The organism is Arthrobacter sp. P1_D12 (assembly GCF_056406175.1).
Genome location: NZ_JBFUAR010000030.1, coordinates 1 through 40,444, shown reverse-complemented (window position 1 = coordinate 40,444; position 40,444 = coordinate 1). Strand labels below are relative to the sequence as shown.

At 67.2% G+C, this 40,444-nt stretch carries 38 protein-coding genes and 3 pseudogenes; 18 read left to right on the top strand and 23 right to left on the bottom strand.

Annotated features, from left to right (window positions below):
• Positions 1–614: 614 nt before the first annotated feature.
• Genes rpsN through rpmB form a run of 3 tightly spaced genes read right to left on the bottom strand, consistent with a single transcriptional unit; the run spans position 615 to position 1,328 of the window.
• Positions 615–920: a 30S ribosomal protein S14 gene (gene rpsN / locus AC1DZV_RS19570; RefSeq protein ID WP_026266887.1), complete on the bottom strand. Its 306-nt coding sequence runs from the start codon at positions 918–920 to the stop codon at positions 615–617.
• Between the two features lie 4 nt (positions 921–924).
• On the bottom strand, positions 925–1,092 hold the full coding sequence (gene rpmG / locus AC1DZV_RS19565; RefSeq protein WP_003798558.1) for a 50S ribosomal protein L33: 168 nt from the start codon (positions 1,090–1,092) through the stop codon (positions 925–927).
• On the bottom strand, positions 1,092–1,328 hold the full coding sequence (rpmB, locus tag AC1DZV_RS19560; protein WP_011693744.1) for a 50S ribosomal protein L28: 237 nt from the start codon (positions 1,326–1,328) through the stop codon (positions 1,092–1,094). Before rpmB ends, rpmG begins: the two co-directional genes overlap by 1 nt.
• A 505-nt stretch (positions 1,329–1,833) precedes the next feature.
• Here rpmB and AC1DZV_RS19555 point away from each other — a divergent pair.
• Genes AC1DZV_RS19555 through AC1DZV_RS19545 form a run of 3 tightly spaced genes read left to right on the top strand, consistent with a single transcriptional unit; the run spans position 1,834 to position 4,599 of the window.
• Positions 1,834–3,276, top strand: a complete 1,443-nt coding sequence (locus AC1DZV_RS19555; protein WP_476952077.1) for a ferredoxin reductase family protein — start codon at positions 1,834–1,836, stop codon at positions 3,274–3,276.
• On the top strand, positions 3,273–3,788 hold the full coding sequence (locus tag AC1DZV_RS19550; RefSeq protein WP_476952078.1) for an FMN-binding protein: 516 nt from the start codon (positions 3,273–3,275) through the stop codon (positions 3,786–3,788). The genes AC1DZV_RS19555 and AC1DZV_RS19550 overlap by 4 nt, the downstream gene beginning before the upstream one ends.
• Positions 3,789–3,828: 40 nt before the next feature.
• On the top strand, positions 3,829–4,599 hold the full coding sequence (locus tag AC1DZV_RS19545; protein ID WP_476952111.1) for an FAD:protein FMN transferase: 771 nt from the start codon (positions 3,829–3,831) through the stop codon (positions 4,597–4,599).
• A 9-nt stretch (positions 4,600–4,608) separates the two neighbouring features.
• Here the strand turns inward: AC1DZV_RS19545 and AC1DZV_RS19540 are convergent, their stop codons facing one another.
• Positions 4,609–5,370: an SGNH/GDSL hydrolase family protein gene (locus AC1DZV_RS19540; RefSeq protein WP_476952079.1), complete on the bottom strand. Its 762-nt coding sequence runs from the start codon at positions 5,368–5,370 to the stop codon at positions 4,609–4,611.
• A gap of 82 nt (positions 5,371–5,452) precedes the next feature.
• Entirely contained in the window at positions 5,453–5,932 is a 480-nt protein-coding gene (locus tag AC1DZV_RS19535) for a MarR family winged helix-turn-helix transcriptional regulator (RefSeq protein ID WP_223915074.1), read from the bottom strand.
• A gap of 103 nt (positions 5,933–6,035) precedes the next feature.
• On the opposite strand from AC1DZV_RS19535, the gene AC1DZV_RS19530 reads away from it, so the two are divergent.
• Positions 6,036–6,323: a YciI family protein gene (locus AC1DZV_RS19530; protein WP_018776102.1), complete on the top strand. Its 288-nt coding sequence runs from the start codon at positions 6,036–6,038 to the stop codon at positions 6,321–6,323.
• Positions 6,324–6,333: 10 nt separating this feature from the next.
• Here AC1DZV_RS19530 and AC1DZV_RS19525 read toward each other — a convergent pair whose 3' ends face one another.
• From AC1DZV_RS19525 to AC1DZV_RS19505, 5 genes and pseudogenes are all read right to left on the bottom strand, one after another.
• A complete protein-coding gene (locus tag AC1DZV_RS19525; protein ID WP_476952080.1) occupies positions 6,334–7,188 on the bottom strand; it encodes an SGNH/GDSL hydrolase family protein in 855 nt (284 codons plus the stop codon).
• Positions 7,189–7,417: 229 nt separating this feature from the next.
• A pseudogene (locus AC1DZV_RS19520) lies at positions 7,418–7,522 on the bottom strand (SIP domain-containing protein); the annotation flags it as partial.
• Between the two features lie 16 nt (positions 7,523–7,538).
• Positions 7,539–11,102, bottom strand: coding sequence for an ATP-binding protein (locus AC1DZV_RS19515; RefSeq protein ID WP_476954398.1), 3,564 nt, complete (start codon positions 11,100–11,102; stop codon positions 7,539–7,541).
• 243 nt (positions 11,103–11,345) lie between these two features.
• Positions 11,346–11,792 (bottom strand): annotated as a pseudogene (locus AC1DZV_RS19510) (DUF4194 domain-containing protein); the annotation flags it as partial.
• A 224-nt stretch (positions 11,793–12,016) separates the two neighbouring features.
• Positions 12,017–13,489, bottom strand: a complete 1,473-nt coding sequence (locus AC1DZV_RS19505; RefSeq protein ID WP_476952083.1) for a DUF3375 family protein — start codon at positions 13,487–13,489, stop codon at positions 12,017–12,019.
• 164 nt (positions 13,490–13,653) lie between these two features.
• Here AC1DZV_RS19505 and AC1DZV_RS19500 point away from each other — a divergent pair, with 164 nt between their 5' ends.
• The 4 genes from AC1DZV_RS19500 to AC1DZV_RS19485 all read left to right on the top strand — a co-directional run bounded on the left by AC1DZV_RS19500 (position 13,654) and on the right by AC1DZV_RS19485 (position 17,576).
• Complete coding sequence (locus tag AC1DZV_RS19500; protein WP_476952084.1) at positions 13,654–14,034, top strand: PepSY domain-containing protein; 381 nt, start codon at positions 13,654–13,656, stop codon at positions 14,032–14,034.
• Positions 14,035–14,238: 204 nt separating this feature from the next.
• Positions 14,239–14,577, top strand: a complete 339-nt coding sequence (locus AC1DZV_RS19495) for a hypothetical protein (RefSeq protein ID WP_476952085.1) — start codon at positions 14,239–14,241, stop codon at positions 14,575–14,577.
• A 63-nt stretch (positions 14,578–14,640) separates the two neighbouring features.
• Positions 14,641–16,677 carry an acyl-CoA dehydrogenase family protein gene (locus AC1DZV_RS19490; protein WP_476952086.1) on the top strand — a complete coding sequence of 679 codons (2,037 nt, stop codon included), beginning with the start codon at positions 14,641–14,643 and terminating at the stop codon, positions 16,675–16,677.
• Positions 16,678–16,793: 116 nt separating this feature from the next.
• A complete protein-coding gene (locus AC1DZV_RS19485) occupies positions 16,794–17,576 on the top strand; it encodes a hypothetical protein (protein WP_476952087.1) in 783 nt (260 codons plus the stop codon).
• Between the two features lie 26 nt (positions 17,577–17,602).
• On the opposite strand, the gene AC1DZV_RS19480 is transcribed toward AC1DZV_RS19485, so the two are convergent.
• Positions 17,603–18,019 (bottom strand): YchJ family protein, encoded by a 417-nt coding sequence (locus tag AC1DZV_RS19480; protein WP_476952112.1) that lies wholly within the window; start codon positions 18,017–18,019, stop codon positions 17,603–17,605.
• A 291-nt stretch (positions 18,020–18,310) separates the two neighbouring features.
• On the opposite strand from AC1DZV_RS19480, the gene AC1DZV_RS19475 reads away from it, so the two are divergent.
• From AC1DZV_RS19475 to AC1DZV_RS19460, 4 genes are all read left to right on the top strand, one after another.
• Positions 18,311–18,919, top strand: a complete 609-nt coding sequence (locus AC1DZV_RS19475) for a hypothetical protein (protein ID WP_476952088.1) — start codon at positions 18,311–18,313, stop codon at positions 18,917–18,919.
• A 40-nt stretch (positions 18,920–18,959) separates the two neighbouring features.
• Positions 18,960–19,964, top strand: coding sequence for an aldo/keto reductase family protein (locus AC1DZV_RS19470; RefSeq protein ID WP_476952089.1), 1,005 nt, complete (start codon positions 18,960–18,962; stop codon positions 19,962–19,964).
• A gap of 3 nt (positions 19,965–19,967) precedes the next feature.
• Positions 19,968–20,822: an SDR family oxidoreductase gene (locus tag AC1DZV_RS19465; protein WP_243178022.1), complete on the top strand. Its 855-nt coding sequence runs from the start codon at positions 19,968–19,970 to the stop codon at positions 20,820–20,822.
• A 162-nt stretch (positions 20,823–20,984) separates the two neighbouring features.
• On the top strand, positions 20,985–22,106 hold the full coding sequence (locus tag AC1DZV_RS19460; RefSeq protein WP_476952090.1) for a sulfite oxidase: 1,122 nt from the start codon (positions 20,985–20,987) through the stop codon (positions 22,104–22,106).
• Positions 22,107–22,129: 23 nt separating this feature from the next.
• Here the strand turns inward: AC1DZV_RS19460 and AC1DZV_RS19455 are convergent, their stop codons facing one another.
• From AC1DZV_RS19455 to AC1DZV_RS19435, 5 genes are all read right to left on the bottom strand, one after another.
• Positions 22,130–23,011: a cytochrome c oxidase assembly protein gene (locus tag AC1DZV_RS19455; protein ID WP_476952091.1), complete on the bottom strand. Its 882-nt coding sequence runs from the start codon at positions 23,009–23,011 to the stop codon at positions 22,130–22,132.
• A 70-nt stretch (positions 23,012–23,081) separates the two neighbouring features.
• Entirely contained in the window at positions 23,082–23,546 is a 465-nt protein-coding gene (locus AC1DZV_RS19450) for a ribose-5-phosphate isomerase (protein WP_476952113.1), read from the bottom strand.
• Between the two features lie 14 nt (positions 23,547–23,560).
• Positions 23,561–25,303, bottom strand: coding sequence for a dihydroxyacetone kinase family protein (locus AC1DZV_RS19445; RefSeq protein WP_476952092.1), 1,743 nt, complete (start codon positions 25,301–25,303; stop codon positions 23,561–23,563).
• Positions 25,304–25,348: 45 nt separating this feature from the next.
• A complete protein-coding gene (locus AC1DZV_RS19440; RefSeq protein ID WP_028276880.1) occupies positions 25,349–26,122 on the bottom strand; it encodes an SDR family NAD(P)-dependent oxidoreductase in 774 nt (257 codons plus the stop codon).
• A 33-nt stretch (positions 26,123–26,155) separates the two neighbouring features.
• Positions 26,156–26,980: a sugar phosphate isomerase/epimerase family protein gene (locus AC1DZV_RS19435; protein ID WP_476952093.1), complete on the bottom strand. Its 825-nt coding sequence runs from the start codon at positions 26,978–26,980 to the stop codon at positions 26,156–26,158.
• A 193-nt stretch (positions 26,981–27,173) separates the two neighbouring features.
• Here AC1DZV_RS19435 and AC1DZV_RS19430 point away from each other — a divergent pair, with 193 nt between their 5' ends.
• The 4 genes from AC1DZV_RS19430 to AC1DZV_RS19415 all read left to right on the top strand — a co-directional run bounded on the left by AC1DZV_RS19430 (position 27,174) and on the right by AC1DZV_RS19415 (position 31,249).
• On the top strand, positions 27,174–28,511 hold the full coding sequence (locus AC1DZV_RS19430; RefSeq protein ID WP_476954397.1) for an MFS transporter: 1,338 nt from the start codon (positions 27,174–27,176) through the stop codon (positions 28,509–28,511).
• Between the two features lie 89 nt (positions 28,512–28,600).
• On the top strand, positions 28,601–29,482 hold the full coding sequence (locus AC1DZV_RS19425; protein WP_476952114.1) for a transketolase: 882 nt from the start codon (positions 28,601–28,603) through the stop codon (positions 29,480–29,482).
• Positions 29,479–30,471 (top strand): transketolase family protein, encoded by a 993-nt coding sequence (locus AC1DZV_RS19420; RefSeq protein ID WP_476954396.1) that lies wholly within the window; start codon positions 29,479–29,481, stop codon positions 30,469–30,471. Before AC1DZV_RS19425 ends, AC1DZV_RS19420 begins: the two co-directional genes overlap by 4 nt.
• 118 nt (positions 30,472–30,589) lie before the next feature.
• A complete protein-coding gene (locus tag AC1DZV_RS19415; RefSeq protein WP_018776075.1) occupies positions 30,590–31,249 on the top strand; it encodes a GntR family transcriptional regulator in 660 nt (219 codons plus the stop codon).
• Positions 31,250–31,255: 6 nt separating this feature from the next.
• Here the strand turns inward: AC1DZV_RS19415 and AC1DZV_RS19410 are convergent, their stop codons facing one another.
• From AC1DZV_RS19410 to AC1DZV_RS19395, 4 genes are all read right to left on the bottom strand, one after another.
• The gene (locus AC1DZV_RS19410; protein WP_476952095.1) at positions 31,256–32,035 is read right to left on the bottom strand and encodes an SDR family NAD(P)-dependent oxidoreductase; all 780 of its coding nucleotides are present in this window, start codon (positions 32,033–32,035) and stop codon (positions 31,256–31,258) included.
• A gap of 91 nt (positions 32,036–32,126) precedes the next feature.
• Positions 32,127–33,857, bottom strand: a complete 1,731-nt coding sequence (locus AC1DZV_RS19405; protein ID WP_476954395.1) for a DUF4389 domain-containing protein — start codon at positions 33,855–33,857, stop codon at positions 32,127–32,129.
• Between the two features lie 155 nt (positions 33,858–34,012).
• Positions 34,013–35,068, bottom strand: coding sequence for a zinc-dependent alcohol dehydrogenase family protein (locus AC1DZV_RS19400; protein ID WP_476954394.1), 1,056 nt, complete (start codon positions 35,066–35,068; stop codon positions 34,013–34,015).
• The gene (locus AC1DZV_RS19395; RefSeq protein WP_028276886.1) at positions 35,065–35,400 is read right to left on the bottom strand and encodes a hypothetical protein; all 336 of its coding nucleotides are present in this window, start codon (positions 35,398–35,400) and stop codon (positions 35,065–35,067) included. Before AC1DZV_RS19395 ends, AC1DZV_RS19400 begins: the two co-directional genes overlap by 4 nt.
• A gap of 247 nt (positions 35,401–35,647) precedes the next feature.
• Here AC1DZV_RS19395 and AC1DZV_RS19390 point away from each other — a divergent pair, with 247 nt between their 5' ends.
• Entirely contained in the window at positions 35,648–37,177 is a 1,530-nt protein-coding gene (locus AC1DZV_RS19390; RefSeq protein ID WP_476952097.1) for an amidohydrolase, read from the top strand.
• Here AC1DZV_RS19390 and AC1DZV_RS19385 read toward each other — a convergent pair.
• From AC1DZV_RS19385 to AC1DZV_RS19375, 3 genes are all read right to left on the bottom strand, one after another.
• Entirely contained in the window at positions 37,174–37,683 is a 510-nt protein-coding gene (locus AC1DZV_RS19385; protein ID WP_476952098.1) for a hypothetical protein, read from the bottom strand. The two genes, AC1DZV_RS19390 and AC1DZV_RS19385, sit on opposite strands and share 4 nt — an antisense overlap.
• A 72-nt stretch (positions 37,684–37,755) precedes the next feature.
• The gene (locus AC1DZV_RS19380) at positions 37,756–39,498 is read right to left on the bottom strand and encodes a serine hydrolase (protein WP_476954393.1); all 1,743 of its coding nucleotides are present in this window, start codon (positions 39,496–39,498) and stop codon (positions 37,756–37,758) included.
• Positions 39,499–39,695: 197 nt separating this feature from the next.
• Complete coding sequence (locus AC1DZV_RS19375; RefSeq protein ID WP_476952100.1) at positions 39,696–39,920, bottom strand: hypothetical protein; 225 nt, start codon at positions 39,918–39,920, stop codon at positions 39,696–39,698.
• A 159-nt stretch (positions 39,921–40,079) separates the two neighbouring features.
• Here AC1DZV_RS19375 and AC1DZV_RS19370 point away from each other — a divergent pair.
• A pseudogene (locus tag AC1DZV_RS19370) lies at positions 40,080–40,444 on the top strand (HNH endonuclease); the annotation flags it as partial.

The following is a 40,444-nucleotide window of genomic DNA, read 5'->3' as shown; positions in this document are numbered from 1 at the left end:
AATTTGAAACCAGCTAAAAACACCAGACCACACCACGGGGTGGCGGGCCCGGCAAATTCAACCAATTCAATACAATAAATTGGTATCAACAAACTTGGCACACTATTGAGTTCTCAAACAACAGACACACCCGGCACCACCACAACCAAACATTCAGTCAAGGATCGCTCCGGAGCAACTTTTCAAACTTACCCGAGTCCGGACCGCTTTGCAAATCAGCGTTTCCGCGACCCGCAAACCATCCAACCCGCCCCACCCGAACCCGGAGCGCACAAAACGCCGACCAGATCCGGTCTTGAAATTTAGGGGATTGGCCGCCTCCGGTTCCCAGCATTTCCGCTGGTCTCCCTCGCGGCGACTTAGAAAACAATACACCCACCACGCCCCCACCGCAACTCCACCCCCCACACCCACCCCACCACCCAAAAACCCCGCCACCACAACCCAAAACCACCCAACCAGGCCCGCCGGCGCCGTAAACCCGCACTGTGTGGTGCGTCACCGCGGCACGGAACAGTGGGGGGCGTGAACTGCCAAGGCCTTAAACGCGAGAAGGGCCGGCAACCAAATGGTTGCCGGCCCTTCTTCAAGCCACTGGCTTCAGGTGTACTGAATTACCAGGAAGACTTCGTGATGCCCGGGAGCTCACCGCGGTGAGCCATGTCGCGGAAGCGAACACGGGAGATGCCGAACTTCTGGAAGGTACCGCGCGGACGGCCATCGATGATGTCGCGGTTACGCAGACGTACCGGTGAGGCGTTGCGGGGCAGCTTCTGCAGGCCGAGGCGGGCAGCTTCGCGTACTTCGTCGGTTGAGTTGGGATCAACCAGAGCCTTCTTCAGTTCGAGGCGCTTTGCAGCGTAACGCTCGACGATGACTTTACGCTGTTCGTTCTTAGCGATCATTGACTTCTTAGCCATGTGTTTAGCGCTCCTCTCGGAATTCGACGTGCTGGCGGATTTTGGGGTCGTACTTCTTCAGGACCAGACGGTCCGGGTCGTTACGACGGTTCTTGCGCGTCACGTAGGTGTAGCCCGTGCCCGCGGTCGACTTCAGCTTGATGATCGGACGTACGTCCTTATCCTTTGCCATTAGAGCTTCACTCCTCGTGCCAGGATGGCGGCGACGACTACGTCAATGCCGCGTACGTCGATGGTCTTGATGCCACGCGCAGAGACCTGCAGGGTGACATTGCGGCGCAGGGACGGAACCCAGTAGCGCTTCTTCTGGATGTTCGGGTCGAACCGGCGCTTGTTGCGACGGTGCGAGTGCGAAATGCTGTGTCCAAAGCCCGGCTCGGCTCCGGTCACCTGGCAGTGTGCTGCCATGACGACTCTCCTCAAAAAATATATGAAACGGCTAACGGAGTTCCCGTTGACCGTGCGTTGGGCGGCGTCCGCATCCGGCTCCCTCCCCCAACCGTCGTTGTCCGCGGGATTCAGGCAGACGGCACAAACCGTCTGGTTCCTCACTGCGGCGAAGATTGTGGGCCACGGGCACCTGGCGCCGGCGGTCTGTTGGACCGTCATTGCGAAGTGCCGGGATGCTGGGCGAATACAGGAATGCGCGCAACTTGAGCCCCTAACTACCGGCCTCCAGGACCGTCGATTTTTCAGACGGGTCCTGCCAACCGGAGCAATTGCGCACGCTCCGCGCCACCTAGCGCCTACCAAGTCTACGAGTTCGGCGATTTAAAGACCAATCCGTCGCTGAATGGTGTATGGGGCAGTGCCCCACAGCCAGTGCAGGCGTGGGGCCGGTGCCGTCCCAGGTCATATGCCCGACGAAGGCTTTTCACAGGGAAATGAAAGGCAGCGGGGCAATTCTGGATCCATGAACACACAACTTCTGACGAACCGTCCCGGGATTCGCCGCAGCTCCGATGGCGCTGTGAACCCCTTCAGGGCGCAGTACCGCCGGCGGTTGCTAAGAGCGGATCTGCTGACGGTCCTTTTCTGGGCGTCGCTGGCCGGCGCGGCCGCCTTGTGGCTGGCCGACGGCGGAATGGCCGGCTTCTCGACTCCAGCCGGTTCCTTCACCGCGCTGGGGATTGTGGCCGGCCTCGCCGGCATGGACCTGGTGCTTCTCATGCTGCTGCTGGCGGCCCGAATCCCACTCATCGACCAGACAGTCGGCCACGACCGTGCCCTTGAGTTGCACCGCAAGCTGGGCAAACCGGCCCTGTATCTGCTGCTGGCGCACGGAGTCCTCATTGCGATCGGCTACGGCATGGCGGAAGGGCTGGACCCCGTCAGCGAGTCGGTTGCCCTCTGGGTCCTTGTGCCTGACATGTGGCTGGCCTACATTTCCGTGCTCCTGTTCATCGCCGTCGTCATCACCTCCCTGGTGGCCGTCCGACGTCGGTTCCCTTACGAATTCTGGTACGCCGTCCACCTCCTGACGTACGCGGCCGTCCTGACCTCGCTCCCCCACCAGTTCAGTGTGGGCGGTCTCTTTGCCGAGGGAACCTGGCAGCGCTGGTACTGGCTGGCCCTCTGCATCGCGACCGGCGCCGCACTCCTCTACTACCGGGTGGTCCAGCCTGTGGCGGCAACATTCAGGCACCAGTTGACCGTCAAGCGTGTGGTGCGGGTGGCCCCCGGAGTGGTCAGCATTGAAATGTCCGGCCTTCGACTGGACGAACTGGCGGGCAGTGGCGGCCGGTTCTTTATCTGGCGGTTCCTGGCTCCGGGCCTGTGGTGGCATCCGCATCCGTTCAGCCTGTCCGCCGAACCCGTCCACTTCGACGCCGCCGGCCAGGGCACGCTGAGGATCACTGTCCGCAACCTGGGCAAGGGGTCATCCCAGCTGGCGTCGCTGAAGCCCGGCACCAAAGTGGCAGTGGAGGGACCGTACGGACTGTTCAGCACGTCCGCGCGGAGCCGCAACCATATGGTCATGGTGGGAGCCGGAATTGGCATCACGCCGGTTCGTGCCCTGCTGGAGAGCACGCCATTCCAGCCCGGCAACGCCACTGTCATTCTCCGCGGCCACAGTGAATCCGAGCTCTACCTGGGCGAGGAGATCCTCGATCTCTGCCGGCGCCGCGGCGCCACGCTCTTCCACTTGACCGGCTCCCGCCCGGCCGGCATCCAGACCTGGCTTCCGGAGCACGCGGCCCGTGCCGGCCACCGGCTTGCCAGTTATGACCCGAAGATCGCCGACGCCGATGTGTATGTCTGCGGCCCCTCCGCCTGGGCACACAACGTGCTTGAAGACGCCCGCGCAGCTGGCGTCAGGGAAGACCAAATCCACTACGAAAGGTTCGACTGGTGAGAACCCGCGCAGCAGTTTCAGCCGCCCTGGCCTCCGCCGGCATCCTCATCGCCGGCTGGCAGTCCGGCGCCCATGTAGCCGATACCGGCAGCTCCGTCGCAAGCGCGGCGGCCGGGACCACGGGGGCCACGGGTTCGTCCGGCTCAAGCGGAACGTCCAGCTCCAGCGGGACGTCCGACTCAACAGCTTCGTCCGGCGCGTCGGGGGCGGGCACCACAGGGGCCTCGGCCAAGGCCGTAGGGACGTACCCTGGCTCGGTCGTCCAGACCCGCTTCGGCTCCGTCCAGGTGCAGATCACCGTGCAGGCCGGGAAGATCACCGACGTCACGGCGCTCCAGCTGACCGATGCTGAACGCAAGTCCGTGCAGATCAGCAACCGGGCGGCCCCGCTCCTGCGCGACGAGGTGCTCCAGGCCCAGTCCGCGGACGTGCAGACCATCAGTGGTGCCACGGTGACTTCCGATGCGTACTTGAACTCCCTGCAGGCGGCCCTCGATGCAGCCAACCTCTGAGCTGGGCGGCTCTGCCCTGCAGGCCAGGACGTTTGGCTCGATGGGCACCGTCATCAGCCTGACCGTTCCAGCGGGGGCCGTTCCGGGAACTGCGGGCGGGGAGGGCGGGCTCGACGCCGCAAGCGCCGCCGTCGAGCGCGTCTTTGCCGGGTTGGACGAAACGTTCAGCCTGTACCGTCCCGACTCCGAGGCTAGCCGGCTGGCGCGCGGGGAGCTTTCCCTGCGGGACTCATCCGCCGCGATGCGGGACCGCTACGCGGAGGCGCTCAGCTGGCGGCTCAGGACGGAGGGCGCGTTCTCCCCGGAACGGCCCGACGGCGTGCTGGACCTTTCGGGGCTTATCAAGGGCTACGCGATCGGGCAGGCCGGTGAGGCATTGCGCAGCCGCGGGATCACCGACTGGTGCCTGAATGCCGGCGGCGACGTACTGGTGATGGGCTCGCCCGTGCCGGGCAGCGGAACCGCGTGGGCGGCCGGCGTCGTTGACCCGATGGACCGCTCAGCGCTGCTTGCCGCCTACGAGCTGGGCGGGCCTGGCACCCGGTGCGCCCTTGCGACGTCGGGCTCGGCGGAGCGCGGTGACCACATCTGGGCTGCGGGAACCGGAAGCCGGGCAGCGGGCTCCTCCGGCGCCGGGTTCGCCCAGGTTTCCGTGGCCGCGACGGACATTGTCACCGCCGATGTGCTCGCGACGGCGATCGTGGCCGGCGGGACCGCGATGCTGCACCGGGCCACGGACGGTTGGGAGATCGACGTCCTCGCGGTCCGCCGCAACGGGGAGCTGCTCGCGACGCGTGGGTTCCGCGCCTAGGGTGCCGTTCTAGAGGTGGGTCAGCTGGCCGTACTTCGGCTCCAGGCCGTCGCCGGACGACTTGCCGGTGACGCGCCGGACAACCCACGGGCCGGCGAATTCGCGGACCCACCGGGCATTCGCTCGGAGGGCGTCCACCCGGCTCAGCTCGGGAACCGGCGTCATGGGCGGGACGTCAATCGAGTGCTCGTGTGCCAGCACCGTGAGGACGCGCTTGGCCATGTTCGCGTGGCCGGCGGCAGACATGTGCATCCGGTCTGTGGCCCACATGCCCCAGTCGTAGTACTCGCTGAAACGCCAGTAGTCGACCAGCAGGGCCCCGTGGTCCCCGGCGATGCCGCGAACCAGTTCGTTGTAGATGGCCGTACGGCCGCGCATGGTGCCGAAAATCTTGGAGCCCCGCGCGTCGAAGCCGGTGAACATCACCACGGTGGCGCCGGTGGCCGTGAGCTTGCGGATCCCGGCATCGTATTCGGCCAGCAGGTCATCGATGTCGACCTTGGGCCGGAGGATGTCGTTGGCGCCAGCGTAGATGCTGACCAGGGTGGGATCGAGGGCGACGGCGGCATCGACCTGTTCGGCCAGGATCTGGCGGAGTTTCCGGCCGCGGATGGCAAGATTCGCGTACCCGAAGCCGGGATCGGCGGCGCCAAGCCCCTCTGCCACCCGGTCCGCCCAGCCCCGGACGCCGTTGGGCCGGGTAGGGTCGTCGTCGCCGACGCCTTCCGTAAAAGAGTCTCCAAGGGCTACATAGCGGGACGTGAAATCCATGGATCCAGTCTGCCAGCAGTTGCCGTGAGCAACAAAGACGGGGATGTCCGACGTCGGACTGCGGCGCCTTCGGCTGTCGCGCTTAGATGTCGCGCAGGATCCAGTGGTCGTCGTCGAGTCGGGCCACGATCTTTTCGCCGATCCGGGCCAGGTCCGCGACGTCCTCGGGGCTCAGGGCGTCGAGGAACAGTGAGCGGACCGCCTCAACATGCCCCGGGGCGAGTTTCACAATCGTCTGCATCCCGGCATCGGTCAGGTGGGCCGTGGTCACGCGGGCGTCGCCGGGGTGCGGCCTGCGCTCCAGCCAGCCGCGGTTCTGCAGCTTGGTGACCACATGCGAGAGCCGGGACAGGGAGGCGCTGGTGCGCGCGGCGAGCTCACTCATGGGCAGGAAGCGCCCTTCGGCCTCGGAAAGCATCGCCAGCACGTTGTAGTCGAACAGGGAAAGCTTGCCCGCGGCGTGGAGCTGGGTGTCCAGGGCGGCCGGCAGCATGGTGTTGATGCTGAGCTGGGCAAGCCAGGCCCGGCGTTCGTCGGCGTTGAGCCAGCGGGGTTCGGTCATGGCTACATTCTAGGAGACTGGAAGCTTGACGATTCAACTTCAGCCGAGGCAATTCCGGAAAACTTCCCGCCTGTCCGTGGCCAGCTACCGGTAGGCTGGCCGCATGTACGTAGTCTCCCTGACATACAAAGTCCCCGAGGACATTGTGGAGTTCCATCTTCCGGCGCACGTGACGTGGCTGCAGGCAGCCTTCGACGACGGCGTCTTCATGGTCGCGGGGCGCAAAATCCCCCGCACCGGCGGTCTGTTGCTCTCGAACGCGGACCGGGCCAGCCTTGACGCCGCACTGGCCAAGGACCCGTTCTACGTCAATGGTGTGGCTGAATTCGAGGTCATGGAATTCCACGCCAACAGGGTGGCTCCGGGCTACGAAAACCTGCTGGACAGCTGAGTCCCGGCGGCTACCCGGCGCCGGACTGGCCGATGGCGCGCTGGTCGTGCAGCAGTTTCTTCAGGCCGCCCTTGCGCGGGACCCGCACGGGTTCGGGCCAGCGCGGCCGGAGCTGATCGCCGAGGGTTACGCCCCGGAGCTTCCGCCCGAACAATGGCAATACCCAGTCGCGGACCCAGCGGCGCTGCCGGCGTTCCCACTCCCGCAGGCCCGGTTTCACGGGCGGTTCCCATTCCCTGGGTTTGATCTTGTGCGGCACGCCGAGGTGGTCCAGGACCTGTGAGGCGAGGTATTTGTGGCCTGCCTTGGACATATGCAGCCGGTCCGAATCCCACATCCGCGGGTCATGGAAGGCGTCGAAGCACCAGTAGTCCACCAGCACCGCGCCGTAGCGGCCGGCGATCTCGCGGACGCGCCGGTTATAGAAGGCGTTACGTTTCTTCAGCGGCTCCAGCAGCGCGGAGACCTTGACGTCGAAGCCGGTGAAGAGCACCAGCGTTGCCCCCGTGTCTGCGAGCGCAGCCACCAGGGACTCGTAGTCCCGCATGAGGGCCCCGATGTCCGTGCCGAAATCCAGGATGTCGTTGCCGCCCGCGTAGAGCGTGACGAGGGTCGGCTCCATGGCCACTGCGGGACCGAGCTGTTCGCCGGCTATGTGGCGCAGCCGTTTGCTGCGGATGGCCAAATTGGCGTACTCCCACCCCGGCTGCGCCTTGGCCAGCTTCTCCGCAACCCGGTCTGCCCAGCCCCGCACGCCATTGGGGAAGCGGGAATCGTAGTCCCCCACACCCTCGGTGAAGGAATCCCCCAAGGCAACAAAGACCCGCCGCCCGCCTCGATCCGGAAGCAAAGGAACTGAACCCATCCGTCCAAACTAACCCCCGCAAAAAGCTGCCAGGGAAAGGGAGAGTTAACCCAAGGTGACCGGCCCCGCGTCGCAACTGACGAGTCTCGTTTATGACAGGTGGGACGCACCGAAGGTGACCCACCCCCAAGACCGCACAAAGCAGCGGTTGCGGCCGCAAGTCGGGCAGGACCTGCGGGAGCGTCGGGGCGAGAACCGCAGGACCTGCGGGAGCGTCGCTTGGTGCCCGGGCTTTCCCCTGCCGCCAGTACCCCCTGAACGCGACCTGGTTCCGGTCGATCCCCACGTCTCGCACAAGGTACCGGCGCAGCTCCTTGACGGTGCCCGCGTCGCCCTGGAATGGAGCGCGGTCAGCGCAGGACGATGTCCACGGGGTTCGCCTCGGAGCGCCAGGTGCCCTCCGTGCCCGGACGTGCGGCAATCACCGGAGCCGTCAGGACGCCGGAACGGTTGGTGCGCTTGTCCCGGAGGATCTCCGTCACCGAGCCGAGGTGCCGGGAGAGGTCGATGACGTTCTCCGGCGCGGCCAGCAGGAGCTGGAAGCCGAACTCATGCAGCGCCTTGATGCCCGCGCCGGCGAATTCCTCCGAGGCGAGCACGAACGCCTCGTCCATCATGACAGTGCCGTACGTGGTGAACCCCTGCTCGGCGATGCCCAGCTGGTAGCTCAGCGCCGCCGCCATGATGAACGCGGTGAAGCGCTGCCGCTCGCCACCGGACATGGAGCCGGTGTCCGCGTGCATGTAGACCTCGGTCTTCTTCGCGCCCTTCGCCGCCCCCTTGGCACCGGCGCCCTTGGAACCGGCACCCTGGACTTCGCGGTGTTCCTTGCACTGGATGAACAGGTGGCCGCGGACGTCCAGCACTTCGGCCCGCCAGCGGCGGTCCTCTGGGGTCTGCGAGCCGAGCCGCTTCACGAGCGTTTCGAGTGACTTATAGCGGGTGGTGAGCTCGGCGTCGTCGTCCCTCTCCGCCCCGGACGCAGCGGCGGACGTTGCAGCGGACGTTGCAGCGGACGTAGCAGCGGACGCTGCAGTAACGGTCTTGCCGGGCCGGGTGTGCCGGACCTTGAGCGCGTTCTGGATGGCGTCCTTGAACTGCTTCGCCGTCGCCGGCAGCGTCTGCTTGATGTCGAGTTCCAGGAAGCTGCCCTCGTGGAAGTTGACCTCGGACAGGATCCCGTTCAGCGGCAGGATGCGGCTCGTGATGGCGCGGCGCTCCTCGTCGAGCAGGTGCAGCAGGGTGGAAAAGGATTCGTGCGTCCGCTGGTTGAAGAACTGCCGGAACTCGGCCTCCTGGGCGGGCAGCCCGTCGCTGACAATCGCGTGGTAGCGGGATTCGAACTCCCCCGCGGCGCCGATCGAGGTGCCGTGGTCCGCGGAAATCGCCGTGCCCCACTCCCGGACGAAGCCCTCGAAAATGCGGGTGAGGCGCTCCGAGGTGGCCTGCCCGCGGGACTCGGCGACGTGCAGTTCGGCCAGGAGCCTGGTGCGGACCTGGTTGGCGAGGTTGTCTAGTTCGTGCATCTCCAGGACGTCACCGAAGCCGGTGAAGTACGGTTCCAGCGCGGCGACGCCGGCGTCCGACGGCGGTGCCTGCGCCAGCCGGGTGCGTGCGGCATCGAGCAGCGCACCAGCGGCGGTCATGCGCGCATCGAGGGCCTTGTACTCGCTTTGCAGCACGGCCGCGGATTCGGTGCTGGACTGGTGCTTGTGCCGCGCGGCTTCGATGCTGGCGCGAAGCGGTTCGAGGTCGGCCTGTGCGGCGAGGGCGTCCTTGAGGCGCTGCTCGATCCGGGCGAGCTCCTCGCCGGCCACGGCAGCCGAGACCTGTTCCCAGGGCCGGTGGTCCTCGGCCACCCGGCGCAAGGCTTCAAGCTGCCGGGTCATGCCCTGGTGCGACTCTTCCCGGCTTTGCGCCAGCTCGGCGGCTTTGGCCAGCTCCTGCTGCAGGTCCTCAACCTGGGCCGCCACCAGTTCGAGCTTGGCGGCATTGTCGAACCCGAGGACGTAGTCCTGGCGGGACGTGAAGCGGTCATCCTTTTCCACCGTGTGGCGGTTGCGCTTGACCACACCGCCCAGGCTCAGGCCCTTGTCCAGGCCGGCGAGCTCGTCCGGGTTTTCCACACACGGGTAGGCGAAGTCGAGGGCAATCCGTTCGCGGAGCCAGGCGCTGGACTGCGCAAGCGCCTGGGCGTGTGGCCCGGCGGGCAGCCCGGCATCGGTGAGGAAACTGAGCTTGGTCAGCAGGTCGCGATCGGCCACGTCCTCGACGGCCAGCGCACCGCCGGCCAGGGGCCGGGAGACGTCCACGGCACGCAGCGCTCCGCGCACGGAATGGTCGTTGAGGTAACGGGTGACTGCCGCGAAGTGCTCGCCCGGGACCAGCAGCGTAGTGGCCAGGCTCCGCAGCGCGCGCTCAGCAGCCGGGCGCCAGTGTTCCTGGCCTTCGGCAAGGTCGATCAGCTCGCCGCCGAAGGGCATCTGCTCCTCGGGCACGCCCGTGGCAGCGGCAATGGCGCTCCGGTTTTCAATGCTCGACGGCGGCAGCAACGATTTGCGCGTCTTCAGCGAGACGAGCTCCTGCTGGGCCGCGGCGAGTTCACGCTTCCGGGTGGCGTGGCCATCAAAGGCCTCAAAGCGCAGTTCCTTGAGCGCTTCGGAATCGTCCTGGAGCTCAGCCGAGCGTGCCGCGGCGTGCTCGTGGGCCTGATCCCAGCCGGCGGCCGACCACTGCAGTTCCAGCCCGGCGTCGGTCAGCGCCTTGCGGGTCGATGCCTCGACTTCCTGCCGGAGCTTGAGTCCCACCCGGGCGTTCTCCAGGGACTGCTCGATCGCGGAAATCGCGTTGCCGCCCTGGTTGTTGTACTCGCCCTCCAGCTGGCGCAGTTCCTTGGCGAAGCCGTCACGGACAGCGCGTTCGGCGGCCAGGCCCGTGGCCTTCGCCTGGGCCAGCTCCTTCAGCCGGGCCAGGGTCTTCTCGTGGATTGTGACCGCGAGCTGCTGCTTGTAGGCCTCGAATTCCTCACCTGTTAGGTCCCGCAGCCGGTTCGCGTCCAGGAGCGCCTGCGCGTATTCCTTGTTCAGCCCGGGGACGGGGGCCAGCTGGTCGCGCTGCTGCCGGACGTCCTCGAGGCGCTGCCGGATGGACATGAGGTTGCTGAATTCCTCGACGACGTCATCCGCCGCGGCCAGCGTGGCAGGGGCATCGAGGACCTGGTCGCGGAAGAAGGTGTTGACGCTGCCGCCGAGTCCCTTGCCGGCCTGGATGACGCGCAGCAGCGGAAGGGCCTGATCCGAGTTGATGCCGAGGAGACGGCGGAATCGTTCGGCGAAGGCCTTGTGGACGTCGAAGATCTGGGCGTCCGGGAAGATCGCGTCCAGCGCCGACTTGGTGAACCGCTTCTCCGCGATGCCCTCGATCGCCGCGAGGTCCAGCGGCTTGTTGTCGATCACGTAGTACCGGCCGACGCTGGATTCCGTGCCGTTCTTGGGCAGGTCGAAAAGCGCCGAAACCGTCACCCGCGTGCCGGCCGCGTTGTCGAACGTCAGCGCGACGGCGGACCAGGTCGCGCCGGGGCGCTGGAACGCACTCGCCGAGCCCTCCCCCACGGCCTTGTCGCCTACCTTGCCGCGCATGTACGTGAACGTGGTGCGCTTGTCCTCGACGGCGCCGCCTGCCCGCTGTGCCGCCGCTTCGTTGGAGCGGGGACGGGCGTCGAAGACCCGAAGCATGGCATCGAACAGCGTGGACTTTCCGACGCCCGAATTGCCGGTCAGCAGCGTGCCGTTGCGGTCCACGTGCATCGTGTGGGCGCCATGGAATGTGCCCCAGTTGACCACCTGGACCAGGGCCAGGCGCATCTGGCCGGGGTTGGTGAGCTCGCCCATCGGCAGCATGGTTGCGATGCTCACTTGTTGGTCTCCGTGTTCGTGGTTGCGTCGGGCGACGACGGTGGCGGCATCGGCGTCGTCGTCCGGGTCGTCCTCCGCGTTTGCCGAGGTGTCGGTGTCGAGCTCCAGGAGCGGCTCCGTTCCCGACTGGTCTGTGCTGGCTGCCACCAGGGCTTCGATTTGGGCCGGGATGTCGCCGATGTTTTCGAACGGCAGGGCCAGCGGGAGGGCGTTGGAGATGGTGTAGACCTCGTCCAGGCCCGTGGCGAGCAGGAGCTGACGGGCCAGGAGCTTGGTGATAGCGCGATTGACGACGTCGGCATCGCGCAGGGCGTCCTGCTGGCCGGTGGGCTGGTAGTGGGCGACGAGTTCGGCGATTTCCTCGCGCGTGATCGTCGGGTCCGTCTGGGCGGTGACGTGCCGGTCCAGGAGCAGGCGCAGGCGGAGCAGGACGATGGTCTCGACCCGACTCAGGGCACGCTGCTGGCGCAGGATACTGGACCGCGTACTGCCGCCGATCGCCTCGGGGTCAACCGGGCGCAGGACGGCGACCTTGCGCTCGTGGTCCAGTTGCAGCGTCAGGAAGAGTTCGGAGAGGCGGCTGCGCAGGATCAGCCGGTTGTCCAGGAGCGTGGTCCACAGTTTTTCGTCGCGGCCGCCGTCGATGTAGGGGCCTTTGAGCAGCTTCACGAGCGCCTGCCGCACCTTCATGGGCAGCACGCCGGTGTCGCCCGGGAAGAGCGCGGCGCCGTCGACGAACGTGTCCCGGGGGGTGACGGTGAAGGGGTCGCTGCGGACGTGGGCGCCATCGCTGTCCGCGGGCAAAGACTCGGGCGCGGACTGCAGGTCCGCCGCCGCGGTCTCGGTCACAGCCTCGGTCGCGGTCTCGGTCAGGGTCTCGGTCAGGGTCTCGGTCACAGTCTCTTCAGTCATGGTCAATCCTTCGCGAGCGTGACGACGGGCAGGTAAGCGGTGCGGGTGGTGCCGTCGATTTGTTCGAATTCGATGGGTCCCCAGGTCCCCCGGTCGAAGCCGGCGCCTTCATGGAGGGTCTGCGACAACAGGGCCCGGATGGAGTTGATGTGGCGTTCCTCTGCCGGCAGCTGCGCCCAGGCCTCGGTGAGGGTTGAGGCCCCCGCGAGCGCGGCGCGGATGGCCTCCGGCTTGGCCTTGGCGGTCCGGGGCGAGCGCGCCCGGTCCGAGTCGGAGAACGCGATGGGGTCGGCCAGCTTGGGTGGAGCCGCGAATTCGTCAGGGTCGAAGAGCTTGACCATGGCCAGGGACTCGAAACCGGCGCTGAACAGCACCGGGCCGCGGACAAGGCCGGGCCGTTCGCGCTCGTACGGCAGGGTGCGGATCGCCTGCTCAGCCTCGCGCAGGACCTTCCGGAGCCGGACCGACTGCCGGAAGTCGTCACTTTGGACGTAGGTGTTGAGGCTCTCGCTGAGCTTGCCGTAGATCCGCTGGATCTGGCTGTGCTGGGTGCGGAGTTCCGCCACAAGGTTCTTCAGCGTCTCGCGTTCATCGTGGCTGAGCTCGTCCGCGAACTGCCGGCTCAGGACTTCGCCGATCGCCGACCGGAACCTCAACTGCTGTTGCGGGTCCTCCAGGAACGCGGTGAAGGAGCGGAACGTCCGGCCTTCGGGGCTCTGCCGCAGCCGCTTGTCGGCCTCGAGCACCTGGGCCATGGTGGCGCCCTTGCTGAGCGATTCCTCGATGATCTGGTTGCGCAGCTCCCCCACGAGCTCTTCGATCCGGTCACGCATCTTCTTGTAGTCCGCGGGCAGGCTGGCCGCAAGATCGAGGATGTTGCCTGCCGCCTCCACGGCCTCGTCGTCGTCGAGCAGCCCGTCGAAATCGCCGGAGCTGATGTCTTCCATCAGCTGGCGGCGCTCGTCGATCTCCTCTTCGAGGGATTCAATGCGTGCGCTCTGGTCCGGATTGGTCTCGTTGGCGAGCTTCTCGACGTCGCCCAGCAGTGTGCCGAGCCGGGAGCCGTTCAGCGTGGACCGCTCACTGGAGAGGCTGTCCAGGAAAGCCAGGACGCGGGCAGCAGGCTCCGTGACTTCGTAAACGATCTGGCCCGACTGGTTCCGGCGGGTCAGGAAGTTCTTGCGGGTCCATTCGTCCGCGTATTTCTTTCCGGAAAGTGTGCCGTTGGCCGAGCCGCCGTGCTGCTCTCCCGTGCCGGGGGCCTGCCGACGAAGCTGCTCGAGGAAGGCGTCGACGTCGGCGTGGAACTGTTCCAGCGGCAGCTGCGCGCGCGTGCGGGTGAAGGAAGCCTGTAGCACGGCGATCACCCAAGGCGCCGAACGCGTCAGCGCCCAGGCAGGTCCCTTGGTAAGGAGCTCAAGGTCCCGGAGCCGGGTGCTGATGGCGTCGGCTGATGACACGGCGGAACGGGACACGCGCTCTCCTTCGGCTGCCAGGGGATGGATTGGGGTGGCGTTGCGGGGCAGCGGATTCGAAAAACTGCCAGCTACAAGGTTAACGCAGGGCCCCGTCCGCATTTATCGTTGTCTGCTCCCCTATGTCGGCGCACACTGGAATGACCAGCCGAAGGGAGACGATCATGCGCAAGAGAATGATCTGGATCACCGGGGCGGCCTCTGCAGCGGTGGTGCTGGGGGGAGCGTCAATTGCGGTCGGGGCCACCCAGGCCAGGGATGTCTGGTCCGGAAGTGCGGGCACCCTCACCGCCAGGATCGGGAACTTTGAGATCGGTGACGATTCCGATGGACCGGCGCTCAGTGACGCCGACCGTGCCATGGCAACCCAGGCCGCGTTGGCGAAGGTGGGCCAGGGCAGCGTCACCGAAGTGGAGCGGGATGACGACTCCGGCGCGGCCTACGAGGTCGAGGTACGCCTCAACGACGGGTCCCAGGTCGAAGTCGCCCTCGGCGCGGACTTCCAGGTCATGAGCCAGAGCGCCCCTGAACACGACGAAGACTGACACCGGGCAGCCTCCCGGCACTGACAAGAGGTGCGACCCCCGCGATCGGTGAGGGGGCCGCAACACCGCCGTGACCTACGCCCCGGTAGCATTTCGATCCCGTATCAAGAGGCCGCCAATGTCCAAAGGACCCTAGTTCAGCACGCCCACGGCACCCTACGCTCGGGCTACTGGTTCAACCGGAGCAATGGTGCAGGGGGAAGAATGCAGTTCGACCTAAGCGCAGTGGAAACCGGCACGATGGTGGTCATTGGAACCCTCGTGTTTGCCGTGATGATCGGCGCCTTCATGATGATGTCCGCGTTCGCGGCCATGGTTTTGGTCGGTGTCGGCCGGCTCGCCTGGTACCTCGTGGCCGGCGCGCTGGTGGGCCTGGTCCACGGCATCAACCACGGTTGGGACCGGCTGGTCCACCACGCCTCAACGGTGGAGATGCCCGCCGATTTCCAGGTCGACTTCGGCACGGACTTCCGGTCCGACTTTCCGGGCCAGGCCTCCCCTGGCACAGGCACTTACCCGCGAGTAGTATTGCGGGACAGCTGAAGGGTCCTCCACCCGCGGCGGATCCAGGGCTCAAGCCGGTCACCCGGTTAGAGGAGATGCCCCGTGAGCTCCGCCATCGAAGACCCCGCCACCACACCCGGTACTCCAGCGTCAGATTCTCCAACATCAGGCATTCCAATTCCGGCGGCCGCCGGGGCCCCTGAGCACGTCGGCCCCGACGCGACGGCCGCCGACGCCCGCGCCATTGCCGAGGCCGCCCGCGAAACCAGCTGGACCCAGCCCAGCTTCGCGAAGGGCCTCTACCTTGGCAGCTTCGATTTGTCGCTGATTCACCCGTGGCCCGAGGCTCCCGCCGACGACGTCGAACGCGGCGAGGCGTTCATGGCCCGGCTGGCCGCCTACTGCCGCACGATGTCCGGGCGCACCATCGAACGCGACGACCGGATCCCGGACGACTATCTCAAGGGGCTCGCGGAGCTCGGTGTGTTCGGAATGAAGATTCCCCGCGAATACGGCGGTCTGGGCCTCACGCTCGTGTATTACGGCCGCGCCCTGGCCCTGCTGGGCTCGGTGCACCCAAGCCTCGGCGCCCTGCTCTCCGCGCACCAGTCGATCGGCGTCCCGGAGCCCGTCAAGGTCTTTGGCACTCCGGCCCAGAAGCGTGAATACCTGCCCCGCTGCGCCGCCGGCGCCGTCACCGCTTTCCTGCTCACCGAGCCCGACGTCGGCAGCGACCCCGCCCGGATGGGCAGCACTGCCGTCCTCTCCGGCGACGGCGAGTCGTACCTCCTGGACGGCGTCAAGCTCTGGACCACCAACGGTGTTATCGCCGAGCTCGTCGTGGTCATGGCCCTCGTGCCGCCGCACACCGATGCGGACGGGACCGCCCACAAAGGCGGCATCAGCGCGTTCGTGGTCGAAATGGACACCCCCGGCATTACCGTGGAAAACCGCAACACCTTCATGGGGCTCCGCGGGATCGAAAACGGGGTCACCCGCTTCCACCAGGTCAGGGTCCCGGCCGCCAACCGGCTGGGCCGGGAAGGCCAGGGCCTGAAGATCGCCCTCACCACGCTGAACACGGGCCGGCTCTCCATCCCCGCGCTGTGCGTCGCCACCGGCCGGTGGAGCCTGAAGATCGCCCGCGAATGGTCCGACGCCCGCACCCAGTGGGGCCGGCCGATCGGCCAGCATGAGGCAGTGGGCAAGAAAATCGCCTTCATCGCCGCCAGCGCCTTCGCCCTGGACGCCGTGTTTGAACTCTCCGCGGAAATGGCCGACGCCGGGCAGAAAGACATCCGGATCGAGGCGGCCCTGGCCAAGCTGTGGTCCACGGAGATCAGCTGCCTCATCGCGGACGAGCTCGTGCAGATCCGCGGCGGCCGGGGCTTTGAAACGGCGGACTCCCTCGAAGCCCGCGGCGAGCGCGCCGTCGCCGCGGAACAGCAGCTCCGCGACATGAGAATCAACCGGATCTTCGAGGGATCCTCGGAAATCATGAGGCTGCTGATCGCCCGTGAAGCCGTGGACGCGCACCTGGCGGCCGCGGGAGACCTCGCCTCGGAGGACGCCCGCCTCTCCGACAAGGCGAAGGCCGCCGTCGGAGCCTCCGGCTTCTACGCGAAGTGGCTGCCCAAACTCGTGGCCGGCGCCGGCATGGACCCGCGCTCCTACAGCGACTTCGGCCGGCTCGCGAAACAGCTGCGCTACGTGGAGCGTTCCTCCCGGCGCCTGGCCCGGCAGACCTTCTACGGGATGGGCCGGTGGCAGGCCAAACTTGAGCACAAGCAGGCGTTCCTGGGCCGGATCGTGGACATCGGTGCGGAGCTGTTTGCCATGGCCGCCTGCTGTTCGCGCGCCGAGATGCTGCTGCGGACGCAGCCGGAACGCGGCGCTTCCGCGTACGAACTCGCCGAGGCGTACTGCGAACAGGCCCGCGTTCGCGTCGACGAATATTTCGACCGGCTGTGGCGGAACACCGACGACGCCGACCATGCCCTGGCCCGCAAGACACTGGCCGGGGACTACACCTGGCTGGAGGCCGGGATCCTCGACCAGTCCGAAGGGACCGGTCCGTGGATCGCGGACGCCAGCCGGCGTGCCTCCGTCCGGGAGGACTTGCACCGCAAGTACCGCTGACGGGCCGCCGCCACGGATAGTAAGCATCCTTGCTAACCGGATTCCGCCGTGGTTAGGTTGACGCCAGACCGGCACCTCCAGGGTGCCCGGTCATTCAGCGAAAGTGAGCAGCCCTCATGAGCAGCACCGCAGGCCCCGACGACAAGACAACACGCCACGCCGCGCAGGACGACGCCACAACCCGTCCGGTGACAGCAGTCCGCCACGACGACCCCGTCCGCGACGCACCGGTCCGCGAAACTGTTCACGACACCGTCGTGGACGAGATCCCCACGCGCGAGACGGTCGTGGCCCGCGAGAAGGAAGAGTTCGGCGGCATCAAAGTCGGCTCGGCATTCTTCGGCTGGCTGACGGCCACGGGCACGGCCGTGCTGCTCACCGCGCTGGTCGCTGCCGGCGGTACCGCCGTCGGACTGGCCACCAACACCGATGTGAATGACGCCGTCGACCAGGCCTCCAGCAACCAGACGGTCGGGCTGACAGGCATCATCGTGCTGCTCGTGATCCTCCTGGGCGCCTACTACTGCGGCGGATACGTCGCCGGGCGGATGGCCCGCTTCAACGGCGCCAGGCAGGGCTTCATGGTCTGGATCTGGGCCCTGATCGCCGCGATCGTCGTCGCCGTGCTGGGCCTGGTCGCCGGGCAGCGCTTCAACATCCTGGCCAGCCTGAACAGCTTCCCGCGGATCCCGATCAACGAGGGCGAATTGAACACCCTGAGCATCATCGCGGCGATCGTCGTGGCCGCGGTGGCTTTGGTGGGCGCAGTGCTGGGCGGCCTCGCGGGAATGCGTTTCCACCGCAGGGTGGACCGGGCCGGCTTCAGCCCGGCAGCAACGGTTGAGAACCAGACCGTCAGGGACAACTCAGCCGGAGACAACTCAGCCGGGCGCCCCTAGCCGCAACGGCGTCAGCCCCGGAAGGCTCAGCCGGCAACGACGCCATCTACGTAGTACCAGCGCCGGTCCACCCGCACAAAGCGGCTGCTTTCGCGGTGCAAGCCCCGTTCGCCCTCGTGCCGGTAGTGTGCCGCGAATTCCACCGTGCCTTCGCTGTCAAGCGGGCCGCCGCGGCTGGTGGAGAGGATGTCCAGGCGTCGCCACTGCATGCCGGAGTCAAACTCCAGCTCAGCGGGCCGAGTGTCCGGGTGCCAGGTCCGGAGCAGGTACCCCGCGTCCCGGACCACGAAGGCGCTGTACCGGGAGCGCATGAGCTGCTCCGCCGTTGGCGCCTCGGCGTCCCCGCGATGGAACCGGCCGCAGCAGTGCACATACGCCTCGCCCGACAGGCACGGGCAGTTCCCCTCATACGACGCGGAATATGCCGCTTCCGGAATACTCACGGACCGGTCCGTGCCGGATGCTCCGGCGGGCTCGGAATCGGCTGCTGCGGCGTGCGTCACAAGATGTCCTTCCGGCGGGCCGGACGACGCCGGCGAGGCTGTCTCCGACTATAGACGCCCGGCCGGCGGGGCCCGTGCCCCGCCCCGCGGATAACGGCTTTGACACATATTCGCCACGACTGCCGCGGGCGGCACGGGGCCAGCGAAAAGTACGTATTGTTAAGGGGGCTCCTGCCCGCCGCGTGCTTGCGGCAGGGACCACGCTGAAGCAGGCCGGCAAGGAGAGGTGACATGGAAGATCCAACGACCATTGCGCTGAACCTGACTTTTTTCGGGACCCTCGGCGTGGCGTTCTTCATGTTCCTCGGCCTCTTCCTGGTCTTCGCCGCCACCCTCGTGCTCGCAGGGATCGGCCGGCTGGCGGCAGTCGTTGTCCTGGCCGTCGCCGGGCTCGTCCGCGGAACCCCGGTATCACGGGAAAATGGGGCTGCGGAAGAGCCGGCGCCGCACCGGCCGGCCAAGGCCGTGAAGCCCGCACGCCCCGCCCGGAATGCAGCCAAAAAGGAACCCGCGCTGTCCCCGGGGTGGGCGGCCGCCGTGGCCCGGGCAGATGCCCGCGCCGCCGCGAGGGCCAGGGCCGAGGCCGGACCCGCCGTCCGGGTCACCGTCCGGGACCTGCCCGACCCCCTGGCACCGGCACAGGACATCACGGAAGTCTCTGCCCTCGTGCAGTCGGCCACAGACACCAATGGAACACTTGGCGCCGTCCCGCGGGCGTTCAAAAAGCCGCCCATGCCCGCAGCGAAGTCCCTGCTGGACACCGGATCGCTCGTGGCGCTGCGTGGCACTCCGCCGGCCGGGAAGGCCAAACAGCCGGTCCAGGAACGCAAGGCCGGCTGAGCCCTTACCCCGGGCAGGCAAGTCCGCTACGTTGGAACCCATGGAATTCAGATACCTCGGAAACAGCGGCTTCAAGATTTCAGAAATCACGTTTGGCAACTGGCTGACCCATGGCTCCCAAGTGGAGAACGACGTCGCCACCCAGTGCGTCCGGGCCGCGCTCGACGCCGGTATCAGCACCTTCGACACGGCCGACGTGTACGCCAACACAGCGGCGGAGACGGTCCTCGGAGCAGCCTTGAAGGACGAGCGCCGCGAATCGCTGGAAATCTTCACGAAGGTCTTCGGCCCCACCGGGCCCAAGGGCCACAACGATCTTGGCCTGTCCCGCAAGCACATCATGGAATCCATCAACGGCTCCCTCACCCGGCTGCAGACCGACTACGTGGACCTCTACCAGGCCCACCGCTACGACTACGAGACGCCGCTGGAAGAGACCATGCAGGCCTTCGCGGACATCGTGCGGCAGGGCAAGGCCCTGTACATCGGGGTCAGCGAGTGGACGGCCAACCAGATCCGCGACGGCCATGCCCTCGCCAAGGAACTGGGCTTCCAACTGATCTCCAACCAGCCTCAGTACTCCATGCTGTGGAGGGTGATCGAGGCCGAGGTGATTCCGGCGTCGGAAGAACTGGGCCTGTCCCAGATTGTCTGGTCCCCGATTGCCCAGGGCGTGCTGAGCGGCAAGTACCACCCCGGCAAGCCTGCCCCTGAGGGCAGCCGCGCCACGGACTCCAAGGGCGGCTCGCGGATGATCGAGCGCTGGATGTCCGACGAGGTCCTCACCGGCGTCCAGCAGCTCAAGCCGATCGCGGAGGAGGCCGGGCTGACCATGGCGCAGCTCAGCATCGCCTGGGTGCTGCAGAACAAGAACGTGGCCTCCGCGATCATGGGCGCGTCCCGGCCGGAGCAGATCGAGAAGAACGTCGCGGCAGCCGGCGTGAAGCTGGACGCGGTGATCATGGACAAGATCGACGCCGTCATCGGCTCACTGGCCGAACGCGACCCCGCGCAGACCAAGTCGCCCGCCTCCCGCGAGGCCTAGGCCATGACCAACGCTCCCGAGCTTGCCGTCACCGGGTCCACCGGCCAGCTGGGCGCCCTGGTGGCCAGGCAGCTGTCCCAGGCCGGCAGCCAGCAACGGCTCCTGGTGCGGGACGCTGCCCGGGCACCTGAGCTCGAAGGCGCCGTCCCCTTCGTCACCACCTACGCCGAGCCGGAGCGGACGAAGACGGCGCTTTCCGGGGCGAAAACGTTGTTCATGGTCTCCGCAGCCGAGGCCGAGGACCGGCTGCAGCAGCACTATGCCTTCGTCGATGCCGCGGCCGCAGCGGGCGTCCAGCACATCGTGTACACCTCGTTCTTCGGCGCGGCGCCGGACTCCACGTTCACGCTGGGCCGGGACCACTTCGCGACGGAGGAGCGCATCAAGGCCTCCGGCATGGACTACACGTTCCTGCGGGACAACTTCTACCTGGACTTCCTGCCGCTGCTGGCCGGCGAGGACGGCGTGATCCGCGGCCCCGCCGGAGACGGCGTCATGGCTGCCGTGGCGCGGTCAGACATTGCCCGATCGGCCGTCACCGTGCTGCGGGACCCGTCCCTGCATGTGGGACGGACCTATGACCTGACCGGCCCGGAAGACATCTCGCTGGCCCGCGCCGCCGAACTCCTGACCGCCGGAACCGACCGGGCCATCACCTTCCACAACGAGACCCTGGCGGAGGCCTACGGGTCCCGCGCCTCCTACGGCGCCCCGCCATGGCAGGTGGACGCCTGGGTGAGCACCTACACGGCCATCGCCGCCGGCGAACTCGCCGGTCCGACGTCGGCGGTGCATGAGCTGACGGGCCGGGAACCGCTGAGCCTGGCGCAGTTCCTGGCCGAGGCGCACACGCTGTAGCCCCTGGACCGGAAGGGGCGGGACCGGTGCGTCCCGGTGTTGACGGTTTCCGGGCTGCGGCGTAGACCTGAGACCAGGTGATACCTACTAAACCGGCGGGTCCTTCACAGGACCGGGACCGGGCTGGTCCGGAAAGAATCGCGGCATGCCATGCCAAAGCAAATGTCCAGACACTCTTCTGTCCTGAAAAGTCCGCGCCGGCAGGCCGGACAACCCCGGGCGCATCCCGGCGAACCGAGCCACGGCCCGCTGACGGCGGAGGAACTCCAGCTCGCCGTGCGGAACCATTCCATGCCGCTCGAGGCCCTGCGGAGCGACACCACACCGCCCGGACTGCACTACGTGCTCACGCACTTCGACATCCCGTTCATCGACGCCGAGCACTGGCATCTGTGGATCGGCGGCGCCGTGCAGCGGTCCTTCGAACTGAGCCTGCGGGCGTTGCTCCGGGCACCGAGCATCACCCTCCCGGTCACCTTGGAGTGCGCCGGCAACGGCCGGTCCCTCCTGCGGCCCCGCCCGCTGAGCCAGCCGTGGGTACTCGAGGGCGTGGGGACCGCCGTGTGGACCGGTGTCCCGCTCGCCTACCTGCTGACGCGGGCCGGAGTGGAGGACGACGCCGTGGAGGTGCTCTTCACCGGGGCCGACGCCGGCAGCCAGGGCGGCGTCGCCCAGCAGTTCGCGCGCAGCCTGCCGATCGAGGAGGCCCTGCGTCCCGACGTCGTGCTCGCCTACCGGATGAACGGCGCGGACCTGCCGCCGCAGCACGGCTATCCGCTGCGGCTTGTGGTGCCGGGCTGGTACGGCATGGCGAGCGTGAAGTGGCTGACCTCGATCAAGGTTCTGACCAAGCCCTATGACGGTTTCCAGCAGGCGGTGGCGTACCGCTACCAGCAGGATGCCGAGGATCCCGGAATCCCGGTCACCTGGATCAAGGTCCGCTCGCTCATGATGCCCCCGGGTGTCCCGGATTTCTTCACCCGGAGCCGGATCCTGCCCCCGGGACCGGTGATGCTCACCGGCCGGGCCTGGTCCGGGCAGGGCGCCGTGCAGCGCGTCGACGTCGGGATCGACGGAAAGTGGGCCGCGGCCCATCTGGAGCCCCCGGCTGCGCCGTTCGCGTGGTGTGCGTGGTCGATGCCGTGGGTGGCCGATCCGGGCGAACACGAGCTCTCCTGCCGTGCCACGGATGCCAGTGGCGCGGTCCAGCCGCTGGAACCGGAATGGAACTACCAGGGCATGGGTAACAATGTGGTGCAGCGGATCAAGGTCAGCGTGGCATAGCGCCCCACCCGGGGCGCGGGGACTTAGCGGCCGCGCCGCAGGTGCTCCGCATTCAGTTCCTCGAGCTGGGAATCCGTGAGCTCGTCAAAGCCGCGGGCCTCGCGTTTGTCGCTGCGGGAGAGGCGGATGAACATCAGGATGATCAGGGGCAAGTCGACAATTTCGCAGATGAACCACAGGACGTCCCCCGCCAGCTGCTGGTCACGCAGGGCGTTGGGGAACCAGCCCAGCGCAGACGGCGTCGATGCGACGTGATCCAGCACCTGGCCGTTGAGGCGCAGCAGGATCCCGGGCACGGCATCGACCAGCAACTCGATGAAAACAAACACGAACTCCATGATGAAGAACGCGCTGGAGCGGCGGAAGTCCGCGTCCTCGATGATCGGCAGGGCCATCATCATGCCAAGCAGCGGGACCCCGACCGTCAGGAGCGCCTCGGCCCAAGCGGCTGTGCGGAGGGTGTAGAACGCCGGAGTCAGGAAAGTGGAGAAGAGGGCAAGGCCCAGGAGCGGGGCGGCCATGGAGTTGCCGGCCAACCGCACCGCACTGTGGGCGAGCGCCCTGTTCAGCCGGCCGACGCCGCGCGGCGGCAGGGCCGCACGGGCGAGGGAGATGGGTTTTCCCAGGCCGATCAGCAGCGGCACCACGAAGAGCAGCAGGGAAATCTTGAGCGTGAAGGCCCACCGGAGCTGCGCGCTGTAGACGCCAGGGAACCCGCACGTCAGCACTGTCAGGGACCCAAGGCCCAGAAGATAGAACGCCAGCGTCCGCCACACGGGATGGCGGTGCCCGCGCGCCGCCGCGGCCCTCAGGCCCAGCGCATACAGCAACGCCGAGCCGCCGATCAGGGCGGCGGCGGCCCAGTCGATCTGCCAGGCGGTGAGGACTACATCAAGGGGCGGCACGGGCCCATGATAGATACCATTTCTTGGAAGACGCCGGGCCCGTGCCTGGCCGGGCGGCCCGGGGCAGGCCTCAGCATCCCTCGTAGCCGGTCAGCACCTTGACCTTGTCCGCCGAGGCGGACGAGGGATCGAAGGTGTAGCCGATCCACTCCCGCGCGAGCCGCCGTGCCAGTTCCAGTCCCACCACGCGCTGGCCCATCGTGAGGACCTGGCAGTCGTTGGAGAGTACGGACCGCTCCACGCTAAAGGAGTCATGGGCGGTCGCGGCCCGGATGCCGTCCACCTTGTTGGCGGCAATGGCGACCCCGATCCCCGTGCCGCAGAACAGGATGGCCCGGTCCGCCTGCCCGTCCCGGATCAATTCGCCCGCGGCGATGCCCACGTACGGGTAGGGCTTGGCGAACTCCTCCGGGGCGTCGCCGCGGTTGACGCCGATATCGATGACCTCGGCCACCCGCGCGTCCGTCCGGAGGTCCGCCAGGATCTGGTCTTTGTAGTCCACTCCGGCTTCGTCCGCACCCACAATGAGCCGGATCCCTGCTCCCGGGCTCACGGGCGTGCCCCTGCAGCCTGCCGCACACCGGCAAGGTGCGGACCGAACACAGTGAACACCATCGCCAGGGACGTGGCTCCGGGGTCGGGTGTGCCCACGCTCTTTTCCGCCAGGGGCCGCGCCCGGCCCTTCAGCGGGCGCAGGGCCGCGGTGGCCTGGGCCGCGGAGGCAGCCTCCCGCGCAGCTTCCGCCCACCCGGCATCCGCCCCGGCCCCTGCGCTGGTGAGCCGGCTGAAGGTCTCGGCAAACGGGACCAGCGCGTCCACCATGGTCTTGTCGCCGACGTCGGCCTTGCCGAGCTCGGTGATCCGGGCGGCAAAGGCTGCCACCGCTGCCGCAAGTTCGGTTGCACTGGGTGCGTGGTGGTTGCCGAGCGCCTCGCCAAAGGCCCGCAGGCCGGCGCCCCACAGCACCCCGGAGGTGCCGCCGGCGTTGTCCGCCCACGCATCGCCGGCGGCGCCCAGGGCGGCCCCGGCACCGGCACCGCGGGACGCAGCGCCTGCCGCAGCGGCACTTGCTGCATCAATCCCGCGGACCATGCCCCGGCCGTGGTCTCCGTCACCGGCAATGGCATCGAGGTCGCCAAGGAACTTCTCGGCGTCGTGGATGGCCTCGCGGGCTGCCGCCAGGGCGGCAACGCACTGCTGTGCATAGTCGCGTGAAGCTTCTGCCGCGGCGAAGGCTTCCGGCGCCTCGGTGTCCTCGGCCGGGGTCGTCTCGTCCGCCTCGCCGCCGGGGAGCGCGGCATTCCCGCGCCGGTAGGCGGGGGTCTCGGCGGGAGCGGTCCAGAGCGGCTCGAGTTCGTCATCGAGCCACGTCACGGTCAGGGACACACCGGCCATATCCAGGCTTGTGACCAGTTCGCCGACTTCCGGCATCACCAGTGTGTAGCCGGCGGCGCGAAGCAGCGGTGCGACGCTGAGCCAGAGGACGAAGAGTTCTTCGTGCTTAGTGGAACCGAGTCCATTGAGAATGACGGCGATGCGGTCTCCCGCACCATGCGGCGTCTCGGCCAGCAGCCGGGACACGAACTCCTGGCCCAGCTCCTTCGCGGGCGTCAGATCCGTGTCGAACAGGCCGGGTTCGCCGTGAATGCCCAGGCCGAGGCCCATCTGCCGGTCCTCGAGGGTGAACAGCGGCGCCTCGGCGCCGGGGAAGGTGCAGCCGTGGAAGGCACTGCCGATGGTGCGGGTCAGGTCGTTGGCCTTCCGGCCCAGGCGCACCACCTCGGCGAGGTCGGCGCCGGCTTCGGCGGCCGCGCCCATGATCTTGAAGACCGTGAAATCACCGGCAATGCCGCGCCGTTTTTCCGACTCCGACGGCGGCGCGCTGGCGACGTCGTCGGTAACCAGGACGTTCTCCACTTCGATCCCCTCGGCGGCGAGCCGTTCGCTGGCCATGCCGAAGTTCATGACGTCGCCCGCGTAATTGCCATAGGTGAAGACCACCCCGGCCCCGGAATCCGCTGCCTTGGCCACGGAGTACGCCTGCTGGGCCGACGGCGAAGTAAAGATATTCCCGACGACGGCGCCGTCGGCCAGTCCAGCGCCGATCAGCCCGGCGAAGGCCGGGTAGTGCCCCGAGCCGCCGCCGGCCAGCACGGCCACCTTCGGTTGGCGGGGCCGGTGCCGGCGGACGGCGCCGCCGGGCACCTGGCGCACCAGGTTCGCATGGACGTCGCAGAAGCCGGCGAGGGCTTCCTCGGCGAAATCGGACGGGTTGTTAAATATTCTGGTCATCGTGGGCTCTTTCAGCTGCTCGCGGTCTTCTCAACGGCGGGACTGCTAGTGGATGTGGCTTCCGCCGTTGATATCGATGGTGGTTCCGGTGAGGTAGGCGGACTCCTCGGAGGACAGGAAGGTGATGACGGCCGCGATTTCCTCGGTGCTGGCGTTGCGCCCCAGCGGAATTCCGGCGTTGATGGCCGCTTCCTGCTCTTCGGTGCTGCCCACGCGGATATTCGTGTCCACGGCGCCGGGGGTGATGGCGTTGACGGTCACGCCGGTGCTGCCGATTTCGCGGGCCAGGGCCTTGGTGAAGCCCAGGATGGCCGCCTTGGCCGCGGAATAGGGCACCTTGCCGAAGACGCCGCCGCCGCGCTGGGCAGAGACGGAGGACATGTTCACGATCCGGCCCCAGCCGCTGGCGATCATGTCCGGCAGGAAGGCGCGGGTGACAAGGTAGGTTCCCGTCGCGTTCACGGCCATGACCTTGTTCCAGAGCTCCAGGGTGGTCTCGAGGAACGGCACCGGAGAGGTGATGCCGGCGATGTTGGCGAGGGCCCCGACGGCGGGAAGGCTGCCGGAGCGGACTTCGGCGGCCACGGCGTTGTACGCGGCTGCCACGGAGTCCTCGCTGGCGACGTCGACCTCGTAGCCAAAGGCGGGAACGGTGAACTCGTTGCCGATCTCCGCTGCGACCTTGGCGGACTTCTCGCCGTCCAGGTCCAGGATCACCACGGCCCAGCCCTGGCTGGCGTAGCGGCGTGCGGTGGTGATGCCGATGCCCCGGTCCGAGGTTGCCCCGGTGAGGACGGCGGTGCGCTGGATGGTGCTCATGATGCTCCTTGGGTTGTTCGTTGGTGTGGCAAGTCAGATGAGGTCTGTGATGAAGCTCGCGGCCTTGGCGGCCGCCGCGGGGCGCTCCCCGTGGGTCACGTCCCGGGTCTCCAGCTCCAGGGAGAAGTGGCCGGTGTAGCCGTCGGCCGCGAGGGCCTCCAGGCCGGCGGCGAAATCGGCCTGGCCGTTGCCGATGCTGAGGTTGATGTTCCCCGGCACGGCATCGCGCAAGTGAACATGGGCGATGCGGCCCTGATGGCGCCTGAGGTAGTCCAACGGATCCTCGCCGGCGGCCACGATATGGCTGAAGTCCATGACGATCCCGACCCCGGAACCGGCCAGCCGCCCGGCCAGCAATTCCGCGCGCTCGAGGTTCCAGCAGAACCGCAGGAAGTGCAGGGACTCGGTCCAGAGCTCGACGCCGAACACGTCGGCCCGCCGCTTGGCGGCGGTGAGTTGCGCGGCAATGGTGTCCAGGTCCTCGTCGAGGCTGCGGACCGGGTCGCGGCCGAGGGCGCCGCAGGGCAGGACCAGCGCCTTGGCGCCCGTGCCGGCTGCCAAGCTGAGCAGCGCGTCAAGGTGCCGGTTCCGTGCTGCCTGTGCGTCGGCGTCGAGCAAGGCGTTCAGGTCCCCGATGTCCCCGTTGACCGACCGGACCCGCAGCCCGGAGGTAACCACCCCGGCCGTGACGGCGGCGACGGCATCGGCGTCGAGGTCGTAGGGAACGTGGTCGCACACTCCGGGTAGCGCACCGAGATCCAGTTCATCGAAGCCGAGGCCCTCGATGGTGCGCAGGGCCTCTGCCAGGCTCTGGTGGCGGAAGCTGATGGACGAGCAGCCGAGTCGGGAATTGAACATCGTCGTTGTTCCTCTGGTTGCGCCCGGAGGCGGTGGTGATACGGACCACACTATAGAATTCGACTGTCAACAGTCAACCTTTGAAGTTGACTGTTGACATTGCTTATGGCGCGGGTCACACTGGCGTATCATCTGTTAACAGTCGACAGTGTCGGTGCGGAAGCGTCGGCAGCTCTCTTCGAAAGGGATTGACATGAGCAACGAAGCTCTCACCATGCGGGGCCCGGTGCACGGCACCAGGGAAGCGAAACGGGTCGCGATCGGCTCCAGCGTCGGCGCCGTCATCGAAACCTATGACTTCATCGGCTTCGGCACAGCGGCTGCCCTGTACTTCGGTACGGCCTTCTTCCCCACCGGCGATCCTGTGACCGGAACCCTGGCTGCCTTCGCCACCCTGGGTGTCGGATTCGCGGCGCGCCCGATCGGCGGCATCATTGGCGGGCACCTTGGGGACAAGGTCGGCCGCAAGCCGGTCCTGGTGGCCTCCCTGATCCTCATGGGCATCGCCACTTTCGTCATAGGCCTGCTCCCCACCTACGCCCAGGTGGGTCTGCTGGCTCCGGCTCTGCTGGTGTTTGTCCGCATCGTCCAGGGTCTGGCCTTCGGCGCGGAGTGGGGCGGCGCCATCCTCATGAGCTACGAACACGCACCCTGGAAATCGAAGGGAAAGTACACCGGCATGGTCCAGGCCGGCTTCCCGGTCGGGCTGCTGCTGGCCAACCTCGTGTTCCTCTTCAGCGTCCAGCTCGGCGGCGAACTCGCCTGGCGCATTCCCTTCCTGGCGAGCATCGTGCTGGTCGTCGTCGGACTGATCATCCGCTCCAAGGTCCCCGAATCCCCCGTCTTCGACGAGGTCAAGGACAGCGGCGACATCGTCAAGTCGCCCATCAAGGAGGTCCTGAAGACCGACTGGCGCAACATCGTCAAGGGCATCGGCCTGCGCATCGCCGAGACCGCCGGCTACGCCGTGTCCATCACTTACATGATTTCCTACCTGAACAGCCAGCACCTGGCCGACAAGTCGCAGACGCTCGTGGCCTTGTGCATCGCCTCCGCAATCGGCATCTTCGCCACCCAGGCCTGGGCACGGCTGACGGACAGGATCGGCCGGCGCCCGCTATATATCTGGTCCTGCGCCTTCGCCGTGGCCTTCGCGGTGCCGATGTTCCTGCTGGTCAACACCGGACTGTTCATCTTCATCATCGCCACCCTCGTGATCTCCTACGCCGTCTGCCAGAACTCCCTGGCCGGCGCCCAGGGCCCGTGGTTCCCGGAGCTGTTCCAGGCCAAGACCCGCGCCTCCGGCGCCTCGCTGGCCTACCAGATCTCGGCCATGGTCTCAGGGTTCACCCCGTTCATCACCACATTGCTCTTCGTCAGCTTCGGCTGGATGGGACCGGCACTGCTCTTCGGCACCTACGCCGCCATCGGCCTGTGGGCCGCCGTCGCCACCCGTGAAACCTGGGGCAAGCGCGAACGGGAATTCGCGAATCAGGCTACCAAAAGCACCCCCACCCACGTGAGCGCGTAGATACGCACCGCCCGGAAGCCGTCGAAGGCCTCCCGCAGCAGCTCGCCACGTCATATCTGAAAGGAAGAATCGTGGTTTCAACACAGGAAATAACCACCCGAGGCAACGCCTCCGACGCCGAGGCAGAACGCCTGGCACGGGTCGAAGGGGCCGCCTACCGGATCCGCCACCATGCCCTGAACATGGGCGAAGTCCAAGGCCAAGGCTACGTTGGCCAGGCCCTCGGCGCGGCCGACATGCTTGCCGCGGTCTACGCGGACCAGCTCCGTTTCCGCGCCGACGATCCTGAGTGGGAGGACCGCGACCGGTTCCTGCTCTCCACCGGCCACTACGCAATCGGCCACTACGCGGCCCTCGCCGAGGCCGGAATCATCCCCGTCAAGGAACTGGAGACCTACGGCTCGGACGACTCCCGGCTGCCGATGTCCGGGATGTCCACCTACACCCCCGGCATGGAGATTTCCGGCGGCTCCCTCGGCCACGGGCTCTCCATCGCCGTCGGCGCCGCCCTCGGCCTGCGCTACCAGGGTTCGGGTTCCCGGGTCTATAACTTCCTCTCCGACGGCGAACTTGACGAGGGCTCCACGTGGGAGGCCGCGATGGGCGCCCACCACCACCGCCTCGGCAACCTCACCGCCATGGTGGACATCAACGCCCTACAGGCCGACGGCAAGACCGACACCGTGCTGCGCACCGAGCCCGTCACCGAAAAGTGGCAGGCGTTTGGCTGGTACGCCCAGCGCGTGAACGGGAACGACGTCGGCGCGCTGCTGGCCGCGTTCGACAACGCGGCCGCCCAGGCCGCCGCCGTCGGACGTCCCTCCGTGATCCTGTGTGACACGAAGGTGGGCCGCGGCGTGCCGCTGCTCGAGGACCGCGAAAAAGCCCACTTCATGCGCATCGAAGAACACGAATGGCAGCTCTGCCGCGAGCAGCTGACCGCAGGTTTCGAAGGAAAGGCCGCACGATGAGTACCGCAACAACACCGAAACTGAAGACCTCTGCCATGATCGCCTCCTTCGCGGACCCGGGCCAGAAGACCGCGTCCGCGCCGTTCGGGCACGCCCTGGTCAAGGCCGCGCAGGAGAACGACAAGATCGTGGGACTGACCGCGGACCTGGGCAAGTACACGGACATGCACATTTTCGCCCAGGCCTTCCCGGAACGCTTCTTCCAGATGGGCATGGCCGAACAGCTGCTCTTCGGCGCCGCGGCCGGCCTGGCTGAGACCGGCATGGTCCCGTTCGCCTCGACGTATTCGGTGTTCGCTGCCCGGCGCGCCTACGATTTCCTGTGCCTGGATGCCGCCGAGCCAAACCTCAACGTCAATATCGTCGGCGGGCTCCCGGGGCTGACCACCGGGTACGGTCCAAGCCACCAGGCGACCGAGGACATGGCGATCTTCCGCGGCATGCCCAATCTGACCATCGTGGACCCGTGCGACTCGCTGGACATCGAGCAGGCCGTCCCCCAACTGGCCGCCAGTGAGGGCCCCACGTACCTACGACTGCTGCGCGGCAACGTCCCCACCGTGCTGGACGAGTACGACTACACGTTCGAACTCGGCAAGGCGAAAGTCCTGCGTGGCGGCCGTGACGTCGTCTTCGTCTCCAGCGGGCTGATGACCATGCGGGCCCTTCAGGCGGCCGAGGCGCTGGCTGCGCACCACGTGGATGTCGCCGTCGTCCACGCCCCCACCATCAAGCCGTTCGACGCCGCGACGGTCCTCGCCGAGCTGAACACCGACCGCCTCGCGGTCACGCTGGAGAACCACAGTGTGGTGGGCGGGTTGTTCGAGACCGTGGCTTCGGCCGTGGTCACCGCGGGGCTGGGTAAACGGGTGGTGCCGGTAGCGCTGCCGGACGAATTCCTGGACGCGGGCGCGCTGCCCACCCTGCACGAACGCTACGGCCTCTCGGTGCAGAGGGTCGTTGCCAAGGTGCTCGCCGAACTCGGCTGAGGATGGGCATGGCCGGCAGTTGCCGGCCCTGCCCATGCCGTACCATCAACTGTTAACACACGAACTGTAAACAGTTGACCACTGACAGACAGTTGACCGCTGAGCGTGAGGACTAACGATGGCCGGAGCAACAGCCCCGCTTCTCGGACTGGAAAAGAAGAGCCTCCGCGAGCAGGCGCTATCCGCCCTGCGCACGGCCATCACCAGCGGAGAGCTGGAGCCAGGGCGGCATCTGGTGGAGACCGAACTCTCCGACATGCTCCAGATCAGCCGCGGTACACTGCGCGAGGCTCTGCGTCAGTTGGAGCAAGAAGGACTGCTGTCCGCCGGACCGCGCGGCAGGCTGTCCGTGCGGCACCTGGACGGCAAGGAAATCCGGGACATCTTCGCTGTCCGGGCTGCGCTCGAATCGCTTGCGGTCCGGACACTGTGTGAGTTGCCGGACCGGGCCTCCGTGATTACATCCCTGCGCTCGGCCGTCGATGCCATGGCCGCGGCCGCCGAGGCCAGCCTGGAGGAACGGATTGAATCCGATCTGGAGTTCCACCGGACACTGTGCAGGCTCACCGGAAACGAGACCCTGCTGCACTCCTGGGAGTCGCTTGAGGGCTCCATTCGGATGTCCATCATGTTTGCCGGGATCGAGAGGGCCGTCAAGAACATGAGCGTGGACCGGCACCACGACATCGTCGCCGCGATCGAGACCGGCAACGCGACACTGGCCCGCACGACGGTCCTCGAACACATGGACGTCGCCGCAGCCAACCTGGTGGCCTGACCGGCGTCAGTAGTCCACGATCGCGCCGGCGGAGATGTTGACGGTCGCGTCCGTGATGGCCGCCGCCTTGTCCGAGACGATGAAGGAGGCCACGTTACCGACGTCCGCCAGCGTGGCCGTCCGGTTCAAATGCGCGGCCCTGGCAATCTCCACCACGATCTCATCGCGGCCCTCGGCCTGCCACGGGATGGTTTCGATAATGCCGCCGGTGACCATGGTGACCACCCTGATGCCGTGTTTTCCCAGTTCCAGGGCCCATTGCCGGCGCAGTCCTTCCATCGCGTCGAGCGCCACCTTGAAACCGCCCAGGCCGGGGATCGTCTGCGGGCCCGAGCCGCCGAACATGAGCACGACGCCGGAGCGTTGCTTGACCATGTAGGCGGCGGCCGCGCGGGTGGTCAGGAAGTGCGTCCGCGCGGCCAGGGTGATGGGCTGGGTGAAGTCATCCACATCAATCTCCATGAGTGGCTGCTGGACGTCGCCGAATGAGATCACGTTGAAGGAGATATCAATCCTCTTGCTCTTCTTCGCCACCCGGTTTACGAAGGCATCCACCTGCTCTTCGTCCAGGGCGTCGACGACGGCAGTTTCGGCTGTGCCGCCTGCCTCGCGAATGTCATTGGCTACTTTTTCCAGCCGCGATTCCGTCCTTCCGGCAATGTGCACCGTGGCGCCGTCGGCCGCGAAAGCCCTTGCCACCGCCCCGCCGACCGCCCCGCCGCCGCCGTAGATCAGGGCGGTCTTGCCGTGAAGCACGCCGTTTTCCGGAATCCCGATGTTCACCATGGTCGCCTGCCTAGTGCCGCGGAGTACGTGAATTCCCTCAACTATGTTCTTGCGGAGCGCGGGTGGCAAGAGGACCGGGCGCAGCGCGGCATTAGCTTCTGGGCAGCCCTCCGGGTCCGGTGGCTGGTCCTCCGGTTCCGGGCGCGGGCCCGGTGGCTGGTCCGGCGGAGGGTCTGGGGCCGGCCGCAGGTCCGGGCCCGACCGCGGGTCCGGTGGCTGGTCCAGGCCCGACGGGTCCGGCGGCGGGTCCTCCGGTTCCGAGCGCAGGTCCGGCGTATGCAGGCACCGGCAGCTCGCCCGGATCGACCGGACCCATATCAAGGTGGAACGGCGGATATTCGTCCCGCATGAGGGCAACGTAGGCGATAACGCGGTAGATCCAGCGGTTCAGGCCAAGCAGGAGGTCGAAGAGCCCCCGCCGGTATTGGCCCGTGAACAACAGGATCACGCCGGCGATCAGGACCAGCAGCCCCAGGAAGGAGATGCCCACACCTTGCTGCACCCACTCGCCGTCCCGGTACTCCCACGTCCTCGCGGTCCCCGTCAGCAGGCTGATAAGCAGCAGATGTGGAATGGCCAGCAGCCAGGATTTCACCAGCACCAGGCCGCGGGACAGCCGTTCGGGATAGTCGACGTCGAAGTCCGCCGGGTAATCGGTGCGGGCCAGGGTGAAGGGGGGATAGACATCCGTGCCGATAGCGCTGAAGGCGTAGAAGGCCACACGCCAGTTCCAGCGGATCACGCCGACACTGAAATTGAACAGCGAGCGCGGGTAGCGCGCCGTGAACAGGATCGCGAACCACGCCACGATCGTGACCACTCCGAAGGCGAACCAGAGGATAAACAGGACGATGAAGTGCGGGATGGCCAGGAACCACTTCACGAGCCACATCCACCGTGACAGGTTCGGGTCGAGGTAGCCGTGGAGACGGGCGGGGTACACATATGCGGTCGTAGCACCCGGTGCCACCGGATACGGAGTCCCCGGCGGAGCAGCGTAGGCCGCAACGGCACCCGGCGGGGCCGCACTGTTCTGCTGGCCGGGGGTGGCCCTGGGCGGGTAGGGACCCGCGGGATACGGCTGGCCGGGCTGGGCCGGCAAGCGGCCGGGAGGGACACCGCTGCCCGTCCCGCCTTGGCCCGGGCCGCCGCGGCCGAGTCCAACGGCGCCCAGCACTATCAGCGGCACGCCGATCAGCAGCATCACGAGTCCGCCGATCAGCAGGCCGATGAACACCGGCAGGAGCAGGTCTGTGCGTGCCCCTGCCTGCAGATTCACGCTCACCGGAGACGTCGCGTCGGCATTCATGACCACCACTGCCCAGGATCCGGAGCGGAGGTCCCAGGTCAGTTCCTGTTCCCCCGGGCCTGTGGCAGTCGCGGCCCAGAAGGTCTGCTGCGCCGGATTGGACGGGACCTGGGAGCCGGCCACTTCGCGGTACCGCGCGCGGAAGGGGTTGAACCTGACGTCGACGATTTCGGTGCGCCGGACACCAGCCAGGTACGTCGCGACGTCGGCCCGCGGGGCAATTCCAATGAAGATTTCCTTGCCGGGATCGGTGGAGGAACCGCGGAGCAGCACGCTGCCCGCAATGTCCACCGGAACGCCGTCGTCCACGCCGCCGCCTGTCATGAGGTCCAGCCGGGGGGTCGTCAGCGCGTAGGAATTGCCTGAGAAAGGCGCCGACGGCGTGATGAAGTACCTGCCGTCACGTTGCTGGTAGTTGACCCAGCCCGCAAAGCCGGCGCCCGCCAACAGTCCCAAACCGACCAGCGCGCACAGCGAGCCGATCACCAGCATGACAATCCGGCCTGCTTTCATGGCCGCCGTCCTTTCAGATGGTCCGTTTGCCACGCCCGGCCGGGCGTGGCTTCCGGAAGCTGGCGGCCCGGGCCGCTACCGCCCGAGCGAGATCACGAACGGCTTGGCTTCGTCGATCGCGCCGGCATCGCCGGAGTGGAGGACAACGAGCGCTTTCATGCCGTGATCACGACTTTGAGGGCCTTCGTCTCCGCGGCGCGGGCAAAAGTGTCGTACGCCTCCATGAACTCGTCAAAGGTGAAGTGGTGGGTGGCGAAACTGTCCGCGGGGATCTTTTGCTGTGCCACGAGCTTGAGCAGCATGGGGGTGGTGTTGGTGTTCACCAGGCCCATGCTGATGTTGATGTTCCGGATCCAGAGGTCTTCGACGTGCAGTTCCACGGCTTTGCCGTGCACGCCCACGTTGGCCACGGTGCCGCCAGGACGCACGATGTCGGTGCACATCGTGAAGGTCGCCGGGACGCCCACGGCCTCGATCGCCACGTCCACGCCCTGCCCGTCGGTCAGGAGCATGAGCTGCTCCTTCCAGTCGGCATCGGATGAGAGGACCACATCGGTGGCTCCGAATTCGCGGGATTTCTCGAGCCGGTTCGCGTCGAGGTCGACGGCGATGATCGTGGCGGCGCCGTAGAGGCCGGCGGTGGAGATCGCGGCAAGTCCCACGGGGCCCGCGCCGATGACGGCGACCGTGTCGCCGGGCTTGACCCGGCCGTACTGCACGCCGATCTCAAAGCCGGTGGGGAGGATGTCGGAGAGCATGACGGCCTGCTGGTCGCTGACTCCCTCAGGCAGGAGGTGCAGGGAGTTCTCTGCGTAGGGGACGCGGACGAACTCGGCCTGCGTGCCGTCGATCAGATGTCCGAAAACCCAGCCGATGCCGGAGGTTCCCTCCTCCCCCAGGCAATGGGAGTACAGGCCGGTCTTGCAGTTGGCGCAGTGCCCGCAGGACTTGATGCATGAAATGATGACGCGGTCCCCGACCTTGAGGCTGGTCACGGAGGGGCCGATCTCCGTGATGGTGCCGACCCCTTCGTGGCCCAGGATGCGGCCCTTGGCCACCGCGGGGACGTCGCCTTTGAGGATGTGCAGATCGGTCCCACAAATGGTGGTGGTGTCCACTTTGACGATCACATCGCTGGGATTCTGGATGGTGGGATCGGGGACCTCGGTCCACGATTTCTCCCCGGGACCGCCATAGACGAGGGCTTTCATACGTGCTCCTTGGTTTTGAGGATGACCAGCGGGTCCACGAGGCGCAGACGGCACGGAGTCTCCGTGCCATCGATCCCCGAATACAGCAAAGAGGCGCGGGCACGCTCACGGAGTTCCTCGATCGCGGCGGCCGACACCCGGGCATGGGCGAGGTCGAGCACGAGTTCAAACCCGGGAAGCTTGCTTGTGACGCGGCGGCAAACGACGTACAGCGCCCGCACGTTGGCCACGGTCACCACACCATGCACGTCGATCCGCGCTGTTTCGGCGTCGGCGTTCAGGCGGATGAGCACCTTGAGTTTAGGGTCCCCCGAATGGTGATGGATACTCATGTGGCCGTGGTCTCCTGCCTTTTCCTGCTGAAGCCGGAAAGTGCAAACGCCATTTCCTTCCCCAATTCGCGGTGAGACCCGTGCCGTATTTACGTGAAGTGGTTCTTCGCTCGACACGTCCCCCCAACTGGCCGTGCAGCAACCTCCCCACACATTCAGCTTGGGGGGCGCTCGTGGCAGAGGTAAGGGGCGAAAGTCCCGTGTGCGCCTGTTGGGTCCTGCGGCGTCGCCCGCCTAGCCTGTTCCTATGTCTGATCCGCTCGATCCCTGCCGACCCCCGGATCTCGTGCTGGCCTCCGCGCGGCACCCCGGGGAGGAAATATGCTTCGACGTTCATCTTCGTGCCGGGGCCGTGTCGGCAATCATCCCGTCGCGCCCGGGCTCGGGTGCGCTCCCCGCTGCCACCCGGGTGGTGGATCTGGAGGGCCGCTACGCCATTCCTGGGCTGTGGGATGAGCACGTTCATATGACGCAGTGGGCGCTGGCCTCCAACCGGCTTGACCTCTCCAGTGCCGGCTCGGCGCGCGAGGCGGCCGCCGTCGTCGGGGCCCACATCGCCGGGGACACTAGCACCGGGACCGGAAGCGGCGCCGGAGCTCCGGGTCCCGTCCAGACGCTGGTGGGCGTCGGTTTCCGCGATGCCATCTGGCATGACCTGCCCAGTCTGGACCTCCTGGACGGCGTGACGCGCGGCCGGCCTACGGCGCTGATCAGCCACGACCTCCACTGTGTCTGGCTCAACTCCGCAGCGGCCCAACAGTACGGAATGCCGGTGGATGCGGGCGGCCTGCTCCGGGAAGAACCGGCGTTCGCCCTGACCCGGGAGCTTGGCCAGCTGCCGGACGCGGTGGTGGATCCGTGGGTGCGGCAGGCAGGTCAGGCTGCGGCCGCGCGGGGCGTGGTCGGGATTGTGGACTTCGAGATGACGTGGAACCGCGACGCCTGGCTGCGGAGGATCTCCGGCGGCTTCGCTGCCCTGCGGGTTGAAGCGGGGGTCTATCCGCAGGACCTGGACCGGGCCGTGGCAGAGGGGCTGCGGACAGGTTTGGCGGTGGCCGGCAGTGGCGGGCTGCTCAGCGTGGGCCCCCTGAAAGTGCTGATCGACGGCTCGCTCAATACCCGCACAGCGTATTGCGTGGACCCGTATCCGAACGGCGGCCACGGGCTGCTGACCGTGAGCGAGGCGGAGCTGCTCGCCCTGTTGGTCCGGGCCCGGCAGGCGGGTTTTGTGCCGGCGGTCCACGCAATCGGCGACGCGGCCAACCAAGTCGCCTTGGATGCGTTTGAGGCGGCGGGCCTCGCCGGACGGGTGGAGCATGCCCAGTTTGTCCGGAGCGAGGATTTCGCCCGCTTCGGCCGGTTGGGCGTGACCGCGAGCGTCCAGCCTGCGCATGCCCTCGATGACCGGGACGCCGCCGAGGCGAACTGGCCGGGGCGCACGGACCGGTCCTTCCCGCTCCGTTCATTGCTGGCCGCCGGGGCGACTCTCGCCTTGGGCTCGGACGCTCCGGTGGCCCCCCTGGATCCGTGGATTGCCATGTCCGCTGCCACGGCGCGGGCCCGGCTGGATGGCCGCGGGCCGTGGCATGCCGAGCAGGCCCTCACGCGGCAGGAGGCCCTCACGGCCTCGACCCGCGGTCGCGGCCGTCTCCGGGTCGGGGACCCCGCCGATATTGCAGTGCTCGACGGCGACCCAGTGACCGTGTCGGATGCGGAGTTTGCGGCCATGCCGGTGGCCGCCACGTTAGTGGCGGGACGGTTCACGTACGGCGGCTAGGCACCTTTGACGCGCGCCTGGACTAAGTTGGCGTACGGCAGGCGGCCGTATTCTTCGATGAATGCGGCATGGCACCGAGCTTCGGCCGCGTTGAGTTGCTCAACGGGCAACTCTTTCCACGCGATGATCAGGGACCCGGGCACGGCGAGCTGCCAGATGAGCCGCCCGTCCCAGTGGCCCGGCGGCTTGCCTTCGCCGAAGTCGACGAATTCCTGGATTTGCCGGCGCAGTCCGCGGTTGCCCTTGCTTCCGGGGCCGGCTTTGCCCAGGAAAAGAACATCGGCACCGTCCACCCATTCGGCGTCGAGAGCGTCCGTCTTGAGGGTGGGGTTCTTCTTCTTGAAGATGCCGGCGGTGCTCCTGGCCAGGAACTGGGGCCGGAAGCCCTCTGGCCGCAGTACCGCGAAGATCCCGGGCTTCTGCGGGATCCGGTTGATGTCAAGGTCCTGGAGCGGCCGGAAACCGGTGAAGCCGTCCTGTTTCAGCGATTGTGTGTTGATGGGCATGGGTTCCTTGGATCGGGGCTCGTGGCGTTCCTTTGAAGCTTACGGAAGAAGCTCACTCACTGAAGTCCGGGCTCAGCCGCGGGTGAAGGTGCCCAGCCCGGTCTGATCGTAGAAATCGAGCCTGACGCTCGAAGCCGTGCCGCCTCCGGCTGCGGCGTCCGCACCAGGGGCCGCGTCCGCGCCGGGGGCCGCGTCCGCGCCGGGGGCGAAGATTGCCCCGGCAAGACCGTTGGCGTTCTCGCCGATTGACTCAAAGCTGAAGGTGTCGCCGTCGAAATGGGTGAGCGGGAACTTGGTGGTCCTGCCGGCCGGGCCCAGCTCAAGGGTCAGCACGCCGTTCTCCACTGCGACGGTGAGCGGGCCGTAGTAGGAGTTCGCGTAACTGCCGATGTAGAAATCGTTGCCCTGCGCCGGTTTGGCCTGGGCCGGTGCCTTGGAATAGTCAACTTTTGGCTTCTCCGACTCATCGATCTTCTGGAAGACGCCCGACGTGAATCCGATCCAGTCCACTGTCGGGGCGCCGTTCTGGGCCGTGTCCAGGAATGCGGCGCAGATGGCTTCGGGGATGCCCTGCGGCCGGCCATTGGTCAGGGCCACAATGCCCAACTGCTCGCCGGGGAGCAGTGAGACGGCGGTCGCGGCACCAAGGTTGAAGGCCCCCGAGTGCCCGAGCATGAGGCGGGCGTGGTCGTCGTAGGAGACGTTCCAGCCCAAGCCGTAGAAGCGGGTGCGGGCGCCCGGCGTCGCCGGTGGGCCCGAGACGGCGTGCGGGACATGCGTGACACCAAGCGCGTCCGGATCGATGACCTCGCTTCCCTCAAAGCTGCCGTTGGCGAGCTGCAGGCGGATCCAGCGCGCCAGGTCGCGCACGGAGGAACTGGCCCCGCCGGCGGGTGCTTCGGCGTCGGCATCCCGGGTGTATTTGGCAACCCAGGTCTTGTTACCGGCTGGGACGTGGATCAGAGCCTTGTTCGTCGCCTTTTGGTAGTCCGCGTGGCGATAGCTCGTGGATGACATGCCCAGGGGCTTGAACAAGACTTCTTCGGCGAGGTCTGCCCAGGGCTTGTTCATGGCATCGGCGACAGCCTGTGCACCAGCCGTGTAGCCGAAGTTGCTGTAGTTGTAGCTCGACCGGAAAGAGTCCAGCGGCTGCTGGTTGAGGTGGCTGAGAATATAGGGCTGGTCGAATCCGAGGTCTTCCAACAGATCGCCCGCCCCCGTACTGAGGCCGCCTTGATGTGACAACAGGTCCGCCGCCGTGGCGTTCCGCGTGACGTAGAGGTCTTTCAGGGCAAAGCCGGGGGTGTGGTTGATCACCGGTTCCGTCCAGGAGATGGCCTTGCGGCCCACGGCCACGGCCGCCACCGTGGAGGCCAAGGGTTTGGAGACCGAGGCCAATTGAAAAACGGTATCCGTGTCCACTGTCTCCGGCCGGCCCGATTCCCGTACGCCGAAGCCCTTGGCGTACACCATTTGGTCCTGGTAGACCACGGCCACGGCGACTCCCGGAACACCGGTACTCTCCATCACGCCCTGGACCATCCCGTCCAGCTTTGCCAAGGCGGCGTTGACCTCCTGTTGGTCCAGGAGCGGTTCGACCTGCGGTTCCGGCGCCGGAAGCACAGACGCCGACGGCGTACCGGAGGCGCCAGAGGCACTGCTTCCGGCACCGGCGGGGGCACTTTGGGCAGTGCAGGCGGCCAGCAGCGGCATGCCCGCTATCCCCGCGGCGCCGACGCCGACCGCTTTAAGTAACGAGCGGCGGTCCGAAGGCAGCGAGCTGATCCTCGTCCCTATAGATTCCCTCTGGTTCATGGACAATCCTCCGCCCGGTTCCGCCTGGGGCGCAGAGCTAACGCCCCCTCCCATGATGGACCCGTGCCCGTGTTTGAGACAGGGGCGGGGCGCTCGGGTGGGGGGTCCTCGGACGCCGGGAACTCGCGGCCGCACCTCCACAACCGCCAGCGCATCCCACCAATCCCGCTAACCTCGCGGCCTCCTTCTGGTTACCCCTAATTAATGTCCGATCCCCGAAGGAGACTGGATTCATGGACGGCAATCAGGGGTCCGAAGTGGTTCCGGCGGGAGACGGCGACGGCGGCTTCGGCCGCGCCGGGCGCGGTGACGACGGCGGCCGGGATTTGCTCGCATTTTGCGCCCGCGTGCTCCGGGACGTGCGTCAGGCCGAGGATCCCGACGGAGCGATCGAACAGTACCGACGGCTTGACGAGTTGCACTCTGCGCTCGACGCGTTACGGACGCGTCTTCAGCTCGACGTTTTCCTGGGCAGCGTCTCGGGAGTGACTTTGGGCCCTGGAAGGTCGCCGATGGCTTCCGAGGCGGTGGAACGGTTGCGGAGGGCCATAAATGTCATAGCCCGCAGGGACACTTAATTCATGGACGGCAATGAAGGGCCCGAAGTGGTTCCGGCAGGACACGGCGACGGCGGCTTTGGTTGCGCCTGGAGCGGCGCGGCCGCCGGACCGATGGGTTCCGTGAGCATGGCCACGGACAGTGCCGGGATCATTGACCGGATCCGGGAACTGGAGGACTGGAAGTCCGCCGCTTCCGCGGAACAGGCCCGACTCGCCGTGGCCTTCGACCTGCTCCAACGCCGCGAACAAGCCCGGCTCGGGGTCCCGGCCGAGAAGCTCGGCGCCGGGATCGGCGCGCAGATCGCCCTGGCCCGGCGCGAATCCCCGGCCAGGGGCGGCCGGCTCCTCGGCCTGGCCAACGCCCTGATCACCGAGATGCCGCACAC

Coding starts and splice junctions, on each gene's coding strand:
- rpsN (WP_026266887.1), bottom strand. CDS start 920: ATGGCTAAGAAGTCAATGATCGCTAAGAACGAACAGCGTAAAGTCATC.
- rpmG (WP_003798558.1), bottom strand. CDS start 1,092: ATGGCAAAGGATAAGGACGTACGTCCGATCATCAAGCTGAAGTCGACC.
- rpmB (WP_011693744.1), bottom strand. CDS start 1,328: ATGGCAGCACACTGCCAGGTGACCGGAGCCGAGCCGGGCTTTGGACAC.
- AC1DZV_RS19555 (WP_476952077.1), top strand. CDS start 1,834: ATGAACACACAACTTCTGACGAACCGTCCCGGGATTCGCCGCAGCTCC.
- AC1DZV_RS19545 (WP_476952111.1), top strand. CDS start 3,829: ATGGGCACCGTCATCAGCCTGACCGTTCCAGCGGGGGCCGTTCCGGGA.
- AC1DZV_RS19540 (WP_476952079.1), bottom strand. CDS start 5,370: ATGGATTTCACGTCCCGCTATGTAGCCCTTGGAGACTCTTTTACGGAA.
- AC1DZV_RS19535 (WP_223915074.1), bottom strand. CDS start 5,932: ATGACCGAACCCCGCTGGCTCAACGCCGACGAACGCCGGGCCTGGCTT.
- AC1DZV_RS19530 (WP_018776102.1), top strand. CDS start 6,036: ATGTACGTAGTCTCCCTGACATACAAAGTCCCCGAGGACATTGTGGAG.
- AC1DZV_RS19525 (WP_476952080.1), bottom strand. CDS start 7,188: ATGGGTTCAGTTCCTTTGCTTCCGGATCGAGGCGGGCGGCGGGTCTTT.
- AC1DZV_RS19500 (WP_476952084.1), top strand. CDS start 13,654: ATGCGCAAGAGAATGATCTGGATCACCGGGGCGGCCTCTGCAGCGGTG.
- AC1DZV_RS19495 (WP_476952085.1), top strand. CDS start 14,239: ATGCAGTTCGACCTAAGCGCAGTGGAAACCGGCACGATGGTGGTCATT.
- AC1DZV_RS19485 (WP_476952087.1), top strand. CDS start 16,794: ATGAGCAGCACCGCAGGCCCCGACGACAAGACAACACGCCACGCCGCG.
- AC1DZV_RS19475 (WP_476952088.1), top strand. CDS start 18,311: ATGGAAGATCCAACGACCATTGCGCTGAACCTGACTTTTTTCGGGACC.
- AC1DZV_RS19470 (WP_476952089.1), top strand. CDS start 18,960: ATGGAATTCAGATACCTCGGAAACAGCGGCTTCAAGATTTCAGAAATC.
- AC1DZV_RS19465 (WP_243178022.1), top strand. CDS start 19,968: ATGACCAACGCTCCCGAGCTTGCCGTCACCGGGTCCACCGGCCAGCTG.
- AC1DZV_RS19460 (WP_476952090.1), top strand. CDS start 20,985: ATGTCCAGACACTCTTCTGTCCTGAAAAGTCCGCGCCGGCAGGCCGGA.
- AC1DZV_RS19445 (WP_476952092.1), bottom strand. CDS start 25,303: ATGACCAGAATATTTAACAACCCGTCCGATTTCGCCGAGGAAGCCCTC.
- AC1DZV_RS19440 (WP_028276880.1), bottom strand. CDS start 26,122: ATGAGCACCATCCAGCGCACCGCCGTCCTCACCGGGGCAACCTCGGAC.
- AC1DZV_RS19435 (WP_476952093.1), bottom strand. CDS start 26,980: ATGTTCAATTCCCGACTCGGCTGCTCGTCCATCAGCTTCCGCCACCAG.
- AC1DZV_RS19430 (WP_476954397.1), top strand. CDS start 27,174: ATGAGCAACGAAGCTCTCACCATGCGGGGCCCGGTGCACGGCACCAGG.
- AC1DZV_RS19420 (WP_476954396.1), top strand. CDS start 29,479: ATGAGTACCGCAACAACACCGAAACTGAAGACCTCTGCCATGATCGCC.
- AC1DZV_RS19415 (WP_018776075.1), top strand. CDS start 30,590: ATGGCCGGAGCAACAGCCCCGCTTCTCGGACTGGAAAAGAAGAGCCTC.
- AC1DZV_RS19410 (WP_476952095.1), bottom strand. CDS start 32,035: ATGGTGAACATCGGGATTCCGGAAAACGGCGTGCTTCACGGCAAGACC.
- AC1DZV_RS19405 (WP_476954395.1), bottom strand. CDS start 33,857: ATGAAAGCAGGCCGGATTGTCATGCTGGTGATCGGCTCGCTGTGCGCG.
- AC1DZV_RS19400 (WP_476954394.1), bottom strand. CDS start 35,068: ATGAAAGCCCTCGTCTATGGCGGTCCCGGGGAGAAATCGTGGACCGAG.
- AC1DZV_RS19395 (WP_028276886.1), bottom strand. CDS start 35,400: ATGAGTATCCATCACCATTCGGGGGACCCTAAACTCAAGGTGCTCATC.
- AC1DZV_RS19390 (WP_476952097.1), top strand. CDS start 35,648: ATGTCTGATCCGCTCGATCCCTGCCGACCCCCGGATCTCGTGCTGGCC.
- AC1DZV_RS19385 (WP_476952098.1), bottom strand. CDS start 37,683: ATGCCCATCAACACACAATCGCTGAAACAGGACGGCTTCACCGGTTTC.
- AC1DZV_RS19380 (WP_476954393.1), bottom strand. CDS start 39,498: ATGAACCAGAGGGAATCTATAGGGACGAGGATCAGCTCGCTGCCTTCG.